This is a genomic window from Testudinibacter crocodili, assembly GCF_006228025.1.
Classification (GTDB): Bacteria; Pseudomonadota; Gammaproteobacteria; order Enterobacterales; family Pasteurellaceae; genus Chelonobacter.
Window position 1 is genome coordinate 1 of sequence record NZ_VDHF01000022.1, and the last position, 48480, is coordinate 48480.

Annotated in this window: 47 protein-coding genes and 4 tRNA genes; 17 read left to right on the top strand and 34 right to left on the bottom strand. The window is 45.9% G+C overall.

Annotation, left to right across the window (positions count from 1 at the left end; genetic code table 11):
• Positions 1-345 (top strand): TRAP transporter small permease (locus FHQ23_RS02395; RefSeq protein ID WP_139612887.1); only part of this gene is annotated, 345 nt, incomplete at its 5' end.
• A gap of 15 nt (positions 346-360) precedes the next feature.
• Positions 361-1668 carry a TRAP transporter large permease gene (locus FHQ23_RS02400; RefSeq protein ID WP_139612888.1) on the top strand — a complete coding sequence of 436 codons (1308 nt, stop codon included), beginning with the start codon at positions 361-363 and terminating at the stop codon, positions 1666-1668.
• 76 nt (positions 1669-1744) lie between these two features.
• Here FHQ23_RS02400 and cysI read toward each other — a convergent pair whose 3' ends face one another.
• The 7 genes from cysI to FHQ23_RS02435 form a co-directional block, all read right to left on the bottom strand.
• Positions 1745-3520, bottom strand: a complete 1776-nt coding sequence (cysI, locus tag FHQ23_RS02405) for an assimilatory sulfite reductase (NADPH) hemoprotein subunit (RefSeq protein WP_139612889.1) — start codon at positions 3518-3520, stop codon at positions 1745-1747.
• Between the two features lie 23 nt (positions 3521-3543).
• Positions 3544-5361, bottom strand: coding sequence for an assimilatory sulfite reductase (NADPH) flavoprotein subunit (locus tag FHQ23_RS02410; protein ID WP_139612890.1), 1818 nt, complete (start codon positions 5359-5361; stop codon positions 3544-3546).
• Between the two features lie 21 nt (positions 5362-5382).
• A complete protein-coding gene (locus tag FHQ23_RS02415; protein WP_139612891.1) occupies positions 5383-6690 on the bottom strand; it encodes a sulfate adenylyltransferase subunit 1 in 1308 nt (435 codons plus the stop codon).
• A gap of 413 nt (positions 6691-7103) precedes the next feature.
• On the bottom strand, positions 7104-8033 hold the full coding sequence (gene cysD / locus FHQ23_RS02420) for a sulfate adenylyltransferase subunit CysD (RefSeq protein ID WP_139612892.1): 930 nt from the start codon (positions 8031-8033) through the stop codon (positions 7104-7106).
• Between the two features lie 31 nt (positions 8034-8064).
• Positions 8065-8808: a phosphoadenylyl-sulfate reductase gene (locus tag FHQ23_RS02425; protein WP_267963600.1), complete on the bottom strand. Its 744-nt coding sequence runs from the start codon at positions 8806-8808 to the stop codon at positions 8065-8067.
• Positions 8809-8824: 16 nt separating this feature from the next.
• Positions 8825-10285: a siroheme synthase CysG gene (cysG, locus tag FHQ23_RS02430; protein WP_139612894.1), complete on the bottom strand. Its 1461-nt coding sequence runs from the start codon at positions 10283-10285 to the stop codon at positions 8825-8827.
• Between the two features lie 13 nt (positions 10286-10298).
• Positions 10299-11300 carry a sulfate ABC transporter substrate-binding protein gene (locus tag FHQ23_RS02435; protein ID WP_139612895.1) on the bottom strand — a complete coding sequence of 334 codons (1002 nt, stop codon included), beginning with the start codon at positions 11298-11300 and terminating at the stop codon, positions 10299-10301.
• A gap of 261 nt (positions 11301-11561) precedes the next feature.
• Here FHQ23_RS02435 and cysT point away from each other — a divergent pair, with 261 nt between their 5' ends.
• From cysT to FHQ23_RS02450, 3 genes are read left to right on the top strand one after another with little or no spacing between them, the layout of a single operon-like run.
• Entirely contained in the window at positions 11562-12395 is an 834-nt protein-coding gene (cysT, locus tag FHQ23_RS02440; RefSeq protein ID WP_139612896.1) for a sulfate ABC transporter permease subunit CysT, read from the top strand.
• A 10-nt stretch (positions 12396-12405) separates the two neighbouring features.
• Positions 12406-13305 (top strand): sulfate ABC transporter permease subunit CysW, encoded by a 900-nt coding sequence (gene cysW / locus FHQ23_RS02445; RefSeq protein ID WP_139612897.1) that lies wholly within the window; start codon positions 12406-12408, stop codon positions 13303-13305.
• Between the two features lie 30 nt (positions 13306-13335).
• The gene (locus FHQ23_RS02450) at positions 13336-14406 is read left to right on the top strand and encodes a sulfate/molybdate ABC transporter ATP-binding protein (protein WP_139612898.1); all 1071 of its coding nucleotides are present in this window, start codon (positions 13336-13338) and stop codon (positions 14404-14406) included.
• 42 nt (positions 14407-14448) lie between these two features.
• Here the strand turns inward: FHQ23_RS02450 and FHQ23_RS02455 are convergent, their stop codons facing one another.
• The 15 genes from FHQ23_RS02455 to FHQ23_RS02525 all read right to left on the bottom strand — a co-directional run bounded on the left by FHQ23_RS02455 (position 14449) and on the right by FHQ23_RS02525 (position 24864).
• On the bottom strand, positions 14449-16107 hold the full coding sequence (locus tag FHQ23_RS02455; RefSeq protein WP_139612899.1) for a SulP family inorganic anion transporter: 1659 nt from the start codon (positions 16105-16107) through the stop codon (positions 14449-14451).
• A gap of 155 nt (positions 16108-16262) precedes the next feature.
• Positions 16263-16338 (bottom strand) — tRNA-Lys (locus FHQ23_RS02460).
• A 22-nt stretch (positions 16339-16360) separates the two neighbouring features.
• Positions 16361-16436: transfer RNA gene (locus tag FHQ23_RS02465), tRNA-Lys, on the bottom strand.
• Between the two features lie 21 nt (positions 16437-16457).
• Positions 16458-16533 (bottom strand) — tRNA-Lys (locus FHQ23_RS02470).
• A 26-nt stretch (positions 16534-16559) separates the two neighbouring features.
• Positions 16560-16635: transfer RNA gene (locus FHQ23_RS02475), tRNA-Lys, on the bottom strand.
• Positions 16636-16865: 230 nt separating this feature from the next.
• Positions 16866-17321 carry a peptidoglycan-associated lipoprotein Pal gene (gene pal / locus FHQ23_RS02480; protein ID WP_132966984.1) on the bottom strand — a complete coding sequence of 152 codons (456 nt, stop codon included), beginning with the start codon at positions 17319-17321 and terminating at the stop codon, positions 16866-16868.
• Between the two features lie 26 nt (positions 17322-17347).
• A complete protein-coding gene (tolB, locus tag FHQ23_RS02485; RefSeq protein ID WP_139612900.1) occupies positions 17348-18652 on the bottom strand; it encodes a Tol-Pal system beta propeller repeat protein TolB in 1305 nt (434 codons plus the stop codon).
• A 31-nt stretch (positions 18653-18683) separates the two neighbouring features.
• A complete protein-coding gene (tolA, locus tag FHQ23_RS02490) occupies positions 18684-19892 on the bottom strand; it encodes a cell envelope integrity protein TolA (protein WP_139612901.1) in 1209 nt (402 codons plus the stop codon).
• Between the two features lie 22 nt (positions 19893-19914).
• On the bottom strand, positions 19915-20337 hold the full coding sequence (tolR, locus tag FHQ23_RS02495) for a colicin uptake protein TolR (protein ID WP_132966979.1): 423 nt from the start codon (positions 20335-20337) through the stop codon (positions 19915-19917).
• A gap of 37 nt (positions 20338-20374) precedes the next feature.
• Positions 20375-21064, bottom strand: coding sequence for a protein TolQ (gene tolQ / locus FHQ23_RS02500; protein ID WP_132966977.1), 690 nt, complete (start codon positions 21062-21064; stop codon positions 20375-20377).
• Between the two features lie 31 nt (positions 21065-21095).
• Positions 21096-21491 carry a tol-pal system-associated acyl-CoA thioesterase gene (ybgC, locus tag FHQ23_RS02505; RefSeq protein ID WP_139612902.1) on the bottom strand — a complete coding sequence of 132 codons (396 nt, stop codon included), beginning with the start codon at positions 21489-21491 and terminating at the stop codon, positions 21096-21098.
• 247 nt (positions 21492-21738) lie between these two features.
• The gene (gene ybgE / locus FHQ23_RS02510; RefSeq protein ID WP_139612903.1) at positions 21739-22026 is read right to left on the bottom strand and encodes a cyd operon protein YbgE; all 288 of its coding nucleotides are present in this window, start codon (positions 22024-22026) and stop codon (positions 21739-21741) included.
• Between the two features lie 2 nt (positions 22027-22028).
• The gene (locus FHQ23_RS02515; RefSeq protein WP_132966971.1) at positions 22029-22127 is read right to left on the bottom strand and encodes a CydX/CbdX family cytochrome bd oxidase small subunit; all 99 of its coding nucleotides are present in this window, start codon (positions 22125-22127) and stop codon (positions 22029-22031) included.
• A 35-nt stretch (positions 22128-22162) separates the two neighbouring features.
• Entirely contained in the window at positions 22163-23299 is a 1137-nt protein-coding gene (cydB, locus tag FHQ23_RS02520) for a cytochrome d ubiquinol oxidase subunit II (protein WP_139612904.1), read from the bottom strand.
• A gap of 14 nt (positions 23300-23313) precedes the next feature.
• Positions 23314-24864, bottom strand: coding sequence for a cytochrome ubiquinol oxidase subunit I (locus FHQ23_RS02525; RefSeq protein WP_139612905.1), 1551 nt, complete (start codon positions 24862-24864; stop codon positions 23314-23316).
• A 514-nt stretch (positions 24865-25378) separates the two neighbouring features.
• On the opposite strand from FHQ23_RS02525, the gene FHQ23_RS02530 reads away from it, so the two are divergent.
• A complete protein-coding gene (locus tag FHQ23_RS02530) occupies positions 25379-25690 on the top strand; it encodes a DUF5339 domain-containing protein (RefSeq protein WP_139612071.1) in 312 nt (103 codons plus the stop codon).
• A gap of 30 nt (positions 25691-25720) precedes the next feature.
• On the opposite strand, the gene ruvB is transcribed toward FHQ23_RS02530, so the two are convergent.
• The 8 genes from ruvB to FHQ23_RS02570 form a co-directional block, all read right to left on the bottom strand.
• A complete protein-coding gene (gene ruvB, locus FHQ23_RS02535; RefSeq protein WP_139612906.1) occupies positions 25721-26728 on the bottom strand; it encodes a Holliday junction branch migration DNA helicase RuvB in 1008 nt (335 codons plus the stop codon).
• Positions 26729-26749: 21 nt separating this feature from the next.
• Entirely contained in the window at positions 26750-27361 is a 612-nt protein-coding gene (gene ruvA, locus FHQ23_RS02540) for a Holliday junction branch migration protein RuvA (RefSeq protein WP_139612907.1), read from the bottom strand.
• A 72-nt stretch (positions 27362-27433) separates the two neighbouring features.
• Positions 27434-28012 (bottom strand): crossover junction endodeoxyribonuclease RuvC, encoded by a 579-nt coding sequence (ruvC, locus tag FHQ23_RS02545; protein ID WP_139612908.1) that lies wholly within the window; start codon positions 28010-28012, stop codon positions 27434-27436.
• A 60-nt stretch (positions 28013-28072) separates the two neighbouring features.
• Positions 28073-28813, bottom strand: a complete 741-nt coding sequence (locus tag FHQ23_RS02550; RefSeq protein WP_139612909.1) for a YebC/PmpR family DNA-binding transcriptional regulator — start codon at positions 28811-28813, stop codon at positions 28073-28075.
• Between the two features lie 29 nt (positions 28814-28842).
• Positions 28843-30003, bottom strand: a complete 1161-nt coding sequence (locus FHQ23_RS02555; RefSeq protein ID WP_139612910.1) for a hypothetical protein — start codon at positions 30001-30003, stop codon at positions 28843-28845.
• Between the two features lie 8 nt (positions 30004-30011).
• The gene (gene nudB / locus FHQ23_RS02560) at positions 30012-30443 is read right to left on the bottom strand and encodes a dihydroneopterin triphosphate diphosphatase (protein ID WP_139612911.1); all 432 of its coding nucleotides are present in this window, start codon (positions 30441-30443) and stop codon (positions 30012-30014) included.
• Positions 30444-32213: an aspartate--tRNA ligase gene (gene aspS / locus FHQ23_RS02565; protein WP_139612912.1), complete on the bottom strand. Its 1770-nt coding sequence runs from the start codon at positions 32211-32213 to the stop codon at positions 30444-30446. It abuts the gene before it with no gap.
• A 166-nt stretch (positions 32214-32379) separates the two neighbouring features.
• The gene (locus FHQ23_RS02570; RefSeq protein ID WP_139612913.1) at positions 32380-34020 is read right to left on the bottom strand and encodes a YdgA family protein; all 1641 of its coding nucleotides are present in this window, start codon (positions 34018-34020) and stop codon (positions 32380-32382) included.
• Positions 34021-34244: 224 nt separating this feature from the next.
• Here FHQ23_RS02570 and cmoA point away from each other — a divergent pair, with 224 nt between their 5' ends.
• The 10 genes from cmoA to FHQ23_RS02620 all read left to right on the top strand — a co-directional run bounded on the left by cmoA (position 34245) and on the right by FHQ23_RS02620 (position 41562).
• Positions 34245-34982 (top strand): carboxy-S-adenosyl-L-methionine synthase CmoA, encoded by a 738-nt coding sequence (gene cmoA, locus FHQ23_RS02575; protein ID WP_139612914.1) that lies wholly within the window; start codon positions 34245-34247, stop codon positions 34980-34982.
• Between the two features lie 27 nt (positions 34983-35009).
• Positions 35010-35975 (top strand): tRNA 5-methoxyuridine(34)/uridine 5-oxyacetic acid(34) synthase CmoB, encoded by a 966-nt coding sequence (gene cmoB / locus FHQ23_RS02580; protein WP_139612915.1) that lies wholly within the window; start codon positions 35010-35012, stop codon positions 35973-35975.
• Positions 35976-36028: 53 nt separating this feature from the next.
• The gene (locus FHQ23_RS12495) at positions 36029-36205 is read left to right on the top strand and encodes a group III truncated hemoglobin (protein WP_267963599.1); all 177 of its coding nucleotides are present in this window, start codon (positions 36029-36031) and stop codon (positions 36203-36205) included.
• Between the two features lie 84 nt (positions 36206-36289).
• Positions 36290-36841 carry a DNA-3-methyladenine glycosylase I gene (locus tag FHQ23_RS02590; protein WP_139611014.1) on the top strand — a complete coding sequence of 184 codons (552 nt, stop codon included), beginning with the start codon at positions 36290-36292 and terminating at the stop codon, positions 36839-36841.
• A gap of 65 nt (positions 36842-36906) precedes the next feature.
• The gene (locus FHQ23_RS02595) at positions 36907-37149 is read left to right on the top strand and encodes a type II toxin-antitoxin system ParD family antitoxin (protein ID WP_139612916.1); all 243 of its coding nucleotides are present in this window, start codon (positions 36907-36909) and stop codon (positions 37147-37149) included.
• On the top strand, positions 37142-37435 hold the full coding sequence (locus FHQ23_RS02600; protein WP_139612917.1) for a type II toxin-antitoxin system RelE/ParE family toxin: 294 nt from the start codon (positions 37142-37144) through the stop codon (positions 37433-37435). Before FHQ23_RS02595 ends, FHQ23_RS02600 begins: the two co-directional genes overlap by 8 nt.
• Positions 37436-37499: 64 nt before the next feature.
• A complete protein-coding gene (locus FHQ23_RS02605) occupies positions 37500-38321 on the top strand; it encodes a D-hexose-6-phosphate mutarotase (RefSeq protein WP_139612918.1) in 822 nt (273 codons plus the stop codon).
• A 170-nt stretch (positions 38322-38491) separates the two neighbouring features.
• The gene (gene fumC, locus FHQ23_RS02610; protein WP_139612919.1) at positions 38492-39886 is read left to right on the top strand and encodes a class II fumarate hydratase; all 1395 of its coding nucleotides are present in this window, start codon (positions 38492-38494) and stop codon (positions 39884-39886) included.
• 155 nt (positions 39887-40041) lie between these two features.
• Positions 40042-40668, top strand: coding sequence for a chalcone isomerase family protein (locus FHQ23_RS02615; RefSeq protein ID WP_139612920.1), 627 nt, complete (start codon positions 40042-40044; stop codon positions 40666-40668).
• 30 nt (positions 40669-40698) lie between these two features.
• Positions 40699-41562 (top strand): CsiV family protein, encoded by an 864-nt coding sequence (locus tag FHQ23_RS02620; RefSeq protein WP_139612921.1) that lies wholly within the window; start codon positions 40699-40701, stop codon positions 41560-41562.
• A gap of 27 nt (positions 41563-41589) precedes the next feature.
• Here the strand turns inward: FHQ23_RS02620 and degS are convergent, their stop codons facing one another.
• The 4 genes from degS to FHQ23_RS02640 form a co-directional block, all read right to left on the bottom strand.
• Positions 41590-42672, bottom strand: a complete 1083-nt coding sequence (degS, locus tag FHQ23_RS02625; protein WP_139612922.1) for an outer membrane-stress sensor serine endopeptidase DegS — start codon at positions 42670-42672, stop codon at positions 41590-41592.
• On the bottom strand, positions 42666-43811 hold the full coding sequence (gene ribD, locus FHQ23_RS02630; protein ID WP_139612923.1) for a bifunctional diaminohydroxyphosphoribosylaminopyrimidine deaminase/5-amino-6-(5-phosphoribosylamino)uracil reductase RibD: 1146 nt from the start codon (positions 43809-43811) through the stop codon (positions 42666-42668). The genes degS and ribD overlap by 7 nt, the downstream gene beginning before the upstream one ends.
• Entirely contained in the window at positions 43811-44281 is a 471-nt protein-coding gene (nrdR, locus tag FHQ23_RS02635) for a transcriptional regulator NrdR (protein WP_139612924.1), read from the bottom strand. Before nrdR ends, ribD begins: the two co-directional genes overlap by 1 nt.
• A 153-nt stretch (positions 44282-44434) precedes the next feature.
• Positions 44435-46372: a DNA topoisomerase III gene (locus FHQ23_RS02640; RefSeq protein ID WP_139612925.1), complete on the bottom strand. Its 1938-nt coding sequence runs from the start codon at positions 46370-46372 to the stop codon at positions 44435-44437.
• 177 nt (positions 46373-46549) lie between these two features.
• On the opposite strand from FHQ23_RS02640, the gene FHQ23_RS02645 reads away from it, so the two are divergent.
• Positions 46550-48154, top strand: coding sequence for a methyltransferase regulatory domain-containing protein (locus tag FHQ23_RS02645; RefSeq protein WP_139612926.1), 1605 nt, complete (start codon positions 46550-46552; stop codon positions 48152-48154).
• The last annotated feature ends 326 nt before the right edge of the window (positions 48155-48480 follow it).

Genomic DNA, 48480 nt, shown 5'->3' on the forward strand with positions numbered 1-48480 from the left:
GTACTATCTAGATATCTATTTGTGTGGCTAATTTTATTTGGAGGAGCATATGTCTTCGGATTAAGAGAACATATGTATATTGCTTATATAAAACATAAATTTTCTCAAAAGGCACAGATTATTTTTGATATGATATCAGAAATAGCTATTGCAACATTTGCTATTAGCATTATGATACTTGGTGGGTACAACTCTACTATTAGACAAATGTGGCAATTAGACTCAGCACTTCAAATTCCTATGGGAATTATATATTCTGCGATTCCATTAAGTGGAGCATTAATTATATTCTATTTTATTTATAATGAACTGAGCCTTTATAGAAATCTAAAACTATTAAAATAGTGTATTGGAGGTAATATGGATCTTGCAACAACTGCTGCTCTAATTATGCTTATTGGAACAGTCTTTTTCTTAATTATTGGAACACCAATTAGTATTAGCGTTGGTATTTCTTCTTTTGCTGCCATGCTAGTCATCCTTCCTTATCAGGGAGCAACCGTAACTTCCGCACAACGTATTTTTGTTGGATTAGATTCTTTCGCCTTACTTGCCATTCCTTTTTTTATATTAGCCGGTAATATCATGAATAGCGGTGGTATTGCCCTAAAACTTATTAATTTTTCAAAAATTATTAGTGGATTTTTTCCTGGTTCCCTTGCTCAAACTAATATCGTATCAAATATGTTATTTGGAGCTATCAGCGGCTCCGGAGTTGCTTCTGCAGCTGCCGTAGGTGGTATTATGTCACCTATTGCCCAAAAAGAAGGGTATGATCCAAAATTTAGTGCTGCAGTTAATATAGCATCTGCGCCAACTGGCATGCTAATTCCCCCAAGCAATACACTAATCGTTTATGCAACTGTTGCTGGAAGCGTATCTGTTTCTGCATTATTCATGGCAGGATATTTACCTGGAATACTATGGGGCACCAGTGTCATGATCATTGCCGGTTGGTTTGCCAAAAAACGAGGATATATCACAAAACATCATATGACATTCAGTGAATGTATTAAAGTCAGTTTCAGTGCTATACCTAGCCTTTCTTTGATTGTCGTCGTAATCGGCGGAATTCTTGCCGGTATTTTTACTGCTACAGAAGCGTCTGCAATTGCCGTAATGTATTCTTTGTTATTAAGTTTCTGTTATAGGACATTAACCCTGAAACAATTACCAGACATTCTTCTTCAAACTGCTAAAATGTCGGCTATTGTTATTTTCATGTTAGCAGCCTCATCCATTATGTCATGGGTTATGGCATTTACTCAAATTCCGGGAATGATAGCTAATATGTTATTAGCTCTTACGGACAACCCAATTTTAATTTTATTTATCATAAATATTATTTTGCTTATTGTAGGTACTTTTATGGATCCTACACCAGCAGTTCTTATATTTACCCCAATATTTCTGCCTATTTGTATTAATCTAGGTATGAGCCCAATTCAGTTTGGCATCATGTTAGTATTTAATTTATCACTTGGTACTATCACTCCTCCTGTCGGGCCAATTCTATTTACTGGCTGTAAGGTAAGTAATATCAGTATTGATCAAGTGATTAAAGCACTCCTTCCTTTTTTTGCTGCTATTTTCTTTGTATTACTCCTAGTCACTTATATTCCATCTATTTCTTTGTTCCTCCCAGATGTAATGGGATTAATTAAATAATTTCTCCAAAGTTTAAAGCGCCACCACTGGCGCTTTTCTCTGATGCCCTTTCCATAGACCGTTTACTAAGCCACGGTTAAGCCACTTTACTCACGTCCCAAAAATCAATTGCGGCATTGATCACTGGTTTGCTGATGCCGCTGCGGATCGCGAAATCGCCAAAACTTTCATTATGTTGGCGATTTTGTACCCAGTCTCCAATCCAGTTGTCGAGTATCCCCAGAATTTCCGCTTCGGTGATATTTTCTTTAAACAGGCGTGGGATACGAGTGCCGGCTCGGTTGCCACCGACGTGCAGGTTATAACGCCCTATAGCTTTACCGACCAAACCGATTTCCGCCAACATCGCTCGTCCGCAGCCGTTCGGGCAGCCGGTGACTCGCAACACAATATGCTCGTCCGCCACACCGTGTTTTTGCATTAAAGTGTCTATTTGATCAATAAAGTGCGGTAAGAAACGCTCGGCTTCCGCCATCGCCAACGGGCAGGTCGGTAAAGAGACGCACGCCATACTGTTTTCCCGTTGTGGCGTTATGCTGTCGTCGATCAGCTTATATTGCCGGGCGATTTTTTCAATATTGGCTTTATCACGAGCGGCAACGCCGGCAACAATCAAATTTTGATTCGCTGTCAGTCGGAAATCACCTTGGTGAATCTTAGCAATTTCACGCATACCGCGCTTTAACGGGCGGTTGGGGAAATCAAGCAAACGTCCGTTTTCGATAAACAGAGTCAAATGCCATTTTTGGTCTTCCCCTTGTACCCAGCCGATCCGATCGCCACGTTCGTCAAAATGATACGGGCGAATCGCTTGCAGCTGCACTCCCATACGCTGTTCGATTTCAGTGCTGAAAGTATCCATTCCGACCCGTTCAAGGGTGTAACGCAATTTGGCATTTTTGCGGTCGCTGCGGTTGCCCCAATCACGTTGCGTCGTGACCACAGCCTCGGCACAAGCCAACACGTTTTCCAAGCCGACAAAACCTAGCTCTCTCGCTGTATTCGGATAGGTTTGGGGATTGCCATGTTCCATCGACAAACCGCCACCGATCAACACATTAAAACCAACCAATTTGCCGTTTTCGCCGATGGCAACAAAATTCAGATCGTTGGCGTGCAGATCGACATCGTTATGCGGCGGAATCACAACAGTGGTTTTGAATTTACGCGGCAGGTAATTTTTGCCCAACACCGGCTCGGTTTTATCACTCGATTCTTTCAACAGCGGTTTGGACAGTTCGGTGGTAAACACTTTTTCGCCGCCCAACCAAATATCGGCATAAGCGGTGGTTTTCGGCAATAGATGCTCGGAGATTTTTTTCGCCCATTCGTAAGCTTCACGATGCAGTTCACTCTCCACCGGATTTGAGGTGCACAGCACGTTGCGATTGACGTCTCCGGCAGTGGCAATCGAATCCAATCCCAAATGGTGCAACCATTGGTGCATCGGCTTGATATTCTGTTTCAACACGCCGTGAAACTGAAACGTTTGGCGATTGGTTAAGCGGATACTGCCGTAATTGGTGTGTTCAGTAGCGAATTCATCAATTCCCAACCACTGTTTCGGCGCAATAATACCACCCGGCAAGCGACAGCGCAGCATCACGTTTTTATTCGGCTCTAATTTTTGCTGCAAGCGTTCGGCACGAATATCGCGGTCATCCTGTTCATACATGCCGTGAAAACGGATTAGCTGAAAGTTATCCTTCACGAAACCGCCGGTTAATTGTTCGTTGAGATCGTCGGCAATCGTGCCGTGCAAATAGTCGCTGTCGCCCTTTAAGCGTTCGTTGTCGGCTAACGGTTGGGTTTTCCACGCTATTGCCTTTTCTACTGTTTTTTTATCGCTCATATTGTTCACTCCTATTCAAATGCTTAATACACATCACGCTGATAGCGTTTGTTTTGCCGCAATTGGTCCAGATATTCATCGGCATCTTCGATGCTCAAACCGCCCTGTTCGGCAATCACTTCCAGCAACGCCTGTTCCACATCTTTCGCCATACGCGAAGCGTCACCACAGACATAAATATGCGCCCCTTGCTGTAACCATTGCCACAGGCTCTCCGCCTGTTCACGGATTTTGTGCTGCACATAGATTTTTTCGGCTTGATCGCGCGACCAGGCAAAGTTGTATTGGTGTAAATAGCCTTCCTTGGCAAACGTCTGCCATTCAATTTGATACAGAAAATCGTCGGTGAAGTGTTGATTGCCGAAAATCAACCAGTTTTTGCCTTGCGCCTCTGTTGCCGCCCGTTGCTGCACAAAGGCGCGGAACGGCGCAATGCCGGTGCCTGATCCAATCATAATAATCGGAGTGTTGTTGTCTGGCGGTAGGCGGAAGTTGTCGTTCTGTTCAATGAATACGCGTACTTCGCCATCTTCTTCAAGGCGCTGTGCCAAATAGCTTGAGGCTGCACCAAACCGGGTTTTGTCGGCATAAGCATATTGCAACAGCCCCACGGTTAAATGCACCTCATCGCCCACTTCGTCCTGTGCGGAGGCGATTGAATATAAGCGTGGTGTCAACGGTCGCAACAAACCAAGTAACTGCTCGGCACTGAGCGCCAATGGATAGGCTTGCAGCACGCCGATAATCGGCGTAGTTTGGATATAATCTTGAATCGCAGCCGCGGTTTTCAGCTGTTCGTTCAGTTCACGCTTACTCACTAAATCAGCATAACCTTTGACAAAGTGCGGTGTGTTCTGGGTGATCTCCAACGACTGCAGCAATGCAGTGCGAATGCTGACTTCGTCCCCGTTCAACCGCACTTTTTCTTCACCGTGCAGCGAAACCGCTTGCAAGATCTCTTCCACCAGTGCCGGATCATTGTTGAACCACACCCCCAGCGCATCGCCCGGCTGATAGTGCAAGCCTGAACCGGAGAGATCGATTTCCAGATGACGCACATCTTTTTCCGAGCCACGTGCGGTAATTTTCTGGCGTAGCGCTAGGGTTGCACTAAACGGATTTTCTTTGCTATAAACTGAGCGAACCGCACTTTGATTTTGTATTTGGGTTTGTGTTTGGGCTTGGTTTTGAGTTTGGTTTTGATTTATCTGCTGTAACAGTCGGTTGATCTGTTCGATCCAACTGTCGGCGATCGCTTGATAATCCAGATCGCAATCCTGCCGTTCTAACAGCCGTTTTCCACCCAACTCTGCCAACTTAGCATCAAAATCTTTACCTGCCTGACAGAAATCTGGATAGGAGCTGTCGCCCAACCCCAACACTGCAAATTCGGTATTACTCAAATTTGGTGCTTTTTTGCCGAACAGATATTTATGCAGGCTGACCGCTTCTTCCGGCGGCTCCCCGTCGCCTTGGGTAGAAGTGACTAGCAACAGGTATTTTTCGTCGGCAAGATTTTTCGGTTTGTAATCCGCCGCCGCAACCTGTTTGACCTCGACACCGTTTGCCACCAGTTTGGTTTTTAACTGCTCCGCCACTTTGCGTGCATTGCCGGTTTGCGAGGCAGAAATAATCGTCACCTGCAACGGCTGAAGTGATGGCTGAAGTGCGGTTGGTAGCGCACCAGCTGCTTGTGAAACCGCACTTTGCCCGCCTTGTCTGTTTTGTGCTTCGCTCCAACAATAGCCGGACAGCCATGCCAACTGCAACGCATCCAGCGTGGCAAGGCTGCTGCTGAGTTCCGGCGGCAGTGTTAAATTCGTTATTTTTTCAATCGTCATCTTATCCCCACAAACGCAATATTATGCAAAATCTAAAATCATACCTGCCGCCACCGTGTGATAAGTCGCTTCATCAATCAAAATAAACGAGCCGGTGGCGATATTGTCCTGATAACGGGTGCAGCAAATCGGTTTTTGTAAGCTGAGTTGCACTTCCCCTAAATCATTCATATTCAAGCTGTGCGATTCGCTTACCTTACTCAAGGTGTGTACATCCAGCACCTGCTCGACCTTGTTGATCTTGGCAAACACGGTTTGTGTACTGTGTTTTAACAGGTATTTGCGCGCCGGATTCAGTGGATGTTGATCGAACCAACACAGTGTGGCATGTAGTTTTTTACTGGGTTGCGTGGCTGAGTCAACCGCCAGCAAGGTATCGCCGCGCGAAATATCAATATCGTCCGTCAGGCGGATCGTCACTTGTTCTCCGGCTTGTGCGGTTGCAACCGATCCGTTCGGGCTGAAAATTTCGCTCACCGTACTCATGCGCCCAGCCGGTTCGATCCGCACCGGGTCGCCGAGTTTGACGCTGCCGGACTCGATCCGTCCCTGATAGCCGCGGAAGTCATCTTGCTTATCGCTGTCCAAACGCAGCACCAACTGCACCGGAAAATGGAAATGCCGGGCATCAAGGGCGACATGTTCATAACTTGGCAACGCCTCCAAAATACTTAACAGCGGTTTTCCTTGGTACCAAGCGGTGTTATCGCTGGCATGCACAATGTTATCGCCCTGCAACGCAGAAACCGGCACAAAATGCAGATCGTGTTTCAGCCCCAATTGCTGTGCCAACGTGCGGTATGCGGCACAAATCGCCTCGAATTTTGCCTGTTCAAAACCCAGCAAATCCATTTTATTCACCGCCACCAAAATATGCGGACAATTGAGATGTTTCAGAATCGCAGAATGGCGTTTGGTTTGCGGCAGCAACTGTAATGGCGTTTGTTTGAAGTCCAGTTGCGAGGCATCGATCAGCACCACCGCCGCATTGGCGGTTGAGGCGCCGGTCACCATGTTACGGGTATATTGCTCGTGCCCCGGGGTGTCGGCGATAATAAATTTGCGTTTGGCGGTGGAGAAATAGCGGTAGGCAACGTCAATGGTGATGCCCTGCTCACGCTCGGCTTGCAAGCCGTCGGTGAGGATCGAGAAATCGATCACTTCAGCGCTATTTTTGGATTTGTCCAAGCTCAGTAATTGGTCGCTGAGCAGCGCTTTGCTGTCGTACAGCAACCGTCCGATTAAGGTGCTTTTACCGTCATCCACACTGCCGGCGGTGATAAAACGCAACGGTGCATACTTAGTTACATTAGGGTTGAAATTGCTCATGGTTGTATTCCTTGTATTTATTTTGACCAATCTGATTGTTATTCTCTATTCTCAGCAAGCGATTTATCTCTATCGTGTTTCGCCGATGGCGACTTACTTTTCTTGATTCACAAAATCATGAACGATTTTGTTCACCCTTCGGGTCGTTGTCAAAGACAACGCTCAAAAGTGATCACTTTTGTGCTCGTGCAAAGAAAAGATAAGCAAAAGAAACACGCCCCGAAAATTTTGCTGATGTTTCGCTTATTTCTAATTTCTACGTTCGATTTGTAAACTCGCTACGCTCGAACAGTACAAATCAAACTTGAAATTCACGAAACCGCTCAAGGCAAAATGACGGGGAAAAGGCTTTTTTATCAATAAAATGCGGTATTTCATTGAGTATTTACCACCGTTATCGTCTTATTTCAGACTTAAAAATACCCTTGTTTTTTGCGCTGCTCCATCGCCGCCTCACTCACCTGATCGTCTAAACGAGTGGCGCTGCGTTCCGAGATTTCAACCACTGCCGTTTCTTGGATAATCTCAAGTGCGGTGGCGGCAGTGCTGGCGACCGGGCAGGTGCAGCTGATGTCGCCGACGGTGCGAAAACGCACCGACAACACTTCGCTGCTGTCGTTGGCAGCTTTGGGGGTGATCGCTGTCACCGGCACCAATAAACCTTTTTTGCGCACCACTTCCCGTTGATGGGCGTAATAAATCGACGGCAATTCCAATTTTTCACGGGCGATATATTGCCATATATCCAGCTCCGTCCAGTTGGAGATCGGGAACACCCGCATATTTTCGCCTTTGTGCAATTTGGCGTTATACAACGACCATAATTCGGGGCGCTGTGCTTTCGGATCCCACTGCCCGAATTCGTCACGCAACGAGAAGATCCGCTCTTTGGCGCGCGCTTTCTCTTCATCACGACGTGCCCCGCCCATCAAGGCGCTGAAGCCGTGCTCTTCGATGGTTTCCAACAGCGTCACCGCTTGCGCCGCATTGCGTGAATCGGTTTCTTTGCGCAACACCACCGTACCTTTATTGATCGAGTCTTCGACATGCCCGACTATCAGCGTAGCGTTGAGCTTCGCCACCTGTTGATCGCGAAAGGCGATCACTTCCGGATAGTTGTGTCCGGTGTCGATATGCACCAGCGGAAACGGCAAATTCAATTCACGTCCTTGCAGTTGAAAGGCTTTGCGTGCCAATGCCAACAGCACTACCGAATCTTTTCCGCCGGAAAACAGCAGCGCCGGTTTTTCACATTCGGCGACCACTTCACGGATAATATGAATCGACTCCGCCTCTAGCCAATCCAGATGGCCGTCTTGTAATGGTTGTGCAGTGTTTGTCATAGTATTTTCCTTTTATTCTTTTGTTTGTGATTCAGACTGACTGGGTGTGCAAACCACACTCTTTACTGTCTTTATTCTCCCACCACCAGCGTCCGGCACGAATATCCTCGTCGACTTTTACCGCTCGGGTGCAAGGCTCGCAGCCGATGCTCGGATAACCTTGCTGATATAAGCGGTTGTACGGCACTTGGTGGCGCAGGATATACGCCCACACGTCCCGTTCCGACCAATCGAAAATCGGGTTATATTTAGCGATTCTGCGTGCCTGATCCCGTTCGCTGAACGGCAATTCTGTGCGTGTGAGCGATTGCTCGCGTCGCTGTCCGCTCAACCACGCATCTGCTGCTTGTAACGCGCGGTTAAGCGGCTCCACTTTGCGGATAAAACAGCACTGCTGGCGCTGTTCCACCCCATCATAAAATGCATTTTTCCCTTGGGTATGAACATACGCCTGCACCGCTGCCGCCTGTGGAAAATAGCGCTGTAAAGTCAGTGTCGGATAGTGTTGCTCGACCTGTTCGAGCAGCGCTAAAGTTTCTGGATTTAAGCGTCCGGTATTCAAAGTAAACACCTCGATTCGGATACCGCACTTGACAATTAAATCGGTGATCAGCATATCTTCCACCGCCAGACTGCTGGCAAATTTTGCGGCTTGATGCCGTTCGGCAATCTGCTTTAATCGTTCGATCAAGATCTCGCTTTTGTGCGCCAATTGCTGTTGTACGTCGTGTGGAATCGTCGGGATTTGCCATAAATTCGGTTTAAACATAAGGATTCCTTTCACCGCTTGCTCAGGCGATTTTCTTTAATGGTTCAAACGATTGAAGTTCGTTGTTCGGCTGAAACAGTTGCGGTTCGGTCAGCACAAACTGCTGTGCCGCTTCGCCAAACCATGTCAAGTGCGGTTGCAGCGCCACCACTTCACCGATCACAATCAATGCCGGTTTCGGCGCATGTTCGGCTAACGCCGCCAACTGATGTAATTCGCCGGTTTGAATCGTTTGATTCGCTAAAGTGCCGTTGCTGATCACCGCAACCGGTGTATTTGCACTGCGCCCGTGCGCCTGTAACTGACGGCTTAATTCCGCCGCTTTAATCGTGCCCATATACACCACCAGTGTTTGCTTGCCTTGCGCCAATGTTTGCCAACTCAGCTTGTTGCCGTCCGGCTGGCAATGTCCGGTGATGAACATCGCCGTTTGCGCATAATCGCGGTGAGTCAGCGGAATCCCGGCGTAAGCCGTTGCCCCCAAAGCTGCGGTAATCCCCGGCACCACGCTGAATGGAATCTTGTGCGCTTTCAATACTTCCAGCTCCTCGCCACCCCGCCCGAACACAAACGGATCACCCCCTTTCAAACGCACCACACGTTTGCCTTGTTGGGCGTAATCCACTAATAATTGATTAGTATCTTGTTGCGCCACGCTGTGTTTGGCAGCACGTTTGCCAACAAACACTTTGTCTGCATCACGCCGCACCAATTCCAACACCTGATCAGAAACCAAAGCGTCATACAATACTACATCCGCCTGCTGAATGGCTTGCAAGCCTTTCAAGGTCAATAAACCGGCATCGCCTGGACCTGCGCCAACTAATGCGACTTCACCGATAATCGGATAGTCTTGATTGAGTTGCCGTTGCAACAGCTGTTCTGCTTGCGAAAGTTGCTGATTTTCGGTTAAACGCTGAAAAGTTGGGTGATTAAACAATTTTTCCCAGAAACGGCGCCGTTGGGTCAGCTGCGCCAACCGCACTTTGACTTTTTCACGCCAGCGCCCTGAAATCTGCGCCATTGCGCTTAAATTCTGCGGCAACAAGGCCTCCAATTTTTCGCGTAATAAACGTGCCAACACCGGCGCTGTGCCGCCGCTGGAAATGGCGATTTGAATCGGGCTACGGTCGATAATCGACGGAAAAATATAGCTGCAATGCGGTTGATCATCGACCACATTCACCAAGCGTTGTGCATTTTCTGCCGCCAAAAAAACCTGTTGGTTCAATTCGTTATCATTGGTCGCAGCAATCACCAAATAGACTGACTGCACTTGCTGCGGGTCAAATTGCTGTGCCAGCCATTCCAGCTGTTGTTGGCTAGCCCATTGCTGCAAAGTGCGGTTCAGCGTGCGTGCCACCACCCGCACTTTGGCTTTGGCTTTTAACAACGCAGCAATTTTGCGTTCAGCAATGTGTCCGCCACCGACCACTAACACCGGACGCTGTTTTAAATCGACGAAAATCGGTAAATAGTTCATGTTATGCTTCCCACTATTGGCTTAAATAGAGCTGATCGAACAAGGCGCCGTCAGCAAAATGTTGTTGGTTGATCGTCGCCCAATCGCCAAACACTTGATTGATATTGAAGGTTTGCAGTGGCGGAAAACGCACTTGGTATTCGTTCAAAATCGTCGGATTACTCGGACGGAAATAATTCTCTGCCGCCACTCGCTGTGCACGCTCCTGCCATAAGGAGGCAATAAAATCCCGTGCTGTTTGGCTGTTGTGATGGCGTGCGGTATTTTTTGTCACTTCCGCCACAAACACATCGACATTTGCGCTGTAACTCGGATACACCACTTCAAATTGATCGGCACCGAATGCGTGGGCTGCCAATCCGGCTTCATTTTCCGGGGTGACCAACACATCGCCGATTTGACGTTGGGTAAAGGTGATACTGGCGGCGCGTGCGCCGGCATCAAATATCGGAATATTTTTTAGCAGCTTACGCATAAAGTCGTGGGTTTGCGCTTCGGTGCGATACTGCTGTTTGGCATAGCCAAACGCCGACAGATAGGCATAACGCCCGTTGCCGGAAGTTTTCGGGTTGGCAAAAATGACGCTCACCTCTTGCCGCGCCAGATCATCCCAATCGTGAATCTGTTTCGGATTGCCCTTGCGTACCAGAAACACGGTGACGCTGCTGAACGGAATCGCTTGATTCGGGTAGCGCTGTTGCCAGTCCGGATCGACCAAACCGCTCTTTGCCAGCAGATCGACATCATTTTGCTGATTGAGCGTCACCACATCGGCGGGCAAACCGTTGCACACCGCAATCGCCTGTTTGCTCGCGCCACCGAACGATTGCGCAATATTCAAAGTCATCCGATGCTGTTGTTGATAGGCTTGGATATATAGCGGATTGTATTGTTTGTAGTAGTCGCGAATCACATCATAAGACACCACTAAAATGGTGTCATCAGCCACAGCGCTAAAGCTCAGTACGCTTGCCAGTAGAACCTGCCATTTTGTTGTTTTTGCTGCTTTTTTCATATCCTAAGACCATTTTCAATTGACTGAACCGACACGGCGTTCGGCGGATGACTATGGAGGATAGTTATAAAATAATTCGTTTATGCCGAAAAATAATAAAAAGTTATAAATTAGTTAGTTTTAGACTATAAGAACTAAACCGCTTATTTTTGCAACTTGTTATTCTTTTTAGTAATAAATGAGAATTTTATGTTCTTTGCTTATCGCTTTTTGCTCCGCCATAGTGATACGCCATAAGATTCTGAATAAATGGATAACGACATGAAATGGTTGAAGACAAGTGCGGTATTGCCCGGTTTTAAAAGCAGTTTGACGATCACCCTGTTGTGGGTCGGCGGCATGGTCATTTTGCCGTTTGTGATGTTGTTGCTAACCACTCTTCAATTGGAGTGGCATCAATTTTGGCAAACCGTAACCAATCAACGGGTGCTTGCCTCGATTGGGTTGTCATTAAAGCTGGCACTGTTTGCCACCATGCTGAATCTGGTTTTCGGCACGATCGTCGCCTGGGTGTTGGTGCGCTATCAATTCAAAGGCAAAGCGCTGCTCAATGCGCTGATCGATCTGCCGTTTGCGTTGCCTACCGCCGTTGCCGGCATTGTGCTGGCCAGTTTATATGCGCCGAACGGTTTATTTGGGCAGCTGTTTACTCCGCTTGGTATCAAAATCGCCTTCACGCCACTCGGCATTGCCATTGCGTTGGTCTTCGTCAGTTTTCCGTTTATTGTACGTGCGGTACAACCGCTGTTGAGTGAATTGGACAGTTCGCTGGAAGAGGCGGCAACTACTTTAGGGGCGGATCGATTTACTATTGTGCGCCGTGTGATCTTACCCGCACTTTATCCGGCATTGATCGGCGGGGCGGGGATGAGCTTGGCACGCTCGTTGGGCGAATACGGTTCGGTGATTTTTATCGCCGGCAATCTTCCATTAGTCTCGGAAATTGCACCGCTGATTATTATGTCAAAATTGGATATTTACGATATACAAGGGGCAGCAGCGGTGGCATTTTTGATGTTGCTACTTGCCTTTTTGTTGCTGCTTGCCGTCAATTTGTGGCAGTGGTATCTCAACCGTCACACACTCAGTAAATAACGAGGTCAAGATGATTCATCCACAATATCAAGAAAGCCGCTATTGGCGCTGGTTGTTGATTGGCATTAGCCTGCTGTTTTTAACCCTGCTGTTGGTCGTGCCGCTGTTGGCGATTTTTTATCAAGCCTTAGCCACAGGTTTGACAACCTTTTTACTCGCACTGCAGGAAACCGAAGCCTGGAGTGCGGTTAAATTGACCTTGCTGGTCGCATTGATTTCACTCCCCATCAATCTGTTTTTCGGCTTAGTGATGGCGTGGTTGCTCAGCAATTTTGATTTTAAAGGTAAGAATCTTCTCAGCACGTTGATTGACTTACCGCTATCGGTTTCGCCAGTGGTGGCGGGTTTAATGTTGGTGTTGCTGTTTGGGATAAACGGTTTATTCGGCGCATGGCTGGACGCCAACGACATCGAAGTGATTTTCGCCTTACCGGGCATCGTGTTGGCGACCCTGTTCGTCACCTTTCCCTTGGTGGTGAAATCACTGCTGCCGACGCTAAAAAGCTTAGGCAACAGTGAAGAGCAAGCCGCACTCACATTAGGCGCCTCATTTTGGGCGATTTTTTTCCGAGTCACGCTGCCGAAAATCAAATGGCCGCTACTCTATGGCGCCATTCTCGCCAATGCACGGGCGATGGGCGAATTCGGGGCAGTCAGCGTGGTCTCCGGGCATATCCGCAACCAAACCAATACCATTCCGTTGCACGTTGAGATTCTCTATAACGAATATCAATTTACTGCGGCTTTTGCTTGCGCCAGTTTATTGGCGTTGATCGCAATATTGACACTGTTGCTGCAAAATCTGGTCGGCTATCTGCAAACCCAAAAACAGCAACAACCCACAGTATTGAGCGATACAGTATTGAGCGATTATGTGAGCACCGAATTTGGTGACAAAAGTGCGGTCTAGCATTGAGTTTAAACAAGAAAGAGGCGTTTTATGTCTGTGATTATAAAAAATCTGAATAAAAACTTTGGCAATTTCACTGCATTAAAACAGATTAATCTGGAATTGAAACAAGGGGAGTTGACCGCCCTGCTCGGTCCGAGCGGCTGCGGCAAAACATCACTATTACGGATTATCGCCGGTTTGGATTTTGCCGATTCGGGCGAGATTTGGTTTGACGAGCGCAAGGTGACGGATCTGAGCGCTGCACAACGTAAGGTTGGCTTCGTGTTTCAACATTACGCACTGTTTCGCCAGATGACAATTTTTGATAATGTGGCATTTGGTTTACAAGTGCAGCCACGCCGTATTCGTCCGAGTAAAACCGAGATCGCAGATCGGGTGTTCAAACTGTTGCAATTGGTGAAATTGGAACATTTGGCACCATCGTATCCCGATCAACTCTCCGGCGGGCAGCGACAACGGATCGCGTTGGCACGTGCGTTGGCGGTGAAGCCTGAAGTATTACTACTGGATGAACCGTTCGGCGCACTCGATGCTCAAGTACGTAAAACCTTGCGCCGCTGGCTGCGCACGCTGCAACACGAATTGAATATTACCACCGTTTTCGTTACCCACGATCAAGAAGAAGCGCTAGAAGTCTCGGATCGGGTGGTAGTGATGAATCAAGGTAGAGTCGAACAAGTGGATCTGCCACGGAATATTTACTATGCGCCGCAAACCGAATTTGTGACTGAATTCGTCGGCGATAACAATGTATTTCACGGACATTTACAACAAGATCAGTTAATTATCGGCGAGTTTATACATCAAATAAAAGCCAACGGCAAACCAAACCACAACCACGGCTCAACCACGGCTTATGTACGTCCGTATGAATTGACATTATCACGCCACAGCAAAAATGCGTTGGCAAAAGGCGAAATCAGCCACATCTACAATATCGGTTTTTTAACCCGAGTGGAGATCCACAGCAGCCAAAGCCAACAGCCAATTGAGGTACTATTGACCCAAGCCCAGTTCCAACAGCAGCAATACCAACTGGGAGAAACCGTGTTTTTGATTCCGGATAATTTGAATCTGTTTCAGAATATGAATTTATGATATTTGAGCTGGCAAAGTGCGGTCAAAACCGCACTGGGCTATTTATTGCTGACTATCCTCAAGCTGTTTTAGCTCGCTTTGTGCAGTGCGCAACGCATCGTCAAACAGTTTAAACATATTATGTTCGCCGATCAGTTGAATAATGCCGCCGCGGCGTAATTTCTGGGTAACACTATAATTTGCGCCGGATAACATTACGCTAACACCTTGTCGCTGCAAATTGCAGATCACATTCTCCAAACTCTGAATGCCGGTCATATCAATGAAAGGCACCCATTTTAGGCGGATAATCAAATATTTCGGATAGGTCTGACTGTCGGCAAGGGCACGATCAAAGTTTTCGACCGCACCAAAGAAAAAAGGCCCGTCCACGGTGAAAACCAACAACTCTTCTGGCAGCGCCTCTTCGCCGGTATGAGCCAATAGATCTGCTTGTGATACCCGCTTGACTTCCACGCTGCCTGCCATGCGCCGCAAAAATAGCAGCGTAGCAAGGATCACGCCGATGTTTACCGCTACCACTAAATCGGCAAACACCGTTAAACCGAAGGTAATCAGCAAAATCGCTACATCGCTTTTCGGCGCACGCTTGATCATTTTAATAAAACGCTTGGCTTCGCTCATATTCCAAGCCACCACAAACAGAATGGCAGACAGCACCGCCAACGGAATATGCACTGCCAAAGGCGCCAATACCAATAAAATCACCACTAGCGTAAGACAATGGACAATACCAGACAGTGGGCTGGTTGCGCCGTTACGGATATTGGTGGCAGTACGCGCAATCGCTCCAGTCGCAGCAAATCCACCAAACAGTGGCGCAGCAATATTGGCGATACCCTGCCCGACCAACTCTTGATTGGAGTTGTGGCGCGTACCTGCCATACCATCAGCTACCACCGCCGATAATAGCGATTCAATTGCGCCTAACATTGCGATGGTAAATGCTGGACCAATTAATTCGATGATCTTGGTCCAGCTCACACTCGGCAGTTTAAATTCAGGCAAGCCCTGTGGAATACCACCAAAAGCGGTGCCAATGGTTCTGACACCATCAAATTGAAAGATAAACTGGACAATGCTGATCAACAGCAAAGCAACCAATGGCCCTGGAATGCGTTTCAAACCGGGGATGTGGGAACTATACAAAACAATAAATAGTGCTACTAACGCTAAAAGTGCGGTCGTCGGATGAAATTGTGGCAGCACTTGCAACAAGTGCCATAATTTTTCATGAAAATGGACACCCTCGACAGCCGGCAATCCGAAAAAGTCTTTCCATTGCCCAATCCAAATAATCACTGCAATTCCAGCCGTAAAACCGACAATCACCGGCGCAGGGATATATTTGATGATTGCCCCCATTTTACTGAGCCCAAAAGCCAATAATATAATTCCTGCCATCAGGGTTGCAATTTGTAATCCCTCAATCCCATATTGCCCAGTAATACCGGCAAGCACCACGATGAAAGCACCGGTCGGTCCGCTGATCTGTAAGCGACTGCCACCAAAAACAGTGGTACAAAACCCAGCAATAATCGAGGTGTAGATCCCTTGTTCGGGTTTAGCACCGGAAGCTATCGCAAACGCCATCGCCAATGGCAACGCAACAATGCCAACAATCACGCCGGCGATAATATTATTCAACCAATGTTTTCGAGAAAATAGACCGCTCTTATAGGCTTCGGTGATGGCGAACATTCGGACTGTCCTTTTGCAAAAAATAATCGTCAGCCATTATATGCTTATTTATTGCCTTAATCACTTGATTGATAAAAAATAATGAGCTATATCACAATGTTAAGAAAAAGTAACAAATAAGGCAGCTTATAAGAAAAAATAATATGAAAATAAAGTGGTGGGTCGTGAAGGATTCGAACCTTCGACCAACGGATTAAAAGTCCGCTGCTCTACCGACTGAGCTAACGACCCATTTGGGAGATTGCAATTTAAGTGGTGGGTCGTGAAGGATTCGAACCTTCGACCAACGGATTAAAAGTCCGCTGCTCTACCGACTGAGCTAACGACCCGCTTGGGAGATTGCAATTTAGTGGTGGGTCGTGAAGGATTCGAACCTTCGACCAACGGATTAAAAGTCCGCTGCTCTACCGACTGAGCTAACGACCCACATTAAGTGGTGGTCACAAGTCGAGTGGTGGGTCGTGAAGGATTCGAACCTTCGACCAACGGATTAAAAGTCCGCTGCTCTACCGACTGAGCTAACGACCCCTCGTTTGTAACGAGGCACTATAATACTCATTTTGCGAAAGTTATCAATCAAAAATTTTGATTTTTTTTCCGGCTGCCTGATTTATCTACAATATCGACAATCTTGCTTTTAATTTCGCTAATTCCCGCACAATAACGTCTGTTTTAAAATGATTCTATAGCAGTAAAAATAAAAAACCCTGATAAAAATATCAGGGTCCTACCTTTCAGTTTATTGCAATACTGATAAATTAGTATGCTAACACTGCACGACGGTTTTTAGCGTAATCTGCTTCAGTGTGACCTAAAACAGCTGGTTTTTCTTCACCGTAAGAAACGGTAGAAAGTTGTGAACCAGACACGCCTTTACCAGTCAGATAATTTACTACTGCGTCTGCACGACGTTGACCCAATGCAATGTTGTACTCTGGAGTACCACGCTCATCGGTATTACCTTCTACTAATACTTTGCTTGCTGGAGTAGCAGTCAAGTATAGAGAATGTGCATCTAAAAGTTGTTGGTATTGGCCTTCAATGCTGTATTGATCGAAGCCGAAATACACAGTGTTATAACGCTGTTGTAAATCTTCAGCGGTATAGTTACCGAATAATTGACCTTTCGCAGCAGAGTCATCGGAAGAGCTGCTACATGCAGCTAATACGAATGCAGGTGCAGCTACCATCAAAACTTTTGCAAGTTTTTTCATTTTATTACTCCTTAGTTTATAAGATACTACTTTTTAGTTAGAAATGGCGACCAAGCAGGGAACTTAATTTGCCCGCCTGCACCTGGTAACCTTGCCTTAAAGCGTCCGTCAGCGGACACCAATTGTAACACTTTCCCCAGCCCTTGTGTAGAGCTATAAATGATCATGGTTCCGTTAGGCGATACACTTGGACTTTCGTCCAAGAACGTCGACCCCAAAACCTCTACGCTTCCTGTTGCCAAATCTTTTTTAACGATATGATCAGCCGAAATCATAATCAGATATTTACCGTCAGAAGTAATCTGACCACTGTAACTTCTGCCGCCAGCACCAACATAACTGGCACCGCCACCATAAGCACTCATCATATAAACCTGCGGACTACCGCCACGGTCGGAGGTAAAGACAATCGATTGTCCGTCCGGCGACCAACTAGGCTCGGTATTATTACCCGCCCCACTGGTTAATTGAGTTGTTTGACCTGAAGCCAAATTCATCACATAAATATTCAATTGTCCGTCACGCGAAGAGGCAAATGCCAAGCGCGATCCGTCCGGCGAAAATGACGGTGCGCCATTATGTCGCGGACTGGAAGAGACCACTCTGCGTGAGCCTGAGCCCAAATCTTGTACCACTAATTGTGATTTTTTATTTTCAAAGCTAACATACGCCAATTGTTTGCCATCGGCTGACCAGCTTGGAGACATAATCGGCTGCGAGCTACGGTTGACTACAAATTGATTAAAACCGTCATAATCTGAAACTTGCAGCTCATAAGGTGTGGAGCCACCATTACGCTGTACTACATAAGCAATACGAGTTCTGAACGCACCACGAATAGCGGTCAGCTTTTCAAAAACTTCATCACTCACAGTATGCGCGCCATAACGTAACTGTTTGTTATTCGGGATCGTATAGCTATTCTGCTGCAAAACCGAACCAACACCGCCATTACCAATAGTATCTACCAGCTGATAAGCAATATTATAACCGGCACCTGTCGGGGTAATCTGTCCGACCACTACCTCACTAATACCTAGCGCAGCCCAAGCTTGCGGATTAACCTCTGACGCTGCAGATGGCGTTTGTGGCATTCTGCTGACCGGGATCGGATTAAATTTGCCGCTATATCTTAAATCTGCCGCAATAATGTCTGCAATATCCGCCGGTGCCGAACCGGGACCATTCCATTTAAACGGAACCACAGCTATAGGCTGAGCTCCTTCTACCGCCTCATCAATCACGATTCGTACTTCTTCGGCACGAACGGTGTGGCTGAGTAACAACAACACAACAGCAAAAAAGCTCACTATTCGAGTCATATATTTCATTTAAATCCCCTATCAAGGTCGTTAATCACGTTTATTTTAAATCAAATGCAATCAATGGGTTTTTATATTTATCATACGCCGCATCAGAAGGCGCAGGTGGCACTTTTTTGGTTGCCGCAACCGCTCTTAATGCCGGAACGCAAATATCATCTGTGCCGGAAACCTTCTGATAATCCAAAATCGTTCCATCTCTTGCCAGTGAAATTTTGATATTGCATACTTTACCTAATAAAGCTGCTCGATCACCTCTAAAATTACGGTTGATCGCACGTTTGATCAAACCGGCATATTCATCACCGACACGTGCCCCATCGGCGCCACTTACCCTACCAGCACCGCTGCCGGTTGTGCCACCTTGATTTTGGTTGCCACCGCTACGACTTGAACCACCTCCGATGGTGCCACTGTTCATAAAATCATCTAATGCGGCTTGCTGTGAGGCTTTTTCGGCTGCTGCTTTAGCTTTGGCAGCTTCAGCTTTGGCTGCAGCATCCGCTTTTGCTTTCGCTTTTGCGGCAGCCTCAGCCTTGCTTTTAGCTTCCGCATCTGCTTTCGCCTTAGCTTCTGCAGCGGCTTTTATTTTAGCGTCTTCTTGTGCTTTTTGCTGTGCTTTGGCTTTAGCTTCCGCCTCTGCTTTTGCCTTCGCTTCTGCTTCTGCTTTTGCCTTCGCTTCCGCACTTGCTTTTGCCTTAGCCGCTTCTGCCTGTGCTTCTTGCTCTGCTTTTATTTTAGCGGCAGCCTCTAAACGTTTTGCTTCAGCATCTGCTTTCAGTTTTGCCTGTTCGGCAATGCGTTTGGCTTCAGCTTCTTTAGCTACCCGCTGTTGGCGGATTAACTCTTCTTGCTTTGCCTGCTCTTGTTTTAGCTGTTCTTGCTTCGCTTGTTCTTGTTTGGCTTGCTCGATTTTTGCCTGTTGCTCTTGTCGTTGCTGCTCTTGTAACAGGCGCTGCTGCTCCTGCTGTTTTTTCTCTTGTTCTTGGGCTCGCTGCTCCAATTCTTCACGTTTGGCTTTTTCAACATCCCCTTTTTGCTGCTGTTGAATTCGTCCCCACTCTTGCGCGGCCGATCCGGTATCTACCATCACCGCGCCCATAACATCGCCTTCACCTTCGCCACCACCGGCAGCCGGCATATATTTATACCATAAGGATCCTAGAATCAGGATTCCGAACAGCAGCCCATGCAGGATAGTTGAAATCAAAACTGCACGATTTAATTTCTGTTTTTTCTCAGTCTGCACCGTTGATCCCGTGATTATTCGATTATAAAGGGTTGGTCATTAATCCGACGGATTTAATACCGGCAAGATGCAACAAATTCAAAGCTTTGATCACTTCTTCATAAGGCGCTTCTTTTGCACCGCCAACTAAAAACAAGCTGTTGTTATCTTTATCAAACTCTTGTTTCGCCATTTCGGTCACCATCTGCTCGGTTAAATTCTCATGGCGTTCACCGTTGATCGCCAACGTGTAGCTACCGACACCCGCAACTTCTAGAATAATGGGTGTTTTATCTTCATTGGAAACCGACTGACTGTCCACCGAATCCGGCAATTCAACCTGTACACTCTGGCTGATAATTGGCGCTGTCGCCATAAAAATCAACAGTAACACCAATAACACATCCAGAAACGGAACAATATTAATTTCCGACTTCATATCACGACGTTTGCGTCTGTATGACATACTATCCTCTTATACTTTACGATACGCTGTGCGGAAATTAATTAACGCTTTTTTTAGCGAAAGCCTGACGATGTAAAATTGTCGTGAATTCATCGATAAAGTTAGCATAGTTCTGTTCCAATTTACTGACTCGCAAACTTAAACGGTTATATGCCATTACTGCCGGAATCGCAGCAAACAAGCCAATTGCAGTGGCAATCAACGCTTCGGCGATCCCCGGCGCAACCATTTGCAAGGTCGCTTGTTTCACATTACTCAGTGCCATAAATGCGTGCATGATTCCCCATACCGTACCGAACAATCCAATATATGGGCTGATCGATGCGACTGTTGCCAAAAACGGAATCCGATTTTCCACGTCTTCGATTTCACGATTCAAGGTCAGATTCATTGCACGGCTCGTTCCTTGAATAATCGATTCCGGTGTGCTTGACGCCGTTTGTTGTAAACGCAAAAATTCTTTGAAACCGACATAAAAAATTTGTTCGCTGCCACTTAAGCCGTCACGGCGATTATCCATGCCCTCGTACAATTTATTTAAATCTTCACCCGACCAAAAACGATCCTCAAAACTCGCAGAAGATTTTAACGCTTGACGTAAAATACCGCTGCGCTGAATAATAATAGCCCATGACATAATAGAAAAAAGGATCAAGATTGCGATTACAATCTGTACGATCACACTTGCATCTAAAAAAAGTGCCAGGAAGTTTAACTCTGTTGACATCAATAACCCCGATTAGTCAGTTCTACAATATTTACTGTGCTGCCAACACCGCCCTGATTTCTTCAGGCATCGGTATCGGTTTCATTTTCGATAAATCTACCGTTGCAACTAAGACAGTTGCCTCCGACAATAATTCATCTTCCCTTAATAATTTCTGTTCAAAAACAATACTTGCCTGCTTGAGCTGTCGGATTTGAGTTTCCACCACTAAAGCATCATCTAATTTTGCCGCTGTTCGGTAATCAATCTGCATTTTGCGTACTACAAACGCCAAATGAAAATCAGCCAATAATTTTTGCTGTTCAAAGCCTACTTCTCGCAAAAACTCGGTTCTGGCTCTTTCAAAAAAATGAAGATAACGCGCATGATAAACTACGCCGCCGGCATCCGTATCTTCGTAGTAAACTCTGATTGGCATCTGCTGCATCGCTATTATCCTCTCAATTTTCGAAGTTGCTATTATCAAGAATTGTTTGATATTTGTCTAGTGATTGGGAGCTGGATCACAAATTATATTTTTAATCACATAAAACATATTGACGCTTTGCTTAGGGTCTGTTGATGAATGTTACCCAACTATACAACAAACATACCGCACTTTGTTGTTACAAGTAAAAATATGATGATAATCAAGAATGGAAGTGCGGTTTTAAAGCCGCACTTGAGCTGTAATTTTAGATAAAATAGATGTAAAACAGCCCGCCTATTGCTGCGCAATAGCCAATAAGAGGGTTAAATACTGCCTTCCAACGATCTTTTCTAATTTCTAACCCCATGCCATGAATCCATAATGTAGAGGTTCCCCAAATCAAAAACAGTGTGAACAGCGGCGAAGGACCACCTAATTCCAGCGCAAATTTTTTGGCATTCAGGAAAATAGACACCATTAAGACAATGGCAAGGATAAGTGAAAGGGCTCTATAAGAGCCCTTGTTTACCAATTGATAGAGTCGATCAATCATAGTTACTCATCAAATTTACCGGTTTTTTCAATACTGATCGTAACGATAGCCGCGAAGAAAACCGCTAATAAAACGCCTAACACCCAAGCTATATAAAACATAATAATTCCTCTTTACTTGTACTACTTTACTTGTATTAGTATAGTGAGTTTTTGTTTTCTTCGATAAAGTTGCTATCCAAGCGACCAAACATTTTTGCGTATGCCCAAATTGTATAAGTCAGCAAAATCACCACGAAAACTAATGCCAGCACAAACATCAGCATTAATGTCAGGTGGCTAGATGTAGAATCCCACATCAGCAAACTGGTATTCGGATGAGTAATTGACGGCATAATGAATGGGAACATTGCAACACCACAGGTAAAGATAATACCTGCCATCGTCAATGATGAAAACAGGAATGCAAATCCAGAGCGGTTCGCTTTAGAAAACACAATATTCAATAAACCAGAAACAACCGCAAGAATAGGCAGTGCCCAAAGAATCGGCATCTCTCTGTAGTTATTAAACCATGCACCGGTTTCCAGAATAACCTCTTTCCCCAATGGAGTTGAAGGACCACTCTTATCAATGACACTGGTTACAATATAGCCATCTTTAAACAACAACCATACCCCAGCCAACACAAAAGTGATAACCGTTGCAAACGCCCCAACTTGAGTGATCATGCGTGCGCGATCACGTAATTCGGCTGTGGTTTTCATTTGTAACCATGCTGCGCCTTGGGTTGTCAGCATAGACAAGCTGATTAAACCACACAACAAAGCAAATGGATTCAGCAAACCAAAGAACGAACCGGTATATTTAACTTGTAAAATATCGTTAAATTCAAATGGTACACCTTGTAATAAGTTACCGAATGCCACACCGAATACCAATGACGGCACAAAGCCACCGAGGAATAATCCCCAGTCCCAGGCTGTACGCCATTTTGGATTATCAATTTTCGCACGATACTCCAAACCAACCGGTCTGAAGAAAAGTGCGGCTAACACCAGAATCATGGCAATATAGAAGCCTGAGAAAGATGTCGCATAAACAATCGGCCAAGCAGCAAACATTGCTCCACCAGCGGTCAATAGCCAGACTTGGTTGCCATCCCAATGTGGTGCAATCGAGTTGATCATAATTCGTTTCTCAACTTCTTTCTTACCAGCGAAAGGCAATAGGGTCAAAACTCCCATGTCAAAACCATCGGTCACTGCAAAACCCAGGAGCAAAACGCCCACAAGCAGCCACCAAATAAAGCGTAGAATTTCGTAGTCAATCATGATTAGGCTCCTGATTATCTTGCTGTTTGTTCAAAATGGTAGCGACCGGTTTTCAATGAACTTGGCCCCAAACGTCCATATTTGAACATCAGATACATTTCTGCAATCAAGAAAATTGTGTATAACGCACAGATTAAAATGATTGAGAACCATAGGTCACCGGTTGTCAAAGCAGAATTAGCCACACCGACCGGCAACATTTCATAAATTGCCCAAGGTTGACGACCATATTCCGCCAAGAACCAGCCACTTTCAATTGCAATCCATGGCAACGGTAAAGAAAACAGGAGTGCTTTTGAGAACCAAGGTTTAGACCCGATTGTTTTGCGCGCAGTTTGAGCAAATGCACCAATCAATAACAGTAACATTAAGCCACCGGCAAGCATCATGACACGGAATGACCAGAATGTTGGTCCCACTTTAGGTATCGTATCCGCAGCAGCTTGCTGAATTTGCGCTTCTGTTGCATCGACCACATTTTCGGTATATGGTTTTAACAATAAGCCAAATCCCAGATCTTTTTGGTAAACTTTAAACAACTCTTTATCAGCTTCACTGGCACTACCACTACGCAATTTCTGCAATAAATCATAGGCCATAATACCATTGCGAACACGCTTTTCATTAATAGCTTTCAGCTCGGTTAAACCGGTAATTTCTTTGGTTAAAGAACGCGTTGCAATAATCCCCGCAGCATAAGGAATTTGGATTGCAAAGTCATTTTTCATTTCCGCTTCGTTAGGGATAATCACCATATTCCAATCAGCAGGCGCAGGTGAAGTATGCCACTCCCCTTCCATCGCAGCCAATTTCACCGGCTGTGCTTGTCCGATTTCATAACCGGATTCATCGCCCATCAGCAAGACCGAGAAAATAGCAATAATGCCGAAAGACGCAGCAACGGAGAAAGAGCGTTTCGCAAAGCCAATATCACGCCCTTTTAACAGGTAGTAAGAACTGATAGACAACACAAAAATAGCGCCGCAAACATAACCCGCAGACAAGGTATGCAAGAATTTACTTTGTGCCACCGGATTCAACCACAAATCCAAGAAGCTGGTCATTTCCATTCGCATGGTTTCAAAATTAAATTCAGATCCAATCGGATTTTGCATCCAACCGTTTGCTACCAGAATCCACATCGCCGACAAATTGGAGCCGAATGCGACCAAATAAGTCGCCATCAAATGTTTGCCTTTTGACAATCTGTCCCATCCGAAGAAGAACAAGCCGACAAAAGTCGATTCCATAAAGAAAGCCAATAACGCTTCAATAGCCAAAGGCGCACCGAAGATATCGCCAACATAATGTGAATAGTACGACCAGTTGGTACCGAACTGGAATTCCATTGTTATCCCAGTTGTTACCCCTAAGGCAAAATTGATACCAAATAATTTACCCCAAAATTTGGTCATATCTTTATACACTTCTTTGCCGGTAACCACGTACAAGGTTTCCATTATTACCAAAATAAAGGAAAGACCTAAAGTAAGCGGTACAAACAAAAAGTGATATAGCGCAGTTAACGCAAACTGCAATCTCGAGAGTTCAACAATATCTAACATCTCAACTCCTTGTATATACTACAAGTTTCTCTGACATTGATTACATTCGTAATCACCCCAAACATCCGACAAATATTCCTGATGTTAATAAAGTTAACTTACTCAAAACACTTATCCAAACCAGCCAAATTGACACAATCTAGATAAATCTTTAAATAAGCTAAATTTATGCCTGCCTATAATACTCTGTAATGCGAGTATTAAAAACAGAAAAATTAATATTCCCGTCACATTTTTGAACATATCTCAAAAAATTGCTCATTCACGAACGGCCTCATTTTGACTTAAATCAATTTATTGAAAATATTGCTATTTTTTATACACATATCCTATAAATTCAGTCGGATATTTTACACATAAAACAAATATTTTCGTTGCTTTTATAGACATCGTTTTATTCTTTTGCTATTTTGTGGAAAGATTTTTCGCAGGCAAAATTATCACGGCTGATAAACGTATCAATAGCGCCAATGTTGTCTCGTTGTTTTTGTATTTTTCATCGAAGGAAAAGGAAATGTTAAAAAAAATTGTTGCTTCTGCTGCCCTGGCATTATTCATCGGTGCTGCCTCAGCCAATACCTCTACCAGTACCCCCATAACAAGCAGTATTCCGCAGCAATGTAACCAACTCTTTACCGAAACCGAGCAACTGATCAAAGAAGCGGAAAAACAACCGGGCACTCACACCCAGTTCGCCAATATCAAAAACAAACTCTCACAAAGTAAAAAACAAATCTTAGCTTTAGAACGTGAAGTACAAATCAAAAGCTGTGACAAAGGCTTGGTTGCACTGAACAACATCAAGAACCAACAGGTTCAACCTTAATCAGCCATTCTCGTATAAAAACTTATTTACTCACTCAAGACGGGAATCCAACCCCAAATGTAGATAAGTTTTTGAGGTCGCGATCCGTCCACGTGGCGTACGCTGTAAATAACCTTGTTGAATCAAATACGGTTCTAGCACATCCTCAATGGTTTCACGTTCTTCTCCAATCGCCGCCGCCAAGCTGTCTAAACCGACCGGACCGCCGTCAAAGCGCTCCACCACCGCACTTAGTAGTTTACGATCCATATAATCAAAACCTTTGGCATCAATATCCAACATCTTCAGTGCTGAGCAAGCAATTTCAATACTAATCAAACCACTGTTTTTTACATCGGCATAATCACGCACCCGACGCAACAAACGGTTGGCAATACGCGGTGTACCGCGTGAACGGCGTGCAACTTCCAAAGCAGCGCCCTCTTCAATCCGCAAATTTAAACAATTGGCGCTGCGCGTCACGATCGAGGTCAAATCTTCCACCGAATAAAACTCCAAGCGCTGTACGATCCCGAAACGATCGCGCAACGGCGAAGTCAATGAGCCAGCGCGCGTAGTTGCGCCGACAAGGGTAAACGGTGGTAAATCCAGTTTAATCGAGCGTGCCGCCGGTCCTTCGCCGATCATAATATCCAGTTGATAATCTTCCATTGCCGGATACAGCACTTCTTCAATTGCTGGTGAAAGGCGGTGAATTTCATCAATAAACAGCACATCATGGGCTTCCAGATTAGTCAGCATCGCTGCCAAATCCCCGGCTTTTTCCAACACCGGACCTGAGGTAGTGCGGATATTCACCCCCATTTCGTTGGCAATAATATTGGCAAGCGTGGTTTTCCCCAATCCCGGCGGACCAAAAATCAACAGGTGATCCAACGCATCTTTGCGCAGTTTTGCTGCTCGGATAAAAATATCCATCTGCTCACGCACCGCATTCTGCCCGACATAATCTTGCAATAATTTAGGGCGAATTGCACGATCAAGAACATCTTCTTCCCCGATTTCTGCCGCACTGATAATTCGATCTGCTTCAATCATACCGCTCTTTTCTCTTCTGTTTTATAGCGCCGCTTTTAACGCTTCCCGAATCAGTTGTTCGCTTGTCAGTTCCGGCTTGGCAATCCGTTTCACCATTTTTTCTGCATCCAAGGCTTTATAACCCAACGCCACCAGCGCCGCTACCGCATCATCTTCATAATTCGGCGTGCTCAAATCCAGATCACGATGACGACCGTTCGGTATTTTGATAAAGAAATCAGCCTTCGGCATATTGGCGAATTTACCTTTTAATTCAACCAATAACCGCTCTGCGGTTTTTTTGCCAACACCTGGAATCTTCACCAGTTTAGACAGTTCTTCCCGCTCAATTGCAAAAGCAAACTCATCAACGGACATCGCAGACAAAATTGCCAGCGCCAGTTTCGGCCCAACGCCATTGGTTTTAATCAATTCCCGGAACAAAGTGCGGTCTTGCTTCGTGGCGAAACCGAACAATAAATGTGCATCTTCACGTACCACCAGATGGGTAAACAATACGACACTGTCATTGATTTCCGGCAAGCTGTAAAAACTGGTCATCGGCAGCAGCAGCTCATAGCCGACTCCCTGCACGTCCAGTACAATTTCCGGCGGCTGTTTTTCGATAATCGTTCCCTGTAAACGTCCAATCATGGTGAATTTTCTCTTTCTCACTGAAAATAATGCAATGTGCTTAGCATAAAATAAAACTGTATAAATAACCAGTTATTTTTCTGCTTTTAAACGAAAGCGCCCACGACTATAACGCGCTTGGAGAATCAAACCGCTCTTTTCCATTTTAAGTGCGGTATTAGCGGTTTTTCCGATTTGAAGAGAGTGCTGCAAGCTGTGTGCATGGGTAATGGCAATCGCCAGCGCATCGGCGGCGTCCGCCTGTGGTTCAGCCGATAAATTCAGAATGCGGGTCACCATATGCTGCACTTGGACTTTATCCGCCGAACCGCTGCCGACCACGGTTTGTTTGACCAATCGCGCCGCATATTCAAATACCGGCAAATCAAAATTAGTGGCGCAAACAATCGCTACACCACGTGCTTGCCCCAGTTTCAAGGCGGAATCGGGGTTTTTCGCCATGAATACTTGCTCTATCGCAAACATATCCGGCTGAAACTGGGTGATAATCTCACTTACGCCAGCATAGATCCGCTTCAAACGGGTCGGCAAATCGTCAACGGCGGTACGAATCGCCCCGCTGCCCAGATATTCCAACTTGCGCCCATTCTGTCGAATCACACCGTATCCGGTGACACGTGAGCCGGGGTCAATGCCTAAAATGATTGCCATAACTATCTATCAAAAATTTGCAATAAAAAAGGTGGGTCAAGACCCACCCTACACTAAAGATTACAACAACGCCGCTACTTCATCGCTGATATCACCGTTGTGATACACGTTTTGTACATCATCACACTCCTCCAGCATATCAATCAAGCGTAGCAATTTGGGCGCGGCTTCGGCATCCAAATCCACCGTAGTGGACGGAATCATCGACACTTCAGCACTCTCAATGTTAAAACCAGCGGCTTCGATGCCGTCACGTACCGAGCCCAACTCTTCCCATGCGGTGTAGATTTCGAAACTACCGTCATCTTGCGGCTGCACATCGTCGGCACCGGCTTCGATAGCCGCTTCCATCAGCGCATCTTCATCGCCTTGCGCAATCAAAATCAATCCTTTTTTCGTGAACAAATAGCCGACCGAACCTTCAGTTCCCAGGTTGCCACCGCACTTGGTGAAACTTGGTCGTACTTGCGAAATCGTGCGGTTGGCATTATCGCTCAAACACTCGACCATCACCGCCGTGCCGCCCGGACCATAGCCTTCGTATACTCTGGTTTCCATATTGGTGTCATCGCCACCGCCCACGCCACGTTCAATCGCACGGTTAATAGTATCACGGGTCATATTACTGGCTAAGGCTTTATCCACCGCCGCACGCAAACGCGGGTTTGCAGCTGCATCACCACCGCCGATTTTGGCTGCGGTAACCAATTCACGGATTAATTTGGTAAAAATTTTACCACGCTGCGCATCTTGCGCTGCTTTGCGGTGTTTAATATTTGCCCATTTACTATGACCTGCCATGTTCAATTTCCTCTTATTTTTGTTTTTGACTAAAATGAAACCTGATGCAACTCGCCGTTACGTAGCAACACCAGAAAATCCTGTTTAAACGGCACCAATTTTACAATATCGGCGTTAAATACCAACTTGTCATCTCTAAAACCCTTCTGTGCTAGATCCCACATTTTCAATTCACGAAAATTTGCGCTCGGCAACACAATCTGGTTGTGCATGACCAAACTGATATTACGCTGATAAGATCCGATTTTGTGATTGCTCACGCCTTGAGCCAACTCACTCTGTGGTAACGTTGCTTTGCTGCTGGTATCGTATGCGGTCAATGTGCCCGATAAGTGCGGTTTAACCACTGAAAACAGTTGTTGCCGAGCACTGATTAGCGACAACCAGCGGTACGCTTGTCCAATCGGTTTGCTTTGTGCCGCCACGACCAGCGCATTATTTTCAAGGGTAATCAACGCAGCTCTTGCCCCTTCCTGCCCATTGGAAATGGTGGTTGCAATGGCATTTTTTTGTTGATAATACGCAGCAATCGGTGCATTATCTTCAATCACATCAGTCTGATTTAAGATCAAGGGTGCAGCTAAATCACGTAAATCGTGCCGTTCCAAATACCGCACTTGCTTCGCTTCCCAACTATCTCCCAATACACCGTGCGCATATTGCTTTGTCGGTTGTGCCAACACAGCAATATGCTTACCGTTATGATTCAACTCAAGCGCCAGCGGATTTAAATCCGGCAACACTGTAAAATCCTGCCGCATTGCAACAACCTTCAATTCAGGTTGTGCCTCTATTCTGGCAATATGCGCCTTACCGTCCTGTTCAACCACCGCAATTGTCGCCAATGCCAACGGCACAAAGCCAGAGTGTGGACTAATTTTAATATTTGATGATTGCAGCCTTCCTTGGCTAATCAATTGAAAATGCTGTTGCTTATCGGTAAAAGTAATTTTTTGAAATCCGGCAGCCAACGGGCTATCCGACGCAACATCACGACTCAGCAATTGCCAATCCACTTGCTGCTGCCATAATTCGCCCTGCTGCGTGATTGCCAGCAAACCGACCGATTCTTCAAAGGCAATATTAGCAATCGCTGCACCATTCGGTAACTGCACGGGTCGAACGCTAACCGCGTTGGCAAATTGGCTCATGCATAACATCAGTAAAAACACCAATCTATATTTGTTCATTTTTACCCTTATGTGTTCAGTAACAACTGCTCAATCGCCGCCGCATTGTTCCACGACTTCGTCATCATCACTGCCTGCGCTGCCGTCACCCAGCAATACGTCGAATGCTCGCTCAACCGCACTTCGCACTCATCAGCTAATGGCAATAAAAACCAGTGCTCGTGGCAATGGGTTATATTGGGTGCGTATTTATGCCTAAATTGCGGAAAAATTTCAAAATCCACAGAACGCTGACAATCAACTAAACTAACCGCACTTAACCCCGTTTCCTCCGCCACTTCTCGCTTGGCGGCGCAAAGTGCGGTTTCATTTTGTTCCAAACTGCCCGACACCGACTGCCAAAAGTCTGAATCGTCGTTACGCTGCAACATCAGAACACGTTGGGTATTAGTGGCGTAAATCACCACCAACACCGATTCAGGACGTTTAAATCCTGCCATCTACTCTTTCGCTTTTGCGACCGTTAAAGCAAGCTCATTCAATGCTTGCTCATTAGCAAAACTTGGTGCGTCGGTCAGCAAACAGGCTGCGGCAGTGGTTTTCGGGAAAGCAATCACATCACGGATATTGTCGGTTCCGGTCAACAGCATGGTGAGGCGATCCAAACCAAACGCTAAGCCAGCATGCGGCGGCGTGCCGAATTTCAGCGCATCTAGTAAGAAACCGAATTTTTCTTGTTGCTCTTGTTCGTTAATGCCCAAAATGCTGAACACGGTTTGTTGCATTTTTTGATCGAAGATCCGCACCGAACCACCACCGACTTCGTAACCATTGATCACCATATCATACGCATTGGCGACCGCACTGGTCGGATCTTGCGCCAGTTCTTCTGGGCTGAAATCTTTCGGTGAAGTGAACGGGTGATGCATTGCCGCCAAGTGACCTTCTTCGTCACGTTCAAACATTGGGAAATCGATTACCCACAGCGGTTTCCATTGATCTAATTGGGTCAAGGCTAAATCTTTACCGACTTTCAGGCGCAATGCCCCCATCGAATCGGTCACGATATTGTATTTATCCGAACCGAAGAAAATAATATCGCCGCTTTGCGCCTGGGTGCGTGTCAACACCGCACTTAGCACCTCGGCTGACAAAAACTTGGCAATCGGGCTTTGCACGCCGTCAATGCCTGCCGCTAAATCATTCACTTTCAGCCACGCCAAACCTTTTGCGCCGTAGATGCCGACGAATTGGGTGTAGTCGTCAATTTGTTTACGAGTCAACGTTGCACCGTTCGGCACACGAAGTGCGCTCACCCGTCCTTTCGTATCGTTTGCCGGACCGCTGAACACTTTAAACTCCACGTCTTTCAATAAATCAGCTACATCAACCAGTTCCAGCGGATTACGCAAATCCGGTTTATCCGAGCCAAAACGGCGCATCGCTTCGGCATAAGTCATGATCGGAAACTGTCCCAAATCGACGCCGATAATCTGTTGCCATAAACCGTGCACCAACGCTTCCATTTTTTCGCGCACGTCTTCTGCGCTCATAAACGAAGTTTCCACATCGATTTGGGTGAATTCAGGTTGACGATCGGCACGCAAATCTTCGTCACGGAAACATTTCACAATTTGATAATAGCGGTCAAAGCCGGACATCATCAGCAATTGTTTGAACAGTTGCGGCGATTGTGGAAGCGCATAGAATTTGCCTTTATGCACCCGGCTCGGCACCAAGTAATCGCGCGCACCTTCCGGTGTGGCTTTGGTCAGCATCGGGGTTTCGATATCCAAGAAGCCGTGTTCATCCATAAAGCGGCGTACAAAACTGGTTATTTTGGCACGGGTTTTAATCCGTTGTGCCATTTCTGGGCGGCGCAGATCGAGATAACGATATTTCAGACGCTGCTCTTCGGTATTATTTTGATTAAAATCTAGCGGCAACACAGCAGCGCTGTTGTAGATTTTCAGCGTTTTCGCCAGCACTTCCACTTCGCCGGTCGCCATATCCGGATTGATGTTTTTTTCAGTGCGGGCAATCACTTCCCCTTGAATCTGAACACAAAACTCATTGCGCAATGCCGCCGCCGCCGCAAATGCTTCTTGCTGTGCCGGATCAAAAAACACTTGCACAATGCCTTCACGATCACGCAGATCGACAAAAATCATCGCCCCGAAATCTCGGCGGCGGTGAATCCAACCGCTTAATGTAACTTGTTGTCCGACATTGCTTTGATTCAGTGATCCGCAATAATGTGTCCGCATCATAGTGTGTTCCTTGCTGATTTTAAATGGGCTTTCAATTTTAGAAAGATTAACTGGCGGATTATAGCGGAATTTTTAGCAGGAATGAACTGGTTTATCTGCCGTCAAAATCAAAAGTGCGGTTTCGCTAATCAGGCTAAAACCGCACTTGGGTAAAATATTCTCAAAACTATTGTTGTGGCACTGCCTCCGGCAAACCTTCTAAATCTGACGGCGATAAATCCGGGATTGCCAAGTCATAACCGTCATCTGCCGGTGAGAAACTGTCATCCAACTGATCGTCAGGATAGACCTCACCATCTTCCCCCCATTGCTCATCATCTTGATTGTATTGGTGGTCATCATCAGACATATTGTAAAATGCGGCAGCCATCACCATGCTCATCACAAATTCATTGAGTTTCTCTTCCGCCACCACTTCACCGTTGTGTTTCAAGACGCCGTTTTCCAAGATCAAATTGGCGGTGAACGCCTCTGGGGTATCAATAAATGTACCGTCAACAAGTAAGTCGGCGCTTGCCGCTTGATAAGAGTCGTCAATAGTTTGTGCCAGCCCTTGATCCGTCATATCCGGGTTATTCATTTCAACTACTGCGGTGATCAGGCTGCGCAACATCTGTTTATTGACTTCTCCACTGAGTTCAAATTTGGAAAACAGCGACAGCATATTTTCGCCAACTTGATCACTATTATTGAAACCGATATCAAGATTCAGTTGACTGGTGCCGCCTTCATTACGCCAAGCCAGCGGTAAAAATTGTAGCTGTGGATGATTTGCCATAAGGGTTTGCAACAATTGCTTGCCTTGCTCGTCTTGTTCCGGCGTAAATTCACCGTCTGACGGCATATTTTTCAGCAATTCAACCAAATCATTCAGCGATTTTCCGTCAAGATGTCTAATGCCCAGATCAAACTGGAACTGCCCGAAATGGTTTTCGTTAATCAATAATTTACCTAGCAAATTTTTAGACGAAATATCAATAAAACCGTCATGCAATTGCACTTCACTATCGATGCTGGTGTCGCTGATCTGCAATTTCAACGGCGAATCATCACTTTGCTCGCCGGGCTGCTGATCGAACAGAATATCGTTGACGGTCAAACGGCTGCTGCCTGTCGCCAGATTTTCAAAGCCTTTTGCCTGTTGCTGCCGACTCTCCATCTTGATGCCGTTAATGTGCAAGGCGGTGCTGTTCTGCGCTGTTTCAGCGGCTTGCTCCGAAAAACTAAGCTGATCCAGATTCAATTTAATGTTGCCAATTGCGTTCAGATCAGTATCCGAATCAATCACGAGATCCGACATCTTAAATTCAAGGTTGCTTTCAGCCCATTGCAACGCAGCAAACCGGCTGCGGGCAACCACTTTCTCACTGTAATCCAGCGTAAAATCTGTGCTGAAAGGTGCTTGTTCTTTGGTCGCTTTAAACCAAGCTGCTACGCTTGAGTTATTCACCAATTTCGCATTGCCGCTCACCACCACTGGTTTCAATTCAAATTTTGCCAAGCGTGCCAATGGCAACGGACCATGTTGCACCGCACTTTCAAACACCAATTCAATTGGTTGATCATGATCCTGTAAAACCAGCTTATCTACAATTTTCGAACTGAAAAATCCACGCTGATAGCTGACGTTTTCCACTTTGAGACCATTGCCATCAACCGGTGGTAAATACTGCGCCAGCGTTTTATTCAGATCTGCGATTTTTTCGGCATATTGCTGTTGCAGGTTTTTGCCGGTGTACCAAGTTCCACCCGCCCAAACCACAGCCAACGCTGCCACAACACTGATCGCCAACACGGATTTTTTCATATCACTTTCCTTTTATTTTATCGAGAAAATCAGCCCAAACGGACTGTATGGCGCGCACAATAGCATAAAATTTCAGCTTAACCTATATCAAATTGCCCCGCAGGATAAAGCGCAGAATAAAGCAAAGTGCGGTCAACCCAGCGCTTCTGTCTCTCCAAAATAATCTGTCACAGCGCTCTGTTTTTCGCTACAATAACCGCACTTTCACTCTTTGCAAAAAACCGATGAATAAAGACACCATTTTCTCTGCGCCGATCGAAAAAATCGGCGATTTCACTTTTGATGAAGCCGTCGCCGATGTGTTTCCCGATATGATCCAACGTTCAGTGCCGGGCTATTCGAATATCATCACCGCGATTGGTATGCTGGCAGCAAGGTTTGTGCAACCGGACAGCCACGTTTATGATCTGGGCTGTTCACGCGGTGCGGCAACCCTGTCGGCACGGCGCAATATCAAGCAGCCGAATGTGAAGCTGATTGCCGTCGACAATTCGCCGGCAATGGTCGAACGCTGTCAACGTCACATCGATGCTTATCACGGTGAAAGTGCGGTTGAGGTGGTGTGTGATGACATTCGCAATATCAAAATTGAAAATGCCTCAATGGTGATTTTGAATTTCACACTGCAATTTTTGCCGCCGGCTGACCGCACTTTGCTGCTGCAAAACATTTATCACGGTTTAACTCCCGGCGGCGTGTTGGTGCTGTCGGAGAAATTCCGTTTTGACGATCCGAGCATCAACGAACTGCAAATCGACTTACACCACGAATTCAAGCGTGCCAACGGCTACAGTGAGCTGGAGGTCAGCCAAAAACGCACCGCACTTGAGAATGTGATGCGCACCGATTCCATTCCGCAACACAAAGTGCGGTTGCGTGAAGTCGGTTTTGCCCACGTTGAATTGTGGTTTCAGTGCTTTAACTTTGGATCGATGATCGCCATCAAGCAGCAAGAAAAATAGAAAAGACAAAATATAATAGAGAAAACTATGATCGACTTTCGCCCTTTTTATCAACAAATCGCCACCGGCAAACTGGCAAACTGGCTGGAAACGTTGCCGTTGCAGCTCAGCCAATGGCAAAAAAATGCCCACGGCGAATACGCCAAATGGGCAAAAGTGATTGAATTTTTGCCCGAACTCACCGCCTCACAGATTAATTTGCAAAGTGCGGTCGCAGCGATTCCCAGCCAACCGCTGTCCGCTGGCGAACAACAACGGATTATCTACCATTTAAAACAGTTGATGCCGTGGCGAAAAGGCCCGTATCAGCTGCACGGCATTGATATCGACTGCGAATGGCGTTCCGATTTCAAATGGAATCGGGTGCTACCGCACTTAGCGCCGTTGCAGGATCGTACCATTTTAGACGTCGGCTGCGGCAGCGGTTATCATATGTGGCGCATGGTCGGTGAGGGCGCCAACATGGTGGTCGGAATTGATCCGACCGAGCTGTTCCTATGCCAGTTTGAAGCGGTGCGCAAATTGCTGAATAACGACCGCCGTGCGCATTTAATTCCGTTGGGCATCGAACAGATGCAGCCACTTGCCGCATTCGACAGCGTATTTTCGATGGGCGTGCTATACCACCGCAAATCACCATTGGATCATTTGAGCCAGTTGCGAGATCAGTTGGTCAACGGCGGTGAATTGGTGCTGGAAACCTTAGTGATCGATGGCGATGTCAATTCGGTGCTGATGCCACCGGATCGCTACGCCAAAATGAAAAATGTCTATTTTATCCCGTCGGTGGCGGCGTTGATCAACTGGCTGGAAAAGTGCGGTTTCAAAAATGTGCGCTGTGTTGATGTGGCAGCCACTTCGCTGGCAGAACAGCGCAAAACCGACTGGTTGCAAAATGAATCGTTAATCGACTTCCTTGACCCGAACGATCACCGCAAAACCCTCGAAGGCCACCCCGCCCCGAAAAGAGCGGTTTTGTTGGCGAATAAATAAGGCAAATACCGATGCAGAAACTCCTCGGAAATTGACAAGATATTGAGCTATTAGTGAACACCTTTTACCAAAAAGTGATGGTGGATGAACGTATTGGCTATATGTTCAGCCATATTCAAGGTAGCCATTGGCAGAAATATTTGGAAAAAATGTACCGCTTTTGGGAGAGCAATATTTTTGATGTCGACAGCTATCAGGGCAATCCGATGTTGCAGCATATTGAGGTCTGATGGAACAACGTGTGCTGACCGATGACTTGCCGATGTTTATGCGCCGCATTCGTTCCAATTAATTTAGAAAAGAGAAGAAGATCAATGAGCTATTGTGATTATGTAAACCAGTTAACACCAGAACAAGACAATCTGAATAAACACTATCACGATCACCATTACGGCTACCCGATTGAAAGTGATAACGAACTGTTTGAACGCTTAGTGCTGGAAATCAACCAAGCCGGTCTAAGCTGGACACTCATGCTGAAAAAGCAGCAAAATTTCCGTCGTGCTTACTCGCAATTCGACATCGCCAGCGTCGCCGCCTACAACGAAGCCGACCGAGAGCGATTGTTAAATGATGCCGGTATTGTGCGCAACAAATTGAAAGTCAACGCTGCGATTCACAACGCACAACAAATTCTGCTGCTACAACAACAATATGGCTCATTCAAAAACTGGCTCGATCAACACCACCCACGCCCGCTTCAAGACTGGGTTAAGCTGTTCAAAAAACAATTCAAATTTGTCGGCGGCGAAATCGTCAATGAGTTTCTGATGAGCAGCGGTTATCTGCCCGGCGCTCACCAAACGGATTGCCCGATTTATGCCCAAGTGCTAGCGAGTAAACCGGCCTGGATGAAATCAAAATAAGACTTGAAGATTTAGCTAAACCTGTTATCTTTTGTGTGAATTAATCACACAAAAGGAACATCATTATGGCTCGCACCACCAGCGTTACCCTCGGCGAACCGCTCACCGATTTTATCACCCGCATGGTTGAATCCGGACGCTACGGATCAACCAGCGAAGTCATGCGCACCGCACTTCGGCTGTTAGAAGAGCAGGAAGCGGTAAATGAAACTCTTCGCCTTGCAATTTTAGCCGGTGATCAAAGTGGAGAAAGCGATCTCACTCTACATGATATTTTTAACCGCGAAAAACAATTATTAAATGTATAAACTCTCAAAACTGGCAGAGTACGATTTTGCTAAAATTACTCGTTATAGTCTGATAAATTTTGGAGCCCCAAAAGCCTCTGACTATTTGTTGTCGTTAGAAAATGCACTATTAAGATTAGCTGCATCACCTCTCATCGGCAAAAAATGTACTGCTATTGATACTACATTGATGAGCTTTCCTCATCAACAACATACGATTTTCTACCGTATCCGTAAAAATGATATTTTTGTGGTTAGAATTCTCCATCAACAAATGGAGACAAAATTACATATTAGTTACAACTAAATCCGGTTGCCAATCCTGTTGGTCAGCGTAGAATATTGATAACACTTTCAACAAGGATTCACTTATGTCACTGCCCAAAGCCCAATTTATTAGACAAATTCACCCCAATCTTTCGCTGCAACAAATCAATGAAATTCCGGTTATCGTGCTTGATCATGCCGTTGGCAAAGCAATGATCGCCTTGCAAGGCGCACATTTGCTGAGTTGGCAACCGCACTTTGCTGCTCAGGATATTTTTTGGTTGAGTGAAATTGAGCCGTTTAGGCTGGGTGCCGCGATTCGCGGTGGTATTCCGCTGTGCTATCCGTGGTTTAAAGATAACGGCAGCCCAGCGCACGGCTATGCGCGGATTAATTTATGGCAGTTCAGCCAATGGCATATCAGCGATGAGCAAGCCGAACTGAATTTCACCCTGTATGACCAGCACAAGCTGGTTGAAGCCCAATTGAAAATGACGTTTGGTGATGAATGTAGGCTAAGTTTCACTCACTACGGCGCGCAAGACGCACAATTGGCACTACACAGCTATTTTAATCTGGGCGATATTGCCGAAACCACGTTGCACGGTTTGCCGAAAAGCGCACTGAATACGTTGAATAATCAGCAGGAAAATGTGCCGTCGCCACGCCAATTCGATCAGGAAACCGATTGTATTTACTCCGCAGAAAATCCGATCAGCCGGATTGAAGATAAGGCACAGCAGCGCACGATTGAAATTGAGCATATCAATGCTTCGGATATTGTGGTGTGGAATCCATGGCACAAAAAAACCTCCAACATGTCGCAAAACGGCTATCAAACCATGCTTTGTGTAGAAACATCACGGATTCACCGCCGATTAGTACAAGGCGAAAGCGTGCAAGCGATTATTCGCCTGTCCCGCTAAACTTGCGCAAGGGCGAGTTCGTCGTCCTTGCGGTTTTTTTCATGCTAAACTTCGTGATTTTGCTCACAAAACTTCATTTGTCATGATTTAGATCATCCCTTTGCATTCCACTTAATAGGTAGTAATGTTAAAATTTTCCTGTTATCTATTATCAAAAAAAGGAAATTACTATGACATTTCGTATCGAAAAAGACACTATGGGTGAAGTTCAGGTTCCGGCAGATAAATATTGGGCGGCACAAACCGAGCGTTCACGCAACAATTTTAAAATCGGTCCTGCCGCTTCGATGCCGCATGAAATTATCGAAGCCTTTGGTTATCTGAAAAAAGCTGCAGCGTTTGCCAACACCGATCTGGGCGTGTTGCCGGCAGAAAAACGCGATTTAATCGCCCAAGCCTGCGATGAAATTTTGGCGAATAAATTGGACGATCAATTCCCACTGGTGATCTGGCAAACCGGCTCCGGTACCCAATCGAATATGAATGTCAATGAAGTAGTCTCCAATCGGGCGCACGTGTTAAATGGCGGCAAATTAGGCGAGAAAAGCATTATTCACCCAAATGATGATGTGAATAAATCCCAATCCTCTAACGATACCTACCCTACCGCCATGCATATTGCTGCGTACAAAAAAGTGGTAGCAACTACCATCCCTTGTGTTGAACGCTTGCAAAAAACCTTTGCTGAAAAAGCAGCTGCGTTTAAAGATGTGGTCAAAATCGGGCGTACTCACTTGATGGACGCCACTCCATTGACTCTGGGACAAGAGTTTTCCGCTTATGCGGCACAGTTGGATTTCGGCTTGAAAGCGCTGAAAAATACGCTACCGCACTTGGCGGAATTGGCGCTAGGTGGCACCGCTGTCGGCACCGGGTTGAACACGCCTAAAGGCTACGATGTCAAAGTGGCGGAATATATTGCCAAATTTACCGGTTTGCCGTTCGTGACGGCTGAGAACAAATTTGAAGCGCTGGCAGCCCACGATGCGATTGTAGAAACCCACGGTGCCTTAAAACAACTGGCGGTTTCGCTCTACAAAATTGCCAACGACATTCGTTTATTGGCATCAGGACCACGTTCCGGCATCGGCGAAATTTTGATTCCTGAAAATGAGCCGGGTTCTTCAATTATGCCGGGTAAAGTCAACCCAACCCAATGCGAAGCCTTGACCATGGTGTGCGCACAAGTGCTGGGCAACGACACCACCATCTCTTTCGCCGGCACGCAAGGCCACTTCCAACTGAACGTGTTTAAGCCAGTGATGGCGGCGAACTTCCTGCAATCAGCCCAACTGCTGGCTGATGCCTGTGTCTCGTTTGACGAACACTGCGCCGTCGGTATCGAACCGAACCATCCACGCATTCAAATGCAGTTGCAAAATTCGTTGATGTTGGTAACCGCACTCAACACGCATATTGGCTACGAGAATGCGGCAAAAATCGCTAAAACTGCGCATAAAAACGGTACAACCCTGAAAGAAGAAGCGATCAATCTGGGGTTAGTGACCGCTGAGCAATTTGATCAATGGGTGCGCCCTGAAGATATGGTCGGCAGTTTGAAATAACCATGACGAAAACCAAGCAAACGGGATCATTTGATCCCGTTTTTTGTTATTCGCCTTTTAGAGTCTGTTGATGTTTTAGCTCAATAGCAGTTCTGATTATTTATGTTATAATCACATAAATTTTGTCATTTTAATTTTTCTTTCGGTTGTTATTTATGAAATTGTTGAAAATTGTCGCCACTTCATTTGTTTTGCTGTTCGGCAATTCGGTATTTGCTAACTGGCTGCCTGTCGGAACGGTTGACTACACTTGGGGACCGTTTCATATATATACGATCACGCTATACAGCGAAAACGGGCAATATCAACCCGACCAGCGTCCACTGATGCTGACACTAAATTACGCGAAACCAGTGGAAGGCAAGAATTTTGCTATTACGCTGAAAAAAGAGCTGAACAATATCGCACCGCAAATTCCGGCGGAAACCCAAGATCTGTGGGCTAAAAAATTAGAACAAACCTTGCCGGACTTTCAACCAAAAGATTTATTAAATTACATTGCGCTAGATGATACCGGCTATTTTGTCTTGAATGATACGGTACTAGAACCTAAATTCGGCAGTGAATTTAACCAAGCTTTCCTAGACATTTGGCTCTCACCGCAAAGCAGTTTCAAACGGCTGCAAAGCAAATTATTGGGTGAAAATAAAACTGAACAGCCGAGCGACTACCCAACACCACCGCGTCAATTGGAAACCGCTCCGGTAGAAAGTGAAAGCAAAGATCCGCAGCCTGTACCGCCTCCCGGACTGAGCGGTACTCAAAGTGCGGAAGCCAGTTGATTTGACACGGTTGTAGATGGAGTACCTGTGATGACGTTATCCAAATCTTTTTGGTCACTAACTATTAGATCGTTAACACTGTGTGTGTTTGGCGCACAAGTTTATGCTAATCAAGCAGCACCCGCTGAAAATGGTGTATCATTGCCAGTAACCCCGGCAGAAAGCCCTGTGGATAGCGCACTTGTGACGACAGCTGCCGTATCCGAACAAAATGCTGAGCAACATAATCAAAGCCAATATGCCACTCAAATTAATGTAGAATTGATTATCTTCCAGCGGCTATTTGAACAGGACAGCTTAAACCAAAAATTTCCGGAATTAACCTCTGCGATTCCGCTAGCCGATGCACTACTGCCCTCTGCCGAGCAGCCGCAAGCCCGTACTTTAGCGGCAGGTCAAATGCAACTCAATGAAATTTTTACAAAATTTCAGCAGCATGGCGGTTATATTCCCTTTTACCATCAGGCTTGGTCCCAGCCGTTGCTGCAACAGAGTGCCAGTTTTCCGCTTCGAGTCCAATCCGATCCTTCGACCGTTCCAGCCATTGACGGGCGATTGTTAATTTGGCAAGACGATAAAATTGAGCTCAACTTCAATTTAGCATTCAGTTATGACTCACCGAGCAGAAATTCGCAGCAAGCCTTTGGCAATTTAGCACAAAGTGCGGTTTCGACCGTGCCGGATATTGATGCAGTCAAAGAGAATTCGACTGAAGCCGAAACCCAGCAAACCGTCCAACGACATACCATTCAGTATCAAAGCCAAAGCAGCTATACTGATAGCCAAATGATGTATTTTGATCACCCGTTATTCGGGATTCTGGTGTTGATCAACAGCGCCGACGGAAAACCATTAAAAGGCGTTAATAGCGAAAATAACAATGAAATGCAATAACCGCATAAGTGCGGTTAAAATTCACATCTAACCCACTGTCGGATATTCAGCAATTGTCACCGGAAGATTGAGCAATTGCCCAAGCCTTTCAATTTGTACTTCAACCACCGTTCCTGGACGGGTATCAGAAATAATTTGCAGTAGATCGGTCGGTGAATTCACCGCTTTACCGTTAAAACGCACAATTAGATCGCCTTGTAAAATACCGGCTTGATATGCCGGTCCGTTTGGTGCAACCGCTGTGACCAAAACGCCACGTTGATTTAAACCCAATTGATCTTCATTATTGTAAAAAATCTGGCTTTCCACCCCAAAATAACCACGGATCACACGCCCATCTTGAATAATTTTTTTCAATACATCATTGACGATATTAATCGGAATCGCAAAGCTCAGCCCTTCCGCAATTTCACTGCTGTCCTTGCCGATGCTTAAGGTGTTAATTCCGATCAGCTCTCCGGCGGTATTAATCAAAGCACCACCGGAATTGCCGCGATTGATTGAAGCGTCAGTTTGAATAAAGTTTTGTCGCCCGATCTCCCCCAACGCACTGCGCCCAGTGGCACTGATAATGCCTTGACTGACGCTCTGTCCCAAGTTATACGGATTGCCGATTGCCAAGACAACATCGCCGACCGAGACCCGTCGCTGTTTATTTTGCGGAATCGTCGGCAGATTTTCCGCTTGAATTTTCAATACTGCCAAATCTGTTAAACTGTCAGAGCCGACCAGCCCGGCTTGATAAATCTGCCCGTTTTGCAACGCCACCACAATTTGATCGGCGTTACTGATCACATGCCGATTGGTGAGAATGTAGCCGTCAGCACGCATAATCACACCAGAACCGAGATTATTGACCCGTACTTCATTATTGCTCAAACCATTATCACTCAAACCACGGTCAAGACTACTGGCTTGCAACGATTGGTTATACACATTGACCACAGCCGGAGAGGCGATTCGCACCGCACTGGCATAGGAAACAACCTGCAAATCATCATGTTGTCGCGAAAAAAAATTGCTGTTACCTTGAAACAGTGGGATAAGCGCCAAAACAACGACAGCGGTACACAGCCCGATCAACACTGATTGCAATAACTTTTTCAGCATTTTTCCTCCGTTAAGCGTTTTGGGCGATAAATCAGTTTAATATCTTCGCCAACCACTTCATGGCTGACCAACTGCCACAGTGGTGCGTCAGCAAGATGGTGTAAATCCGGCATATGGCACAGTCCTCTGGCTTGATCGCCAAGCAGTTTCGGTGCGATATACACAATCAATTCATCGACTAAACCTGCACTGATTAGCGACCCGGCTAGATTGGAACCGGCTTCAATCCACAAAATATTAATTTGTCGCTGTGCCAATTCGTCCATTAATGCCAAAAGCTGATGCTGTTGTGGATCCAGATAAATCGCCTCGACAAAATCAGGAAATGCACTGAGATCGCGCGGTTTATGTTCCGCCCCAACCAACCAGACCGCACTTTCTACGCCGAACAGCTTATGATAAGGACGAATACGGTGTTTTGAATCCATGATCACACGCACCGGCTGACGAATCGCAGATTCAGAATAAGCTTGCTGCACCGCTGGTGGCAATTGCTGCCAACGCACATTCAACAGCGGATCGTCCACCAACACCGTGCCGCTCGCTGACAAAATTGCCCCAGCACAAGCACGGTAATCCTGCACTTCGGCTCTGGCCTGTTCGCCAGTAATCCATTTGCTTTCGCCACTGGCTGTCGCTGTTTTGCCGTCAATCGTCATCGCCATTTTTAACTGCACAAACGGACGACCACTCCGCATTCGTTTCAAGAAACCTTTATTCAGCTCTTCTGCCTGCGATTCCAGCACTCCAATGGTAACCTCAATTCCTGCTTCTTGCAGCAGTGCAATGCCTTTACCTGCCACCAACGGATTGGGATCGCGCATGGCGATCACCACTTTTTTGATGCCGTTTTCGATAATTTTCAAAGCACAAGGAGGGGTTTTTCCGAAGTGCGAGCAAGGCTCCAGCGTGACATATAAGGTTGCCCCAACCGCACTTTCAGTGCAAGCATTAAAAGCATTGACTTCTGCATGGCCTTCTCCAGCACGCTGGTGATAGCCTTCGCCAATCACTTTACCGTCTTTTACGATCACACAGCCGACCATTGGATTGGGCGCAGTAGTCCAACGACCGCGCGCTGCCAACGCTAAAGCTTGTTGCATAAACTGTTGATCTTGATTCGAAAAATAGACGGTCATCACGTTTCCTTATTTTTGGTTTCATTGGTTAATTTTTCAATTTCATCGCCAAATTGTTTAATGTCGTCAAAGCTCAAATACACCGAAGCAAAACGAATATAGGCTACTTTATCCAATTTTTTCAGCGCTTCCATCACCAAAGTACCAACCAACTTACTTGGCACTTCGCGCTCACCACTGGCTTGCAGTTGATGAATAATATGGGTGATCGCTTTTTCGACATCATCAGCACTGACCGGGCGTTTTTCCAGTGCGCGCATCATACCAGAACGCAGTTTTTTCTCATCAAACGGCACACGGTTATCATTGCTTTTAATAATTTTCGGTGTCACCAATTCAGCCGTTTCAAAGGTGGTAAATCGCTCATGACATTGCAAACACTCACGGCGGCGACGCACTTGATACCCATCTGCCACCAAACGAGAATCGATTACCTTGGTATCCAAGGCGGAACAAAAAGGACAATGCATAAAAACTCCTTTTATTTTTGATTAATTAGGGTCTATTGTGCCATGCATACAATACACTGCTTCGGCATAGCTTTACACCACCAGACAAAACCCAAATCGGCACATGCTGAACAAATGTTAACATAATTTTTCCTTTTATTCTCAGTATAGGGTCTATTGGTGTTTGTTTATATTTTGAGCGCTCTGCGATTTTGCTTTTTTATAACCGCTGCGTTTGCTGTTCAATGGCGGTGAGACCTGACGTAACAAACGCAGAGATTGGAAATCGTACTGATTCAGCATTTGCGGCAAAGTGACAAGCAACTGTTGCATAAACTGCTGATAACTCGCCTGTTTACGGCTGATTCCGTCTAGCTGCGATTCCCAGTGAGCGGTCATATCAGGCAACGTTGCACTTTCCGGCAGGGCTTGGATTAAAATCCGCCCGGCTTCGGTGCTGGTGATACTGCGTCCTTTTTTGACGATAAATCCACGTTTGAACAACAGCTCGATAATCCCGGCACGGGTGGCTTCCGTGCCTAATCCGTCGGTTTCGCGCAAAATTTTCTTCAACTCCTTATCTTGTACAAAACGTGCAATACCAGTCATCGCCAATAATAACGTCGCATCATTAAACGGCTTCGGTGGCTGGGTCTTTTTGCTGACAACCTCGCCTTTTTCACACCAGAGTTGCTGCCCTTTTTTCACTTTTGGTAAGGCAGCCTGCTGATTTTCATCTTGGTCTTCTTTGCCAAGCAGCTGCTTCCAACCGGCGGTTTGCAAGCCACGTGCTTGTGCCAAAAACTGTCCGCCAGCGATTTCCAAACCAATCTTGGTTTTACGGTATTCCGCATCAGGGCAAAACTGAAATAAATATTGGCGTGCGATTAAATCATAAACCTGTTGCTCATTGGTTGACAGACGGATTTGTCTACGATTCGCTGTCGGAATAATAGCATGGTGCGCTTCGACTTTTTTATCATTCCAACAGCGGTTTTTTTGTGTTAAATCCACAATGTCCGGCAAGGTTTGATAAGGCTGGCTATGCTGGGAAATCGCCACGCTAACCGCACTTCGATCGGCAAAATGCTCTTCCGGCAAATAACGGCAGTCGGAACGCGGATAGGTAATCAATTTATGCACCTCATACAGCCGCTGACAAGTATCCAGCACCTGTTGTGCTGAGAATCCGTAACGCTTACCCGCATCAATTTGCAAAGCGGAAAGCGAATAAGGCAGGGGGGCGGTCTCTTTTTCTTGGCTGTCACTATACTGCGTGACGATCGCCGGTTGCCCACTAATCCGCTTTACCACGTTTTCTGCCAATGCTTGCGACAACACTCGCCCATTTTCGTCTTGATAATCCTCACAGGCTTTACTTGGCTGCCAAAGTGCGGTGAAGCTCTGAGGCGGTTGCTCATCGGTTTGAATATGCGCCAAAACTTCATAAAAATCTTTCGGCTGGAAATTTTCAATCTCTAGATCGCGGCGCACAATCAGCCCCAACACCGGTGTTTGCACTCGCCCGACCGACAGCACACCGTTATAACCGGCTTGTCTGCCACGAATGGTATAGGCCCTGGTCATATTGATACCATACAACCAATCCGCTCTGGCACGCGCCAATGCCGATGTTGCCAGTGGAATAAAATCACGGTTGAACTGCAATTTTTGAATCGCTTTGCTGACCGCACTTGGGTTGAGATCGCTGATTAAGCAGCGCTGAATGGCTTGGCGTTTCGTTTCCGGCAGCCCGGCATAATTAAACACTTCGTCTACCAATAATTGTCCTTCGCGATCAGGGTCGCCGGCATTAATCAGTTGATCGGCTTGCTTAATCAGATTGAGCACCACCTTGAGCTGTTTTGCCGTACTCTGTTTCGGATTTAGCTGCCACTGCTGCGGAATAATCGGCAGATGCTCTAAACGCCACTGTTTGAAATTCGGATCGTAAGCCTCCGGCTCCGCTTGTTCGAGCAAATGCCCGATGCACCAAGTGACATAATCCTGCTCACCACACTGGATAAAACCATCACCTTTACGATGTGGCTGCGGCAATACATCGGCAATGGCTCGCCCAAGACTTGGTTTTTCAGCTATAAATAGTCGCATAAAACTACCATACCGTTGTCTATCAAAATTCAATCAATGTACGATCTTACCGCACTTACCGCCTTAAGTCACAACCGAATCGTGTATTTTGTCACGCAACAGCTTTATCTATAGGCAATACTAGACTATTTGCGATAGAATCAAAACGACCACTCTATTCAATATCAAAGGCTTATTATGGATGCTACCCTACTACAAAAAAATGCTAAATCCTATGATGATTTTCCTTATGTTTCTCATCCTTTTGCTAAATCTTTTCCACCGCTACATCAAGCTATTGGTCAACTATTTGGCTTAAATCCTCCTGATTTAACTCAAGCTAGGATACTTGAGCTGGGTTGCGCCAGCGGTGGAAATATTATCCCGATAACCTTTTTCTACCCGGAAGTTGAAGTTGTCGGTGTAGATTTATCTCAAGTTCAAATAGCGCAAGGCCTGCAAATTGTTGAAAAGATGGGGTTGCAACAACGTGTAAAATTGCATCATCTTAGCATCACTGATATTCCAGAATCTTTTGGGCTATTTGACTATATCATCTGTCATGGTGTTTACAGCTGGGTGCCTAATTTTGTACAAAGCGGTATTTTGGATGTCATCAGAAAACACCTGAAAAGCGATGGTATTGCCTATATCAGCTACAATGTTTATCCCGGTTGGAAATCGTTAGAAATTGCCCGTGATGCGATGTTATTCCATACGCGCGACATCCAGGATCCCGTTGCAAAAGTTGAGCACGCCAAGGCCATGATTGGGTATATGCACGAAAAAGCGCCTGAAAATACGATGTTCAAACGCATTATGCAAGATGTTGACGGCTTGGTACAACGTTCTGCCCCCTATTATTTGGCTCATGAATTCTTGGAAATTCACAACTCCCCGCTTTATTTCAGCGAAATGGTCAATAAGGCGGAATCACATCAACTGGCTTATTTAAATGATGCCGAAATTTCCAGCTCTTTTGCCGAAAATTGGGGAGTTGAAATTCATCGCGATCTGCTTAACGCCAGTCATAACCAACAGGTGGTACTAGAGCAATATCTTGATTACCTCAATAATCGCCAATTCCGTCAATCATTGTTTATTCCCCAAACAATGAGCAACCGATTGCAACGACATATTAGCGCCGAAACCGTACAATCTTGCCATTTTTCTATTTCAATCAAACAAGAACAGTCGCCTCGCCCAGATGCGCCTGGCTATACTTATTTTATCTTTAACCATAATGCTAACCAATTTTATCGCACACAAAATATAGCCGAGCTTGAAGCATTAACCGTTCTTTGCCGTTTTGATAACTGTTTTTTCAATATTAAAGAATATCAACAAGCACTTAAAGAGACAGTGCAACAGCATTATAGTCTCGAATTCATCACCCATTTACTGTTGCGGTTAATTATTTCTGGGCTATTACATATCAGTGGCACGCCACCGATTACCAATCGGCCGATCAATTATATTAGCGAACGCCCGATGATATCAGACTTTAATCGCCACTATTTTTCTTTACGCAATTATATCGTGAATGCGCGCAACGAGATGTTGTCTCTTGACTTAATTCAATCTATTTTATTGCCGCATCTAGACGGACAACAGACGCTGGAAAACTTACATGCTATTTTGCTACACCATCACCAAGAGGGCAAAATTAAATTTAACCGCAACGCTGCGGATAATGGCACAGCCGATGAAATTACCGATCTGGCAGACGTTCAGAAACTCACGGCTGAGTTTCTGAATAATGCGTTGCAAAATTGGTGTAATAGCGGAGTATTAGTTGGATAATGGAGTAAATTGACATCCTCCCCTGTCTAAAGTCAGGGGATTCCTACCATGTCTAAATCTAAGATCTAGCTCACATCGGTGGGTTCTTGCTGCTGACGGCTAGTGCCGTTCACTTCACAAGCTAACCGGGCGTGTCCCGCCCTTAATACATTCATTGCCCCCACAACATCGGCGTTTTCACGGTATCCGCAAGGTTGCAAAATTGAGCAGGAAAATGACCGCTTATGGTTACCTAAAATCGGTTGGGTGCGTTATCGCAATAGCCAGCAAATTTTAGGTGAGATCAAAAACGTCACTATAAGTAAAAAGTGCGGTCATTTTTTTGT

Coding starts and splice junctions, on each gene's coding strand:
- FHQ23_RS02400 (WP_139612888.1), top strand. CDS start 361: ATGGATCTTGCAACAACTGCTGCTCTAATTATGCTTATTGGAACAGTC.
- cysI (WP_139612889.1), bottom strand. CDS start 3,520: ATGAGCGATAAAAAAACAGTAGAAAAGGCAATAGCGTGGAAAACCCAA.
- FHQ23_RS02410 (WP_139612890.1), bottom strand. CDS start 5,361: ATGACGATTGAAAAAATAACGAATTTAACACTGCCGCCGGAACTCAGC.
- FHQ23_RS02415 (WP_139612891.1), bottom strand. CDS start 6,690: ATGAGCAATTTCAACCCTAATGTAACTAAGTATGCACCGTTGCGTTTT.
- cysD (WP_139612892.1), bottom strand. CDS start 8,033: ATGACAAACACTGCACAACCATTACAAGACGGCCATCTGGATTGGCTA.
- cysG (WP_139612894.1), bottom strand. CDS start 10,285: ATGAACTATTTACCGATTTTCGTCGATTTAAAACAGCGTCCGGTGTTA.
- FHQ23_RS02435 (WP_139612895.1), bottom strand. CDS start 11,300: ATGAAAAAAGCAGCAAAAACAACAAAATGGCAGGTTCTACTGGCAAGC.
- cysT (WP_139612896.1), top strand. CDS start 11,562: ATGAAATGGTTGAAGACAAGTGCGGTATTGCCCGGTTTTAAAAGCAGT.
- cysW (WP_139612897.1), top strand. CDS start 12,406: ATGATTCATCCACAATATCAAGAAAGCCGCTATTGGCGCTGGTTGTTG.
- FHQ23_RS02450 (WP_139612898.1), top strand. CDS start 13,336: ATGTCTGTGATTATAAAAAATCTGAATAAAAACTTTGGCAATTTCACT.
- FHQ23_RS02455 (WP_139612899.1), bottom strand. CDS start 16,107: ATGTTCGCCATCACCGAAGCCTATAAGAGCGGTCTATTTTCTCGAAAA.
- pal (WP_132966984.1), bottom strand. CDS start 17,321: ATGAAAAAACTTGCAAAAGTTTTGATGGTAGCTGCACCTGCATTCGTA.
- tolB (WP_139612900.1), bottom strand. CDS start 18,652: ATGAAATATATGACTCGAATAGTGAGCTTTTTTGCTGTTGTGTTGTTG.
- tolR (WP_132966979.1), bottom strand. CDS start 20,337: ATGTCATACAGACGCAAACGTCGTGATATGAAGTCGGAAATTAATATT.
- tolQ (WP_132966977.1), bottom strand. CDS start 21,064: ATGTCAACAGAGTTAAACTTCCTGGCACTTTTTTTAGATGCAAGTGTG.
- ybgC (WP_139612902.1), bottom strand. CDS start 21,491: ATGCAGCAGATGCCAATCAGAGTTTACTACGAAGATACGGATGCCGGC.
- ybgE (WP_139612903.1), bottom strand. CDS start 22,026: ATGATTGATCGACTCTATCAATTGGTAAACAAGGGCTCTTATAGAGCC.
- FHQ23_RS02515 (WP_132966971.1), bottom strand. CDS start 22,127: ATGTTTTATATAGCTTGGGTGTTAGGCGTTTTATTAGCGGTTTTCTTC.
- cydB (WP_139612904.1), bottom strand. CDS start 23,299: ATGATTGACTACGAAATTCTACGCTTTATTTGGTGGCTGCTTGTGGGC.
- FHQ23_RS02525 (WP_139612905.1), bottom strand. CDS start 24,864: ATGTTAGATATTGTTGAACTCTCGAGATTGCAGTTTGCGTTAACTGCG.
- FHQ23_RS02530 (WP_139612071.1), top strand. CDS start 25,379: ATGTTAAAAAAAATTGTTGCTTCTGCTGCCCTGGCATTATTCATCGGT.
- ruvB (WP_139612906.1), bottom strand. CDS start 26,728: ATGATTGAAGCAGATCGAATTATCAGTGCGGCAGAAATCGGGGAAGAA.
- ruvA (WP_139612907.1), bottom strand. CDS start 27,361: ATGATTGGACGTTTACAGGGAACGATTATCGAAAAACAGCCGCCGGAA.
- ruvC (WP_139612908.1), bottom strand. CDS start 28,012: ATGGCAATCATTTTAGGCATTGACCCCGGCTCACGTGTCACCGGATAC.
- FHQ23_RS02550 (WP_139612909.1), bottom strand. CDS start 28,813: ATGGCAGGTCATAGTAAATGGGCAAATATTAAACACCGCAAAGCAGCG.
- FHQ23_RS02555 (WP_139612910.1), bottom strand. CDS start 30,003: ATGAACAAATATAGATTGGTGTTTTTACTGATGTTATGCATGAGCCAA.
- nudB (WP_139612911.1), bottom strand. CDS start 30,443: ATGGCAGGATTTAAACGTCCTGAATCGGTGTTGGTGGTGATTTACGCC.
- aspS (WP_139612912.1), bottom strand. CDS start 32,213: ATGATGCGGACACATTATTGCGGATCACTGAATCAAAGCAATGTCGGA.
- FHQ23_RS02570 (WP_139612913.1), bottom strand. CDS start 34,020: ATGAAAAAATCCGTGTTGGCGATCAGTGTTGTGGCAGCGTTGGCTGTG.
- cmoA (WP_139612914.1), top strand. CDS start 34,245: ATGAATAAAGACACCATTTTCTCTGCGCCGATCGAAAAAATCGGCGAT.
- cmoB (WP_139612915.1), top strand. CDS start 35,010: ATGATCGACTTTCGCCCTTTTTATCAACAAATCGCCACCGGCAAACTG.
- FHQ23_RS02590 (WP_139611014.1), top strand. CDS start 36,290: ATGAGCTATTGTGATTATGTAAACCAGTTAACACCAGAACAAGACAAT.
- FHQ23_RS02595 (WP_139612916.1), top strand. CDS start 36,907: ATGGCTCGCACCACCAGCGTTACCCTCGGCGAACCGCTCACCGATTTT.
- FHQ23_RS02600 (WP_139612917.1), top strand. CDS start 37,142: ATGTATAAACTCTCAAAACTGGCAGAGTACGATTTTGCTAAAATTACT.
- FHQ23_RS02605 (WP_139612918.1), top strand. CDS start 37,500: ATGTCACTGCCCAAAGCCCAATTTATTAGACAAATTCACCCCAATCTT.
- fumC (WP_139612919.1), top strand. CDS start 38,492: ATGACATTTCGTATCGAAAAAGACACTATGGGTGAAGTTCAGGTTCCG.
- FHQ23_RS02615 (WP_139612920.1), top strand. CDS start 40,042: ATGAAATTGTTGAAAATTGTCGCCACTTCATTTGTTTTGCTGTTCGGC.
- FHQ23_RS02620 (WP_139612921.1), top strand. CDS start 40,699: ATGACGTTATCCAAATCTTTTTGGTCACTAACTATTAGATCGTTAACA.
- degS (WP_139612922.1), bottom strand. CDS start 42,672: ATGCTGAAAAAGTTATTGCAATCAGTGTTGATCGGGCTGTGTACCGCT.
- ribD (WP_139612923.1), bottom strand. CDS start 43,811: ATGACCGTCTATTTTTCGAATCAAGATCAACAGTTTATGCAACAAGCT.
- nrdR (WP_139612924.1), bottom strand. CDS start 44,281: ATGCATTGTCCTTTTTGTTCCGCCTTGGATACCAAGGTAATCGATTCT.
- FHQ23_RS02640 (WP_139612925.1), bottom strand. CDS start 46,372: ATGCGACTATTTATAGCTGAAAAACCAAGTCTTGGGCGAGCCATTGCC.
- FHQ23_RS02645 (WP_139612926.1), top strand. CDS start 46,550: ATGGATGCTACCCTACTACAAAAAAATGCTAAATCCTATGATGATTTT.